At 68.5% G+C, this 54,049-nt stretch carries 48 protein-coding genes; 45 read left to right on the top strand and 3 right to left on the bottom strand.

Annotated features, from left to right (window positions below; translation table 11 throughout):
• The 11 genes from mltG to QN350_RS06285 form a co-directional block, all read left to right on the top strand.
• On the top strand, window positions 1-1,119 hold a 1,119-nt coding region (gene mltG, locus QN350_RS06335; RefSeq protein WP_323515960.1), incomplete at its 5' end, for an endolytic transglycosylase MltG.
• Between the two features lie 75 nt (window positions 1,120-1,194).
• Window positions 1,195-2,415 (top strand): chorismate synthase, encoded by a 1,221-nt coding sequence (gene aroC, locus QN350_RS06330; protein ID WP_322140007.1) that lies wholly within the window; start codon window positions 1,195-1,197, stop codon window positions 2,413-2,415.
• A 94-nt stretch (window positions 2,416-2,509) separates the two neighbouring features.
• Window positions 2,510-2,989, top strand: a complete 480-nt coding sequence (locus tag QN350_RS06325) for a shikimate kinase (RefSeq protein ID WP_416173075.1) — start codon at window positions 2,510-2,512, stop codon at window positions 2,987-2,989.
• The gene (aroB, locus tag QN350_RS06320) at window positions 2,982-4,130 is read left to right on the top strand and encodes a 3-dehydroquinate synthase (RefSeq protein WP_416173042.1); all 1,149 of its coding nucleotides are present in this window, start codon (window positions 2,982-2,984) and stop codon (window positions 4,128-4,130) included. Before QN350_RS06325 ends, aroB begins: the two co-directional genes overlap by 8 nt.
• Window positions 4,131-4,214: 84 nt before the next feature.
• Complete coding sequence (locus QN350_RS06315) at window positions 4,215-5,702, top strand: GAF domain-containing protein (RefSeq protein ID WP_322140005.1); 1,488 nt, start codon at window positions 4,215-4,217, stop codon at window positions 5,700-5,702.
• A gap of 80 nt (window positions 5,703-5,782) precedes the next feature.
• A complete protein-coding gene (locus QN350_RS06310) occupies window positions 5,783-7,306 on the top strand; it encodes an aldehyde dehydrogenase family protein (RefSeq protein WP_281535098.1) in 1,524 nt (507 codons plus the stop codon).
• 132 nt (window positions 7,307-7,438) lie between these two features.
• Window positions 7,439-7,864, top strand: coding sequence for a DUF779 domain-containing protein (locus tag QN350_RS06305; protein ID WP_281535097.1), 426 nt, complete (start codon window positions 7,439-7,441; stop codon window positions 7,862-7,864).
• 93 nt (window positions 7,865-7,957) lie between these two features.
• Window positions 7,958-8,365, top strand: coding sequence for a hypothetical protein (locus QN350_RS06300; protein ID WP_322140004.1), 408 nt, complete (start codon window positions 7,958-7,960; stop codon window positions 8,363-8,365).
• Window positions 8,366-8,502: 137 nt separating this feature from the next.
• The gene (efp, locus tag QN350_RS06295) at window positions 8,503-9,063 is read left to right on the top strand and encodes an elongation factor P (RefSeq protein ID WP_281535095.1); all 561 of its coding nucleotides are present in this window, start codon (window positions 8,503-8,505) and stop codon (window positions 9,061-9,063) included.
• Window positions 9,063-9,503: a transcription antitermination factor NusB gene (nusB, locus tag QN350_RS06290; protein ID WP_134531971.1), complete on the top strand. Its 441-nt coding sequence runs from the start codon at window positions 9,063-9,065 to the stop codon at window positions 9,501-9,503. Before efp ends, nusB begins: the two co-directional genes overlap by 1 nt.
• Before the next feature lie 38 nt (window positions 9,504-9,541).
• Entirely contained in the window at window positions 9,542-10,597 is a 1,056-nt protein-coding gene (locus QN350_RS06285) for a DUF4190 domain-containing protein (RefSeq protein ID WP_322140003.1), read from the top strand.
• Window positions 10,598-10,613: 16 nt separating this feature from the next.
• Here the strand turns inward: QN350_RS06285 and QN350_RS06280 are convergent, their stop codons facing one another.
• Together QN350_RS06280 and QN350_RS06275 are read right to left on the bottom strand one after the other, a co-directional pair.
• On the bottom strand, window positions 10,614-10,820 hold the full coding sequence (locus QN350_RS06280; protein ID WP_281535093.1) for a hypothetical protein: 207 nt from the start codon (window positions 10,818-10,820) through the stop codon (window positions 10,614-10,616).
• A 130-nt stretch (window positions 10,821-10,950) separates the two neighbouring features.
• Window positions 10,951-11,625 carry a CG0192-related protein gene (locus QN350_RS06275; protein ID WP_322140002.1) on the bottom strand — a complete coding sequence of 225 codons (675 nt, stop codon included), beginning with the start codon at window positions 11,623-11,625 and terminating at the stop codon, window positions 10,951-10,953.
• Window positions 11,626-11,679: 54 nt separating this feature from the next.
• On the opposite strand from QN350_RS06275, the gene QN350_RS06270 reads away from it, so the two are divergent.
• The 32 genes from QN350_RS06270 to pyk all read left to right on the top strand — a co-directional run bounded on the left by QN350_RS06270 (window position 11,680) and on the right by pyk (window position 48,723).
• Window positions 11,680-12,126, top strand: a complete 447-nt coding sequence (locus QN350_RS06270; protein ID WP_281535091.1) for a hypothetical protein — start codon at window positions 11,680-11,682, stop codon at window positions 12,124-12,126.
• A 49-nt stretch (window positions 12,127-12,175) separates the two neighbouring features.
• Window positions 12,176-12,439: a hypothetical protein gene (locus QN350_RS06265; protein WP_322140001.1), complete on the top strand. Its 264-nt coding sequence runs from the start codon at window positions 12,176-12,178 to the stop codon at window positions 12,437-12,439.
• 295 nt (window positions 12,440-12,734) lie between these two features.
• Complete coding sequence (locus QN350_RS06260) at window positions 12,735-14,450, top strand: HNH endonuclease signature motif containing protein (RefSeq protein ID WP_323515958.1); 1,716 nt, start codon at window positions 12,735-12,737, stop codon at window positions 14,448-14,450.
• A gap of 101 nt (window positions 14,451-14,551) precedes the next feature.
• Window positions 14,552-15,094, top strand: a complete 543-nt coding sequence (gene pyrR, locus QN350_RS06255; protein ID WP_322139999.1) for a bifunctional pyr operon transcriptional regulator/uracil phosphoribosyltransferase PyrR — start codon at window positions 14,552-14,554, stop codon at window positions 15,092-15,094.
• A complete protein-coding gene (locus tag QN350_RS06250; RefSeq protein ID WP_134531958.1) occupies window positions 15,091-16,041 on the top strand; it encodes an aspartate carbamoyltransferase catalytic subunit in 951 nt (316 codons plus the stop codon). Before pyrR ends, QN350_RS06250 begins: the two co-directional genes overlap by 4 nt.
• Window positions 16,042-17,382 carry a dihydroorotase gene (locus QN350_RS06245; protein WP_322139998.1) on the top strand — a complete coding sequence of 447 codons (1,341 nt, stop codon included), beginning with the start codon at window positions 16,042-16,044 and terminating at the stop codon, window positions 17,380-17,382.
• Entirely contained in the window at window positions 17,375-17,923 is a 549-nt protein-coding gene (locus tag QN350_RS06240; RefSeq protein WP_322139997.1) for a hypothetical protein, read from the top strand. Before QN350_RS06245 ends, QN350_RS06240 begins: the two co-directional genes overlap by 8 nt.
• A gap of 94 nt (window positions 17,924-18,017) precedes the next feature.
• The gene (carA, locus tag QN350_RS06235) at window positions 18,018-19,154 is read left to right on the top strand and encodes a glutamine-hydrolyzing carbamoyl-phosphate synthase small subunit (RefSeq protein ID WP_281536047.1); all 1,137 of its coding nucleotides are present in this window, start codon (window positions 18,018-18,020) and stop codon (window positions 19,152-19,154) included.
• Window positions 19,154-22,441 carry a carbamoyl-phosphate synthase large subunit gene (gene carB, locus QN350_RS06230; protein ID WP_322139996.1) on the top strand — a complete coding sequence of 1,096 codons (3,288 nt, stop codon included), beginning with the start codon at window positions 19,154-19,156 and terminating at the stop codon, window positions 22,439-22,441. The genes carA and carB overlap by 1 nt, the downstream gene beginning before the upstream one ends.
• Window positions 22,438-23,307: an orotidine-5'-phosphate decarboxylase gene (pyrF, locus tag QN350_RS06225; protein ID WP_281535085.1), complete on the top strand. Its 870-nt coding sequence runs from the start codon at window positions 22,438-22,440 to the stop codon at window positions 23,305-23,307. The genes carB and pyrF overlap by 4 nt, the downstream gene beginning before the upstream one ends.
• On the top strand, window positions 23,300-24,220 hold the full coding sequence (gmk, locus tag QN350_RS06220) for a guanylate kinase (protein ID WP_322139995.1): 921 nt from the start codon (window positions 23,300-23,302) through the stop codon (window positions 24,218-24,220). The genes pyrF and gmk overlap by 8 nt, the downstream gene beginning before the upstream one ends.
• Window positions 24,221-24,273: 53 nt before the next feature.
• On the top strand, window positions 24,274-24,531 hold the full coding sequence (gene rpoZ, locus QN350_RS06215; RefSeq protein WP_134448746.1) for a DNA-directed RNA polymerase subunit omega: 258 nt from the start codon (window positions 24,274-24,276) through the stop codon (window positions 24,529-24,531).
• 20 nt (window positions 24,532-24,551) lie between these two features.
• Window positions 24,552-25,766: a bifunctional phosphopantothenoylcysteine decarboxylase/phosphopantothenate--cysteine ligase CoaBC gene (coaBC, locus tag QN350_RS06210; RefSeq protein WP_323502549.1), complete on the top strand. Its 1,215-nt coding sequence runs from the start codon at window positions 24,552-24,554 to the stop codon at window positions 25,764-25,766.
• Window positions 25,767-25,814: 48 nt separating this feature from the next.
• Window positions 25,815-27,008, top strand: a complete 1,194-nt coding sequence (gene metK, locus QN350_RS06205; RefSeq protein WP_281535082.1) for a methionine adenosyltransferase — start codon at window positions 25,815-25,817, stop codon at window positions 27,006-27,008.
• Between the two features lie 2 nt (window positions 27,009-27,010).
• Complete coding sequence (locus tag QN350_RS06200; RefSeq protein ID WP_322139993.1) at window positions 27,011-29,080, top strand: primosomal protein N'; 2,070 nt, start codon at window positions 27,011-27,013, stop codon at window positions 29,078-29,080.
• Window positions 29,081-29,998, top strand: coding sequence for a methionyl-tRNA formyltransferase (gene fmt, locus QN350_RS06195; protein ID WP_322139992.1), 918 nt, complete (start codon window positions 29,081-29,083; stop codon window positions 29,996-29,998).
• Complete coding sequence (locus QN350_RS06190; RefSeq protein WP_322139991.1) at window positions 29,995-31,386, top strand: RsmB/NOP family class I SAM-dependent RNA methyltransferase; 1,392 nt, start codon at window positions 29,995-29,997, stop codon at window positions 31,384-31,386. Before fmt ends, QN350_RS06190 begins: the two co-directional genes overlap by 4 nt.
• A 105-nt stretch (window positions 31,387-31,491) precedes the next feature.
• Window positions 31,492-32,160, top strand: coding sequence for a ribulose-phosphate 3-epimerase (rpe, locus tag QN350_RS06185; RefSeq protein ID WP_322139990.1), 669 nt, complete (start codon window positions 31,492-31,494; stop codon window positions 32,158-32,160).
• 12 nt (window positions 32,161-32,172) lie between these two features.
• Entirely contained in the window at window positions 32,173-32,436 is a 264-nt protein-coding gene (locus QN350_RS06180) for a phosphoribosyl-ATP diphosphatase (protein WP_134531947.1), read from the top strand.
• A 74-nt stretch (window positions 32,437-32,510) separates the two neighbouring features.
• Entirely contained in the window at window positions 32,511-33,350 is an 840-nt protein-coding gene (hisG, locus tag QN350_RS06175; RefSeq protein WP_322139989.1) for an ATP phosphoribosyltransferase, read from the top strand.
• A 38-nt stretch (window positions 33,351-33,388) separates the two neighbouring features.
• Entirely contained in the window at window positions 33,389-34,150 is a 762-nt protein-coding gene (hisF, locus tag QN350_RS06170) for an imidazole glycerol phosphate synthase subunit HisF (protein WP_322139988.1), read from the top strand.
• On the top strand, window positions 34,150-34,551 hold the full coding sequence (gene hisI / locus QN350_RS06165; RefSeq protein WP_322139987.1) for a phosphoribosyl-AMP cyclohydrolase: 402 nt from the start codon (window positions 34,150-34,152) through the stop codon (window positions 34,549-34,551). The genes hisF and hisI overlap by 1 nt, the downstream gene beginning before the upstream one ends.
• Window positions 34,548-36,122 (top strand): anthranilate synthase component I, encoded by a 1,575-nt coding sequence (locus QN350_RS06160; RefSeq protein WP_322139986.1) that lies wholly within the window; start codon window positions 34,548-34,550, stop codon window positions 36,120-36,122. Before hisI ends, QN350_RS06160 begins: the two co-directional genes overlap by 4 nt.
• Window positions 36,123-36,797, top strand: coding sequence for a Trp biosynthesis-associated membrane protein (locus tag QN350_RS06155; protein WP_322139985.1), 675 nt, complete (start codon window positions 36,123-36,125; stop codon window positions 36,795-36,797). It abuts the gene before it with no gap.
• A 105-nt stretch (window positions 36,798-36,902) separates the two neighbouring features.
• On the top strand, window positions 36,903-37,130 hold the full coding sequence (locus tag QN350_RS06150; RefSeq protein WP_281535076.1) for a DUF6704 family protein: 228 nt from the start codon (window positions 36,903-36,905) through the stop codon (window positions 37,128-37,130).
• Window positions 37,131-37,134: 4 nt separating this feature from the next.
• Window positions 37,135-37,905, top strand: a complete 771-nt coding sequence (trpC, locus tag QN350_RS06145) for an indole-3-glycerol phosphate synthase TrpC (protein ID WP_322139984.1) — start codon at window positions 37,135-37,137, stop codon at window positions 37,903-37,905.
• Window positions 37,906-39,123, top strand: coding sequence for a tryptophan synthase subunit beta (trpB, locus tag QN350_RS06140; RefSeq protein ID WP_322139983.1), 1,218 nt, complete (start codon window positions 37,906-37,908; stop codon window positions 39,121-39,123).
• Entirely contained in the window at window positions 39,120-39,962 is an 843-nt protein-coding gene (gene trpA, locus QN350_RS06135) for a tryptophan synthase subunit alpha (RefSeq protein WP_322139982.1), read from the top strand. The genes trpB and trpA overlap by 4 nt, the downstream gene beginning before the upstream one ends.
• A gap of 73 nt (window positions 39,963-40,035) precedes the next feature.
• Window positions 40,036-41,019 (top strand): prolipoprotein diacylglyceryl transferase, encoded by a 984-nt coding sequence (gene lgt, locus QN350_RS06130; RefSeq protein WP_322139981.1) that lies wholly within the window; start codon window positions 40,036-40,038, stop codon window positions 41,017-41,019.
• Between the two features lie 124 nt (window positions 41,020-41,143).
• Complete coding sequence (gene gltB / locus QN350_RS06125) at window positions 41,144-45,721, top strand: glutamate synthase large subunit (protein ID WP_322139980.1); 4,578 nt, start codon at window positions 41,144-41,146, stop codon at window positions 45,719-45,721.
• Window positions 45,714-47,171 carry a glutamate synthase subunit beta gene (locus QN350_RS06120; protein ID WP_322139979.1) on the top strand — a complete coding sequence of 486 codons (1,458 nt, stop codon included), beginning with the start codon at window positions 45,714-45,716 and terminating at the stop codon, window positions 47,169-47,171. Before gltB ends, QN350_RS06120 begins: the two co-directional genes overlap by 8 nt.
• Before the next feature lie 106 nt (window positions 47,172-47,277).
• Window positions 47,278-48,723: a pyruvate kinase gene (gene pyk, locus QN350_RS06115; RefSeq protein ID WP_281535072.1), complete on the top strand. Its 1,446-nt coding sequence runs from the start codon at window positions 47,278-47,280 to the stop codon at window positions 48,721-48,723.
• Window positions 48,724-48,789: 66 nt separating this feature from the next.
• On the opposite strand, the gene QN350_RS06110 is transcribed toward pyk, so the two are convergent.
• On the bottom strand, window positions 48,790-49,572 hold the full coding sequence (locus tag QN350_RS06110) for an alpha/beta fold hydrolase (RefSeq protein WP_322139978.1): 783 nt from the start codon (window positions 49,570-49,572) through the stop codon (window positions 48,790-48,792).
• 79 nt (window positions 49,573-49,651) lie between these two features.
• Here QN350_RS06110 and QN350_RS06105 point away from each other — a divergent pair, with 79 nt between their 5' ends.
• Together QN350_RS06105 and metH are read left to right on the top strand one after the other, a co-directional pair.
• Window positions 49,652-50,383, top strand: a complete 732-nt coding sequence (locus QN350_RS06105) for an NAD(P)H-hydrate epimerase (protein WP_323515956.1) — start codon at window positions 49,652-49,654, stop codon at window positions 50,381-50,383.
• 89 nt (window positions 50,384-50,472) lie between these two features.
• A complete protein-coding gene (metH, locus tag QN350_RS06100) occupies window positions 50,473-54,009 on the top strand; it encodes a methionine synthase (RefSeq protein WP_322140430.1) in 3,537 nt (1,178 codons plus the stop codon).
• Window positions 54,010-54,049: the final 40 nt, after the last annotated feature.

Below are 54,049 nucleotides of genomic sequence, written 5' to 3'. Positions count from 1 at the left end.
CGGTCGGCCCGTCGCTCCCAACTCGGCTCCGAGCCACCGCGACCGACCAAGCGGCGCCGCAGGGGCGCCTGGGGCTGCCTGATCGCGTTCGTCGTGCTGGTGGCGCTCGTGGCAGGCGCCGTCTTCGCCCTGCAGGGCCCCATCTCCCAGCTGCAGGCGACCCTCGCGGGTCCCGCCGACTATTCCGGGTCTGGCGAGACGAAGGTCGTGGTCATGATCCACGACGGTGAGACCGGGTCCGACGTGGCGAACACGTTGGTGTCCCAGGACGTCGTCAAGAGCTACGTGGTCTTCTACAAGCTCCTCCTGAAGGTCACCCCCGCTCCGGTCTTCCAGCCCGGCGCGTACCAGCTCATGACCAAGATGAGCGCGAGCGCGGCGCTCACCGCGCTCCAGAACCCCGCGAGCAGGCTCGAACAGACCGTCGTGATCCCGGAGGGAACGGCGGAGGCGGACATCCTGCAACTCGTGAGCGAGGGGACGAACCTCCCGCTCGCCGACCTCCAGGCGGCGTCGAAGGATGTCGCGGCCTTCGGCCTTCCCGCCGAGGCCACCAAGCTCGAGGGGTTCCTGTTCCCCGCGACGTATACCTTCGCTCCGGGCGTCACCGCGAAGGACGCACTCAAGACCCTCGTCGACCGGCAGTTCCAGGCCCTGGACTCTGCCGGGGTCGCGGCAGGCGACCGGTGGAAGACCGTCGTTCTCGCCGCCCTTATTCAGAAAGAGGCCGGCCTCGCCGCGGACTATCCCAAGGTGGCCCGGGTGTTCCTGAACCGGCTCGACCCCGCCCAGTGGCAAAGCGGGCTGCTGCAGTCCGACGCGACGGTGGCATACGGCACCGGGCACACGAACGTCGTCACGACGACGGATGCCGAACGCGCAGACGCAGGCAACGCATACAACACCTATGTGCACCCCGGTCTCCCGGTCGGCCCGATCTCGAACCCGGGGGACCTCGCGATCAACGCCGCCCTGCACCCCGCCGACGGGACCTGGCTGTACTTCGTGACCTGGAACCTCGACACCGGCGAGACCATCTTCTCGACCACCGCAGCAGAACACGAAGCCGGCGTCGCCCAGTGGCAGGCCTGGATGAAGGACCACCCCGAATATGGTTGAGCGCATGACACGGACACCGCTACTGCCACTGCCTGAGCGCCTGAGCCAGGGAAAGCCTGTGGAAGGATAGTGGGCATGCTTCGTTGGCTCACCGCAGGAGAGTCCCACGGCCCCGAACTCGTCGCCATTGTCGAGGGTTTGCCCGCAGGGATCCCGATCACACTCGATTCGATCCGCCTCGATCTCGCGCGCCGCAAACTCGGCTACGGCCGGGGTGCCCGGATGACGTTCGAACAGGACGAGCTCACCATTTCCGGCGGCGTCCGGCACGGGTTCACCCTGGGCGGGCCTGTCGCGCTGCGGATCGGCAACACCGAATGGCCCAAATGGTCAGAGGTCATGAGTGCGGATCCCGTCGAGACCGCTCCGGGAGAGGCGCAGAGCACCCGCGGCCGCGGTGCCCCGCTCACCCGGCCCAGGCCGGGACACGCCGACCTGGTCGGCATGCAGAAGTACGGCTTCGACGAGGCCAGGCCCGTCCTCGAGCGAGCCAGCGCCCGCGAGACCGCCGCCCGGGTCGCCCTCGGCGCCGTCGCCCGGTCGTTCCTGGCCGAACTCGGCATCCGCCTCGTCAGCCACACCCTCGCGATCGGTCCCGTGCGCGTGCCGGAGGACGCCCTGCTGCCGCATCCGGACGACGTCGAGACCCTCGACGCCGACCCGCTGCGCTGCTTTGATGCTGCGACGAGCGCGCTGATGGTGGCCGAGGTCGACCAGGCCCACAAGGACGGCGACACCCTCGGCGGTGTCGTCGAAGTGCTGGCGTACAACCTGCCGCCCGGTCTCGGTTCGTTCGTGCACTGGGACCGGCGACTCGACTCCCAGCTCGCGGCGGCGCTGATGGGCATCCAGGCGATCAAGGGCGTCGAGGTCGGGGACGGCTTCCTCACCACGACCCGCCGCGGCTCGCACGCCCACGATGAGCTCGTGCAGTCCGACGGTCGCATCCAGAGGGTCAGCGACCGCGCTGGCGGCACGGAGGGCGGCATGAGCACGGGAACCGTGCTGCGGGTGCGGGCGGGCATGAAGCCGATCGCGACGATCCCGCGGGCACTGCGCACCGTCGACGTCACGACGAGCGAGGCCGCCCCGGCCCACCACCAGCGGTCGGATGTCTGTGCCGTTCCGGCGGCCGGCGTCGTCGCCGAAGCCATGGTCGCGCTCGTCCTCGCCAACTCGGTGCTGGAGAAGTTCGGCGGAGACTCGATCGACGAGACCAGGCGCAACCTGGAGTCCTACCTCGCGCACATCCCCGTCAACCTCAAGACGGGCGCGTCGAGCGACGCTTCGCTGTGATCACGGCGGCACTGTGACGCCGGACCTGCCCGCCGTGCCGGAACCGGCAGTGGACAGCGACCGGCCCGAGTTCCCGCTCGTGTTGATCGGGCCGATGGCTGCGGGAAAGACCAGGGTCGGCAAGCGGGTGGCACGGGTCCTCGGTGTTCCATTCGTGGACACGGACGCGCTCGTCGTCTCCGGGCACGGTTCCATCGCCAACCTCTTCAGCAGGTACGGCGAAGAGCACTTCCGTGCGCTGGAACGAATTGCCGTCGGCCAGGCCCTCTCCACCCGGGCCGTCGTCTCCCTCGGCGGGGGAGCTGTGCTCGATCCGGGCACCCGTGCCGACCTCGCCCGGTGCCGGGTGGTCTACCTGAGCGTGACCGAGCAGGCGGTTGCCGGGCGGATCAACGGGGCCAAGCGGCCACTGCTGGCCGGCGGGCTCTCCGACTGGATCCGCATCTACGAACTTCGCCGCCCGCTCTACGAAGAGCTCGCCGGCCTCCACATCGACACCTCGAATCGCCCGATGGATTCCATCGCCGACGATGTCGTGGCCTGGACCCTGAGAGGGCAGAACACGCATGACTGACGTTCCTGACAACACCGTGAGCACAGAGACCGCAGAGACGACCCAGACCGCACAGACGGCCGAGATCGCGGAGACGACCGTCATCACGGTGCCGGGCGTCGACAGCTACCCGGTCATCATCGGTCGCGGCCTGCTCTCCGAGGTCGCGGAACAGCTCGGCCCGAAGGTCGCCAAGGTGCTCATCGTGCACACCTCCACGCTCGGCGCGCGCGCCGTCGCCCTCCGAGAGGGCCTGCTCGCCCACTACGAGGTGCTCATCGCCGAGGTCCCGGATGCCGAGGCCGCCAAACGGGTCGAGGTCGCCGCATTCTGCTGGCAGGTGATGGGCCAGGCCGACTTCAGCCGGACCGACGCCGTGATCGGGTTCGGCGGCGGAGCCGCGACCGACCTCGCCGGTTTCGTCGCAGCCACCTGGCTCCGCGGCGTTCGCCTCGTCCAGCTTCCGACGAGCGTGCTCGGCATGGTCGATGCGGCCGTCGGCGGCAAGAACGGCATCAACACCGCGGAGGGCAAGAACCTCGTCGGCACCTTCTACGCACCCGCCGCCGTGATCTGCGACCTCGACGTGCTCGACGACCTGCCTCGCAACGAGGTCCTCGCCGGCTTCGCCGAGATCGTGAAGGCCGGCTTCATCCAGGTGCCCGAGATCCTCGACATCGTCGAGGCGGATGTCTCGGCCGTGACGGACCCGAAGACACCGCAGTTCCGTCGCGTGCTCGAACTCGCGATCGAAATGAAGGCCCGCGTCGTCGGCGCCGACTTCAAGGAATCCGGGCTGCGCGAGATCCTCAACTACGGGCACACCCTCGGCCACGCCGTCGAGCACGCCGAACGGTACGGCTGGCGGCACGGCGCAGCCGTCTCGGTGGGCATGATGTTCGCCGCAGAGCTCGCGCGGCTGAGCGGTCGGCTGTCCGACGAGGCGGCCGACCGGCACCGCAGCATCCTCGAGTCACTCACCCTGCCGACGAGCTACCCGGTCGGCCGGTGGAACACCCTGCTCGCGACGATGCAGCGCGACAAGAAGACCCGCAGTGGCATGCTCCGCTTCATCGTTCTCGACGACATCGGGAAGCCGACGGTGCTCGAAGGCCCGGACTCCTCCCTGCTGTTCGCCGCGTACCAGGAAATTGGGTCCTGACGTCGTCGTCGAGAAATGGGTCTTAGAATGATGGCCTGAGCGGGCAGGCGCCCGGTCGCCGACCAGAGCCGATCGGAGAACAGGGTGAACCAATGGACCGTGGGGTCGACAGGTGAACCCTCTCGGGACGTCGTGCTGAAACTCGCCAGGGCGCACGAGTCCGCGTTGGGCTCGGCATTCGCTGCCGGCGCCGGTGCGGGGCCGGCCCGCCTCCTTCCCGCCTTCGGTGCACGTGGCCACGCCGATTCGAACCTGATCGCGGATGCCCGCGGCGGCGTGCGCAGGCTCGTCCAGGAATCCTGGGAACGGTCCTTGTCACTGCACATCGATCCCGCCCGCCCGGCACCCGAGCCGGAATTGTCGTCCGACGAGCTCAGGGAGCTGCGCGACCGGCACCCTCTCTCCGCCGTGCTCCCTGTCGTCCAGAGCCTTCTGATCCGGCATTCCCTCGAGTCCGGTCTCATCGTCGCCATCGGGGACGAGTCCGGCAGGCTTCTCTGGATCGACGGCGACCGCACCGTGCGTCGCCGTGCCGAGGGCATGTTGTTCGTCGAGGGAGCCGACTGGTCGGAACGCCGGGTCGGCACGAGCGCCCCGGGCACGGCCCTTGCGCTCGACCACGGCATCCAGATCCAGCGCGCGGAGCACTTCAACCGGCTCGCGCACTCGTGGAGCTGCACGGCCGTGCCGATCCACGACCCGGATTCCGGCACGATCCTCGGAGTCATCGACGTCACGGGCGGCGACGATGCGGTCGGCCCCCAGACGCTTCCGCTCGTCGAGGCGGCGGCCTGGGCGGTGGAGGCCGAACTGCGCATCCAGCGGCTGCGCGATCGAAGCGGCAACGGACCAGGCCACAGCGGCTCGTTCGAACGCGCGGTCGTACGTGTCGCCGGATTCGCGCAGGCGCCGGCGGTCCCGACCCAGAGGCGCCCGACGAATGCCCGGGTCTCTGTGCTCGGGCGCGACACCGGTCTCCTCGAGAACGGTCTCGGTACCTTCGAGCTCAGCCCGCGCCACGCCGAGATCCTCACGCTGCTCGCGTGGTACCGGGACGGCCTGACCGCCGACCGGCTGTCCCAGCTGCTGAGCGACCAGTCGAACTCCGTCGACAACCTGCGCGCGGAGATGGTCCGCCTGCGGAAGGTCCTCGACGGAACGACGCCGCCCCTCTCGATCGCCTCCCGGCCATACCGGCTCGGTTCGCCGGTCGAACTGGACGCGCAGCGCGTGCTCGCCCTCCTCGAGCGCGGCGCCCACCGGGTGGCGCTCGGCACCTATCGCGGGCCCTTGCTGCCCGCCTCCGTCGCCCCCGGTATCGTCGAAATCCGATCGGAGATCAGTTCCCGGCTGCGTCAGGCGCTGCTGAGCGACGCGAGCCCCGACCTACTCCTCGAGTACGCCCGCAGCGACGAGGCCGCCTGGGACGAGGAGGTCTGGCGCGCGTGCCTGGAACTGCTGCCGCCCCGGTCGCCGAAACGGGCAGCCGTCGTCGCTCGCCTCGCGAAGATCGAGGCAGACCTCGCCGACGCCGGCGCCCCGGGTGCCGGGCGCAACCTCCCGCAACCCTGACGCAACGGTCGCCCGCCGTACGCTCGGTCCAGGTCCGCAGCAGGCGGACCCCACCGACACCGTCGTCGACGAGGAGAGAAATGACCGTCTATGCCAACCCCGGGACCCCGGGCGCCAAAGTCACCTTCAAGCCCCGCTATGAGAACTGGATCAACGGAGGCTGGGTCAAGCCCGTCAAGGGCCAGTACTTCGAGGACATCTCGCCGGTGAACGGCAAGCCCTTCGCCGAGGTCGCCCGCGGAACGGCGGAGGACATCGAACTCGCCCTCGACGCCGCCCACCGGGCAGCGCCCGCCTGGGGCAAGACCACGGCGACCGAGCGCGCCGCCGTGCTCAACAAGATCGCCGACGTCATCGACGCCAACAAGGAACTGCTCGCCGTCGCTGAGACCTGGGACAACGGCAAGCCCATCCGCGAACCGCTGAACGCCGACCTTCCGCTCGCGAGTGACCACTTCCGCTACTTCGCCGCGGCGATCCGCTCGCAGGACGGCGATCACGCCGAACTCGACAACGACACCGTCTCCTACCAGTTCCACGAGCCGCTCGGCGTCGTCGGCCAGATCATCCCGTGGAACTTCCCGATCCTGATGGCCGTCTGGAAGCTCGCTCCCGCCCTCGCGGCCGGGAACGCGATCGTGATGAAGCCGGCAGAGCAGACCCCGGTGTCGATCATGGTGCTGATCGAACTGATCGGCGACATCCTGCCGCCCGGGGTGCTCAACATCGTCAACGGGTTCGGCCTCGAAGCAGGCAAGCCGCTCGCCTCTTCCCCCAGGATCCGCAAGATCGCGTTCACGGGGGAGACCACGACCGGCCGTCTCATCCTGCAGTACGCGAGTGCCAACATCATCCCTGCCACCGTCGAACTCGGCGGCAAGAGCGCGAACATCTTCTTCAGTGACGTCGCCCAGGAGCAGGACAGCTTCTACGACAAGGCCCAGGAAGGTTTTGTGCTCTTCGCCTTCAACCAGGGCGAGGTCTGCACGGCACCGAGCCGGGCGCTCCTGCAGAAGCCGATCTACGAGAGCTTCCTCGGCAGTGCGATCGAACGCACCCGCAAGGCGATCCAGGGCAACCCGCTCGACACTGACACCCAGGTCGGCGCGCAGGCGAGCAACGACCAGCTCGAGAAGATCCTGTCGTACATCGACATCGGCAAGCAGGAGGGCGCCCGTCTCGCCCTCGGCGGCGAGCGCGTCGACCTCGGCGGCGAGCTGAGCGGCGGCTACTACGTGCAGCCGACCATCTTCGAGGGCAACAACAAGATGCGCATCTTCCAGGAAGAGATCTTCGGACCGGTCCTGGCTGTGACGAGCTTCTCCGACTACGAGGACGCCATCTCGATCGCCAACGACAACCTCTACGGCCTCGGCGCCGGAGTCTGGTCCCGCAACGGCAACGTGGCCTACCGGGCCGGCCGCGACATCCACGCCGGCCGGGTGTGGGTGAACAACTACCACCACTACCCCGCTGGTGCTGCCTTCGGCGGCTACAAGAGCTCGGGCATCGGCCGCGAGAACAACAAGCTCGCCCTCGGGCACTACCAGCAGACCAAGAACCTGCTCGTGTCCTACTCGGAGAAGCCGCTCGGCTTCTTCTAAACCAGCATCGAATCGAAAGGGGTCGCCGGCATCGACCGGCGGCCCCTTTCGACCGAACCGCACCCCGAGTACCGTTGGTGCACATCCCGCCCGATGACCATCGAGTGTGAATCGAATCTGAAAGGCCAGGCAATGTCGCCAGCAGCGCCCGCACTCACCACGGTCATCGCCGCCGTCACCATTCCGGGGGAGACGACCCCGCGAGTCGAATTCACGCCGGCCGCGGTCGGCACCCTGCGTGAGCTCTGGTCCGAGGTCGGACCGCTCATGTTCCACCAGTCCGGCGGATGCTGCGACGGCAGCTCCCCGATGTGCTTTCCGGCAGGGGAGTTCATCACCTCCGACCGCGACGTGCTGCTGGGCCGGCTCGACATCGCGCCGGCCGGCGAAACCGCCCAGGTCGTCGACTTCTGGATGTCCGCAGAGCAGTTCGAATACTGGAGTCACACCTTCCTGACGGTCGACCTCGTCCCCGGCCGGGGCAGTGGCTTCTCCCTCGAAGCTCCGCGCGGCGTGCGTTTTCTGATCCGGTCCCGTCTGATGGACAGCTTCGGCTGACTCCTTCGGCGGCCCATCCTCAACAGGCCGGCTCCCGGCATCCGCCTGTGGACAACCGCCGCGGAGCGAGCCCGCCCGGGCATTCTGTCCGGCATGACTTCTTCTTCCCTCTCCATCGAAGACCAGCCGCCCGTCACCTCCCGCGAGGAGGCACGCGAACGTGTCGCCGACCTCGTCGGCCACGCCATCAGCCACCAGCTGTGGCTGATGCTCTTCGACGCCGACGGCAGGCAACTGCCGGTGCTCATCCCCGTCGGGGGCCTGCCGCTGCGTCCGGAGCCCGGCGACGGCGCCGGCATGGCCGCCACCCTCACCGCGGTGCTTGCGGATTTCGCGCCTGGCGGGAGCATCGTGCTGACCCTCGAGCGCCCAGGCTCCGCACAGCTCACCGCACCGGACCAGGCCTGGGCCCGAGAGCTGAGAGCCTCGTTTGGAAAGGTCCTGACGATCCTCGGCCTGTTCGTCGCCCATGACACCGGGGTGTCCGAGCTCGCGGAGTGACGGTGGCGTGGGAGCGACCGGGATCAGAACGGCACAGCACCAGCCTTTGGCTGTGAGCTCCCGGGCAACTACACTCGTTTGAGGCCGATTCGGCCGCGCACCTTCCTAACTGAACTGAATGAACGGAAACGCTTTCCATGGCATCAACCGCCGATATCCGAAATGGCGTCGTCCTCAACATGGACGGCCAGCTTTGGGCCGTCACCGACTTCCAGCACGTCAAGCCGGGCAAGGGCGGCGCTTTCGTTCGCACCAAACTGAAGAACGTCGTCACGGGCAAGACCGTCGACCGTACCTTCAATGCCGGCGCCAAGATCGAGACCGAGAACGTCGACCGCCAGGACTTCCAGTACCTGTACGCGGACGGCGACTCCTACGTCTTCATGGACGTGTCCGACTTCGACCAGCTCACCGTCTCCAGCGTCGTCGTCGGCGAAGCCTCGAACTTCCTGCTCGAGAACCAGAACGTGACCATCGCGCTCCACAACGGCAACCCGCTGTATGTCGAGCTGCCGGCATCCGTCGTGCTCGAAATCACGTACACGGAGCCCGGCCTGCAGGGCGACCGCTCCACCGGCGGAACCAAGCCCGCCACCGTTGAGACCGGCTTCCAGATCCAGGTCCCGCTGTTCCTCGAGCAGGGCACCAAGGTCAAGGTCGACACCCGCACCGGTGACTACCTCGGCCGCGTCAACTAGTGAGCGCACGCACGAAGGCGCGTAAGCGCGCCCTCGACATCCTGTACGCCGCCGATGTGCGGCAGACGACGATCCCGGAGTCCCTCGCCGCCGAGGCGCAGCGGGCCGCGAGCGAACCCGCCCGGATGGCCTCCTGGCTGTACGCACGCGAGATCGTGGACGGTGTCGTCGATCACCGCGAGGAGATCGACGAACTCATCGAGACGTATTCACAGGGCTGGACGCTCAAGCGGATGCCGGTCGTCGACCGGGCCATCCTGCGGATCGGGATCTGGGAGATCCTGTTCAACGATGCCGTCCCGCACGCCGTCGCGATCGACGAAGCCGTCGAGGCCGCGAAGATCCTGTCGACGGATGATTCCGCCGGGTTCGTCAACGGATTGCTCGGCAGGATCGCGCAGACGGCGCCCCCGGCGCCGGCTGCTCCCGCAGCGTCCTAGGCTCGTCCCGCACCGTTCCGTTCGTCCAGGGGAAGATCATGAGCAACGACAGGCCAGAGCCGTTCCCGTCCTACCCGGACCAGTCCGGGCTGCCGGCGTCCCCCGAGCACGCGACCGGGCACCAGGAGCCGCTCCAGCCGGCCCCGCAGCAGGAGTACCCCCAGGTGCCGCGCACGAACACGCTCGCGATCGTCTCGCTCGTGTCCGCGTTCGTCGTGTCCCTCGTGGCTGTGATCACCGGGCACATCGCGCTCGGCCAGATCGCTCGCCGCGGTGAGCGGGGGCGCGGCCTCGCGATCGCGGGGCTCGTGCTCGGCTATGTCGGTCTCGCGTCCACCGTGGTGCTCGTCGTTGTCTCGATCCTGTTCGCGGCGGCCTTCGGTCGCGTCTTCCTGAACATGGCGCAGCACGGCGGCTTCGGCGGGCCGGTCACCTCTGCGACGAGCGAACCGGATGCCTCGGGCGGTGCCCTGCCGAGCGGCACGCTCGGTGCTGCCCACTTCGACGACGGGTACCTCTCGGTCGGCACCGGGAGCACGATCGTGGACGAATACATCGACCCGATGTGCCCGTACTGCGGCCAGTTCGAGGCGACCAACGGCGCGCTGCTCGCGAGCCGCGTCGACGACGGTTCGATCACACTGCGCATCCACGCGCTGACCTTCCTCGACCAGGCCTCCCAGGGCACGTACTACTCGAGCAGGGCATCCGCTGCCCTCACCTGCGTCGCAACCCTCGAACCGGCATCGACCCTCGACTACCTCGCGGCACTGTTCGCGAACCAGCCGCAGGAGAACACCGAGGGCCTGACCGACGACCACCTCGCCGCGCTTGCGCCGGCGGGAACCGACATCTCCGCCTGCATCGCCCAGGGCGACTACCAGCTGTGGTCGGAAGCGAACACGGATGCCGCCCTCAACGGGCCGATTCCCGGTGCGGAAATCGATTCGATCCAGGGAACACCGACCGTACTCGTCGACGGAGCCCAGTACCCGGGCGGACTGACCGACAGCAGCGAGTTCCAGGCATTCCTCGACTCCGGTTCCGGTTCCGGATCCGGCCAGCCGACGACCCAGGGGTCGTCCGGCGCCTGAGCGTCATCCGGCCCGGCTACAGAACGGCGTAGAGGCCTTCGAGGGCACTGGGGATCGAGTCGAAACTGCCGATGCGCTGGCCGTCCTCGTCGACCAGCAGGAACCCGCGCGGCGTGCGTTCGAGGATGCCCGCGAGTTCGTCTGTCACATCGTGACGGACCTCCCAGCGTGCCGGGCCGGCGTCGACGACGGAAAACAACTGAATGAGGTCCGTCCGGTCCATTCAAATCCTTTATCTGTGCGTGCTTTCGCCAGCGGATGCCTGCCGCGGGACAATACTGACGTGTGCCGGGCGTGGCCGCAACTGCTGTCCGGTAAACACCGTGTGAAGTCCGGCAACCGAGACTGTTTCCTCAGAGTGCGACGGCCAGGGCCAGGATCCTCGGTTGCGGCTGGTCGGGCCAGGTGCCGGAGAGATGCTCAGGGACGCCGCCGGCGGTCGTCCGGGCCGCGACCACGATCGTCTCCGCCGCAGGGTCGCCGGGCACCCGGAGCACGACGAGGCGGAGCGAACCGGCCTCGATAACCGTCGAACCAGACTCGTCCCTGGTCGAGGGAGCGGTCACCGGCGGCAGGGACGGGGTGTGCGCATCCGCAGTGCCGCTGCCCGAGACCCTTGCCGTGGACTCGCGGAAGACGAGTGTTCCGTCGACGTCGACGAACTCGTCGGCCTGGGTGCCGCCGCGGAGGATGGTCGTTGCGAGCGCGGCGAGGTATGCGGGGTCTCCGGTGGCGTCGTAGGTCCAGCGACGGCCCAGGACCGAGTGTTCCATCGTGCCGATCAACCAGGCGTCTCCGCCCTCGAGGGGTGCATCGCGATACGTCAGCGGCACCTGGAGCACCGGGCCGTCGCCGGAGCGAACGAGGAGAGTCTCGATGCCGACCTCACCATTCGGATCGTCGAAACGGTAGGCCCCGACGGCGGACAGGGCGGCGGGAGTGCCGGAGAACCACGACTGCGTGCGCAGCCAGGGTTCGACGAGTTCAAGCTTGGACGGCCGAAGCTGGGCGCGGTGGATGAGTGCCATGTCCTCGATGCTAGGGCACGGCCGTGTCGCAGAAACGGCTGTCAGACTGGGGAGATGTCGAGAGCAGCAGAGAAGTCCGTGTCGGTCCGCAGGTCGTCTACGCCCACATCCATACCCCGAACGATCGGCCGGATCGTGCTCGGTGCCTTCCTGGTGTTCGCCGGCATCAGCCACCTCACCTGGAGTCGCTCGGAATTTCTCGCCCAGGTGCCCGCGTGGGTGCCGCTCAAACGGGACACCGTCGTGCTTCTCTCCGGTGTCGCCGAGGTCGGTCTTGGCGGTGCACTCGTCGGGCTGCCCGGCCGGCGGATCACGGTCGGGTGGCTTGTCGCCCTGTTCTTCGTGGCCGTCTTCCCCGGCAATATCGCGCAGTTCGTGACCAGGACGGATGCCTTCGGCCTCGACTCGGACCGGGCCCGCGGCATCCGACTCCTCTTCCAGCCCCTTCTCGTGGTCTGGGCGCTCTGGTCGGCGGGGACCCTGCACCGTCGGCGGCGTTGAGGCCGCTCCGCCACTGTTGGCGTGAGTCGTCGGCTGGGAGACTGGGGGCGTGAGCCCAGAACCGATTCCGTCGTCCGCTGCACCAGACGGTCCGCACGCGTCGTCGCCCGTGCCTCGAGTCGACCACTACGCCAACGGGCAGACCAAGGCAAGCGGGAGCACCCTCGATGGGGAACTGCACGGTGCGTGGGAATGGTTCCGCACGGACGGCACGCTGATGCGTACGGGAGAATTCGACCGCGGTCGTCAGGTCGGCGTCTGGCGCACCTGGGCCAGGGACGGCCGCCTGGTCAAGGAGACCAGCTTTCGCTGAATCGCCCAGTGACTCGATTCCGCGCCCTCCCTAGCCGGTGGGGACGCTCTCGCACGCGAGCTGCGCGCCGCGCGCTGTCCAGCGCGACGGCGAGCGTGGCTAACTCAGGAGATTCCTGGTGTCGGGTCGGATCGGCCTCACTGATCCGCGGGCAGGGTCGCTCACCCGGGCGCATCTCCTGAGTTAGCCACAGAGTCCTGGCGTGCGCACTTAGATGTCTGAAACTCAAGATGATCAACCATAAATTAGATGAGCAAGTCTCGTATTCCTGTTCGATTCGGGGTAGAATCGGGGCATGGCAGGAGCTACCGATCCCCAGTCACACACCCCGCAGACACCCGGTTCCGGGACTGCGGGGGATCAGCCCATCACGGTGGGCCTCGCATCCACCGAATCGTCGGATGGGCAAGGCCAGTCGGCGCATCCGGTTGCGATTGCCGAGGGTTTCGAAGGCGCTGACGGGCTGGCGGGCTCGGTTCCGTCGGTGCATGCGGATGCTGTCGCCCGGCTTGCCGCGGCCCGGGCAGTCTTGGTAGACGCTCTAGCCGCGATTCCGGTCGGGCTGCTCAGTGACGCGGAAGCCGTCACTGCGCTGAAAGAAGTCGAGGCGATCGGGCGGACGGTGGATGCGGCCCGGGTGACCACCGCAACCGACGTCGACCGGCGGGCCCGGGTGCTCGGCCGGGAGGGTCTGGCCTGGAAGATGGGTTGCCGGGGGCCGTGGGACGTACTGACCCGGGTGACCCGGGTGTCCGCCCGGGAGGTCAAGCGGCGCATCAAGCTCGGGGACGCGGTGTTGCCCCGCCGGGCGGGCCTGGCGGTGTTGCCGCCGTTGTTCCCGGTCGTCGGGGCCTCGCTGGCGGCGGGGGACATCGGTGTGGAGGTGGCCGAGCTGATCACGACGGGGCTCGGGGCGGTGAGTCACCGGGCGGTCCCGGCGGAGGTGGAGGTCGCCGAGCGTGCCCTGGTCGCCACGGCGGCCGGGTGGATCACCCCGGAAACCGAGATCCTCGCCGGCGCCGGGGTGCCGGCGGCCGCGGACCTGATCCGCGGCATGGTGCTGCAATGGCAGGCCATCCTCGACCCCGACGGGATGCTCCCGCAGGAGGACCTGTTCGAGGCGAAATCGAACATCGGCTTCGGACAATTGAAGAACGGCCTGTACCCGGTGAAGGGCGGGGTGACGCCGGAACTGTTCGGGATGATGAACACCCTCTTCGACGCCTTCCTCAGCTTCCACGCCCGGCCCGCGTTCCCCACCGAGGAGGAGCAGGCACTGATGGACTCGGGGCAGATGATTCCCGGGGCCGAGACCGCGGGCACCACTGACGGCACCGACGCGGGCACTGACGCCGGTACGGGCCCGGAGCTCGACGTGATCGAGGCCAAGCTGCGGGAGCGGCGCGCGGATAGCCGCACGGGCGGGGAGAAACGTGCGGACATCCTGCGGGCGTTGTTCGAGCACGCCGCCCGGGACGAGGACACGCCCAGCATGGGTGGGTCGGCGCCGACGGTGATGGTGCATGTGAACGCCGCGGACCTCGCCTCCGGGGTCGGCGTCGGGTGGATCGACGGCGTCGAGGCTCCGGTGTCGCTCAAGACGGTGCATCAGCGGATCTGTGACGGCGGGTTCCAAGGGGTGTTGTTCGGGGCGAACAACCAGGTGTTAAAGCTGGGTCCGGAGCGGCGGTACTTCAACCGGGCGCAGCGCCGGGCGATCACCGCCCGCGACGGCGGCTGCATCATCCCCGGCTGCACAGCCCCGGCCCACTGGGCCGAAGTGCACCATGTGAAGCCGTGGGCGAAGGACGGGCCGACGACAGTCGACAACGGGGTGCTCCTGTGTTGGTTCCATCACCACACGATCGATACCTCGGGGTGGGAGATCCGGATGGTGAAGGGTTCACCCCAGGTCCGGGCGCCGGGGCTGATCGACCCGCAACGGCTCTGGCGGCCACCAAACCGGCACCGCGCCCGCCAGGTCCTCACCGGACCACCCAACCGCGACTGAACACGACTGACCGGGCCTGGCCGGGGCTGCTGCTAGGCTGGGCATTGGTAACAGCCATCCTTTAACAACCGTCCGGTGAGGCGGGGAAGGAGGCCTTAGTTTTGTCACGCATCGTGCTCAACCAGGCTGAAATAACCCGGGCTTTGACTCGGATCTCCCACGAGATCCTGGAGTCCAACCGGGGACCGGACAACCTCGTCATCCTCGGCATCCCGACCAGGGGCGTTGCCCTCGCCCGGCGGATCGCCGACATCATCGAGCGGATCGAACCGGCCGCGGCACCCGTGAGTTCGGGGTCCCTCGACGTCACGATGTACCGCGACGATCTCTCTCACACCCGCACGCGCACGCCGTCCCGCACCCTCGTGCCCGCGAGCATCGACGGTGCGACCGTGGTGCTCGTCGACGACGTGCTCTACTCCGGCCGCACCATCCGCGCGGCCCTCGACGCCCTCGGAGACCACGGCCGTCCCGGGATCGTACGCCTCGCGGTCCTCGTCGACCGCGGCCACCGGGCGCTGCCGATCCGTGCGGACTTCGTCGGCAAGAACCTCCCGAGCTCGACGGAGGAACGCATCAATGTGCACCTCCTCGAGGTCGACGGCGACGAATTCGTGAGCATCGACGGCGGGAGCGCCGAATGAAGCACCTCCTTTCCACCAAAGACCTCAGTCGCGACGACGCCATCACGCTCCTCGACATCGCTGAAGACATGGCGGATGTCTCCACGCGCGAGGTGCGCAAGCTCCCGACGCTCCGCGGCAAGACCGTCGTGAACCTTTTCTTCGAAGACAGCACCCGCACCCGGATCTCTTTCGAAGCCGCCGCGAAGCGTCTGAGTGCTGACGTGATCAACTTCAGCGCAAAGGGCTCGAGCGTCTCCAAGGGCGAAAGCCTCAAGGACACCGCCCAGACCCTCGCCGCGATCGGCGCGGACGGCGTCGTGATCCGGCACCCGGCATCCGGCGCCCCCCAGGTGCTCGCAACGAGCGGCTGGATCGACGCCGGCATCATCAACGCCGGGGACGGCACTCACGAACACCCGACCCAGGCGCTTCTCGACGCGTTCACCATCCGCCGTCGGCTGCACAAGGCCGCTTCCCGCGGCAAGGGCCTCGACGGCGTCACGGTGACCATCGTCGGTGACGTGCTGCACTCCCGGGTCGCGCGCTCCAACCTCTGGCTGCTCACGACACTCGGAGCCGAAGTCACGATGGTCGCACCGCCCACCCTGTTCCCGATGGACATGACCGGCTGGCCGGCAGCGGTGAGCTTCGATCTCGACGACGCGATCGACGCAGGGCCGGACGTGATCATGATGCTCAGGATCCAGCAGGAACGAATGAATGCGGCCTTCTTCCCCAACAGCCGGGAGTACTCCCGGCGCTGGGGACTCGACGATGAGCGCTTCGCCCGTCTCGCGCCGACTAGCATTGTCATGCACCCCGGCCCGATGAACCGCGGCCTGGAGATTTCCTCAGCCGCTGCAGATTCGGCCGCATCGACCGTGCTCGAGCAGGTCGCGAACGGTGTTTCGATACGTATGGCGGCACTGTACCTGCTCATGTCGGGCGACCGGGAGGAAAGCTAAATGGACACCACGGCCACCCGCTACCTGATCCGCAACGCGAGCCTCGCCGACGGCACCCGCACCGACCTGCTGCTCTTCGGTGGTCGCATTCAGGAACTCGGCACCGCACTCTCTCACGCCGGCGCCACGGTGATCGACGCCGACGGCCTCATCGCCCTTCCCGGCCTCGTCGACCTGCACACCCACCTGCGTGAACCGGGCTACGAGCAGAGCGAGACGATCCTCACCGGCAGCCAGGCCGCCGCCGTCGGCGGCTTCACGAGCGTCTTCGCGATGGCCAACACCTCTCCGGTGCAGGACACCGCCGGCGTCGTCGAGCAGGTACTCGCCCTCGGCGAAAGGGCCGGGTATGTCACGGTCCAGCCGATCGGCGCCGTCACCCTCGGCCTCGCGGGGGAGCGCCTCGCCGAACTGGGGGCCATGGCGACGAGCCGCGCCCGCGTCCGGGTCTTCTCCGATGACGGATTCTGCGTCTCGGACCCCCTCCTGATGCGTCGCGCCCTCGAATACGTCAAGGCCTTCGACGGCGTCATCGCCCAGCACTCCCAGGACCCGCGACTCACCGAGAAGGCCCAGATGAACGAGGGTGCGCTCTCGAGCGAACTCGGCCTAGCCGGCTGGCCCGCCGTCGCTGAGGAATCCATCATCGCGCGCGACGTCCTGCTCGCCGAGCACGTCGGGAGCCGCCTGCACGTCTGCCACGTCTCGACGGCCGGCGCCGTCGACGTGATCCGCTGGGCCAAGGCGCGTGGCATCAACGTGACGGCGGAAGCCACCCCACACCACCTGCTCCTCACCGAGGACCTGGTCCGCGGTTACGACGCCCGCTACAAGGTCAATCCGCCGCTGCGCCGTCGCGAAGACGTCGACGCGCTTCGCGCCGGCCTCGCAGACGGCACGATCGACATCGTCGCGACCGATCACGCGCCGCACCCCGTCGAGTCCAAGGACTGTGAATGGGATGCAGCCGCCAACGGGATGGTCGGACTCGAATCCGCCCTCTCGGTCGTGCAGGCATCCGTCGTCGACACCGGACTGCTCGACTGGAGGGACGTCTCGCGGGTGCTCTCAGCGGCCCCGGCGCGGATCGGGCGCCTCGCGAGTCAGGGCCGGGCACTCGAGGTCGGCGCCCCCGCCAACGTCACCCTCTACGACCCGGCAGCGAGCCGGGAGTTCGGCAGGGACAAGCTCGCGGGAAAGAGCACCAACTCGCCCTACCTCGCGATGACCCTGCCCGGCCGGGTCGTCGCCGTCTTCCACCGCGGCACGGCGACCGTACTCGACGGGGTCCTCAGGGCCCCCGCCGAACTCGGCGGACGAGAGGAACCCCACCATGGATAGCACCATCCCCGCCATCCTGATCGGCCTGGTCCTGGTCGCCGTGCTCGCGCTCATGCTCCGCAGCTGGCGTGCGCGCACCCGTCGCGACGTCGCCCTGACCGCAGGGTACCCACTCCCCGGGGCGGACGAGCCCGCCGCGGTGCTCGCAACGGCCGAAGCGTTCTACGTCGCGACCACACGGGAAGGCCGACAGCTCGAACGTCTCAACATCCGCGGCCTCGGCTTCCGGGCCCGCGCCCTGATCACCGTGACGACTGCCGGCGTGCTCCTCGACCTGGTCGGCGAGAACCCGGTCTTCATCCCCACAGAAGCCGTGACGGCTCTCGAAGACGCCACCTGGACCATCGACCGCGCCGTCGAGACCGGCGGCCTGCTCCTGCTCCGCTGGCGCCTCCAGCCGCACGCGGATGCCGCGGGCCAGGTCGTCGACAGCTACTTCCGCATCCTTGACCCCACCGAGCGCGCCCGCGTGAGCGCGTCGATCCGAACCGAAGCGGCGGGTGCCCTGCGCCCGGCCGCGCACGACGAAAGCGAGGCGTAGCGTGAGCGACACCGAGGCCCAGGCCCAGGCGACACCCGACGAGACGACACCCAGCACACCCAGCACACCCACCACGCCGACCACGGCCCCCGCCGTGCTCGTCCTGGAGGACGGCAGGCGCTTCGTCGGCCGCGCATACGGCAGCCGCGGACAGACTCTCGGCGAGATCGTCTTCGCGACCGGGATGACCGGCTACCAGGAAACCCTGACCGACCCGTCATACGCCGGCCAGATCGTCCTGATGACCGCCCCGCACATCGGCAACACCGGGGCCAACGACGAGGACATGGAGTCCTCCCGGATCTGGGTCGCCGGATTCATCGTGCGCGAACCGGCCAGGATCGCCTCGAACTTCCGCTCGACGCGCACCCTCGACGAGGACCTCACGAACAATGAGGTCGTCGGGATCAGTGGCATCGACACCCGGGCGATCACCCGGCACATCCGCTCCGCCGGCGCCATGAAGAGCGGCATCTTCTCCGGCCCAGCCTTCGACCTGTCGGCGGGGGAACAGCTCGAACTCGTCCGCGGCGGCGCCGCGATGCGCGGCCGCAACCTGTCGGACCAGGTCTCAACGGTCGAACCCTTCCAGATTCCGGCGAAGGGCGAGCGGATCGGCTCCGTCGCCGTGCTGGACCTCGGCGTCAAGACCTCGACGCTCAACTACCTCGCCGAACGCGGCTTCGAAGTACTCGTCCTGCCCCAGTCGGTCACGGCGGAGCACGTTCTCTCGCTGGGCCCGACCGCGCTGTTCTTCTCCAACGGACCAGGCGACCCCGCCGCGTCCGACGCGCACGTCACCCTGCTGCAGGAAGTGCTCCGGGCCGGGGTGCCGTACTTCGGCATCTGCTTCGGCAACCAGCTCCTCGGCAGGGCGCTCGGTTTCCGCACCTACAAGCTTCCCTTCGGCCACCGCGGAATCAACCAGCCGGTGCTCGACAAGACCACCGGCCGCGTCGAGATCACGTCGCAGAACCACGGCTTCGCCGTCGACATGCCGATCGAAGGCGTCAGTGACTCCCGAACCGGTTTCGGACGGGTCGAGGTCAGCCACTACAGCCTGAACGACCAGGTCGTCGAAGGCATCCGCTGCCTCGACATTCCGGCGTTCTCCGTGCAGTACCACCCCGAGTCTGCGGCAGGCCCGCACGACGCCAACTACCTCTTTGATCGGTTCAGGGACATGGTGACCGCCCACACGGCGGCCGCCGGAGCAGGAGACGCCAAGTAATGCCCAAGCGCGACGATATCAACAGCGTCCTGGTCATCGGAAGCGGGCCGATTGTGATCGGCCAGGCCTGCGAATTCGACTACTCCGGAACCCAGGCCTGCCGCGTGCTCCGCGCGGAGGGCGTCAGGGTGATCCTGGTCAACTCGAACCCGGCCACGATCATGACGGACCCCGACTTCGCGGATGCGACGTACATCGAGCCGATCACCCCGGAGATCCTCGAGACGATCATCGCCAAGGAACGCCCGGACGCGATCCTGCCGACCCTCGGCGGCCAGACCGCGCTCAACGCGGCCATCCAGCTGCACGAGCGCGGCATCCTCGAGAAGTACGACGTCGAACTGATCGGCGCATCCTTCGAGGCGATCCAGAAGGGCGAAGACCGCCAGATCTTCAAGCAGCTCGTACTGGACGCCGGCGCGGACGTCGCCCGTTCGCACATCGCGCACACCGTGGACGAGGCCATCGGCTTCGCCGAAGACCTCGGCTACCCGCTCGTGGTGCGCCCGTCGTTCACGATGGGCGGGCTCGGTTCCGGCTTCGCGTACACCGAAGAGGAACTGCGCCGCATCGTCGGCGACGGCCTGCACCAGAGCCCGACCACCGAGGTCCTCCTCGAGGAATCCATCCTCGGCTGGAAGGAATACGAACTCGAGATGATGCGCGACACGGCCGACAACACGGTCGTCGTCTGCTCGATCGAGAACGTCGACCCGGTCGGCGTGCACACCGGCGACTCGATCACCGTCGCCCCCGCGCTCACGCTCACCGACCGCGAATACCAGAAGCTCCGCGACATCGGCATCGACATCATCCGCGCCGTCGGCGTCGACACCGGCGGCTGCAACATCCAGTTCGCGATCGACCCGGCCGACGGGCGCATCATCGTGATCGAGATGAACCCCCGGGTGTCCCGGTCATCCGCCCTCGCGAGCAAGGCCACCGGCTTCCCGATCGCGAAGATCGCCGCGAAGCTCGCCCTCGGCTACCGGCTCGACGAGATCCCGAACGACATCACCCAGGTCACCCCCGCAAGCTTCGAGCCGACCCTCGACTACGTCGTGGTCAAGGTGCCACGTTTCGCGTTCGAGAAGTTCCCCGCCGCAGACCCGCGCCTCACCACGACCATGAAGTCCGTCGGCGAGGCCATGGCGATCGGCCGCACCTTCGCATCCGCCCTGCAAAAGGCACTGCGCTCGCTCGAGAAGCGTGGATCGTCGTTCCACTGGGGCGAGGAGACCCGCACGCTCGAGGAGCTGCTCGAGGTCGCGTCGATCCCGACGGACGGCCGAATCGTCACCGTGCAGCAGGCCCTCCGCAAGGGCGCCACGATCGACCAGGTCTTCGAAGCCACCAAGATCGACCCGTGGTTCATCGACCAGATCGTGCTCATCAACGAGATCGCCGACGAGGTCGCGGCCTCCGAACGGCTCGACACGGACATCCTCCGCACCGCGAAGGACCACGGTTTCTCCGACGCCCAGATCGGCGAACTCCGCGGCTTCGGTGAAGCGGATGTCCGCAAGGTCCGGCACATCCTCGGCGTGCGCCCGGTCTACAAGACCGTCGACACCTGCGCGGGGGAGTTCCCGGCCCTGACCCCGTACCACTACTCGAGCTACGACGAGGAGACCGAGGTCGTCCCGAGCGACCGCCGCAAGGTCGTCATCCTCGGCTCCGGTCCGAACCGCATCGGCCAGGGCGTCGAGTTCGACTACTCCTGTGTGCACGCCTCGTTCGCCCTCTCCGAGGCCGGCTACGAGACCATCATGATCAACTGCAACCCTGAGACCGTCTCGACGGACTACGACACGAGCGACCGGCTCTACTTCGAGCCGCTCACCCTCGAAGACGTACTCGAGATCATCCACGCGGAGAGCCAGAGCGGCGAACTCGTGGGCGTCGTCGTGCAGCTCGGCGGCCAGACGGCCCTCGGACTCGCGAAGGGACTCGAGGCGGAGGGCATCCCGATCCTCGGCACCTCGCCCACCGCGATCGACCTCGCGGAGGAGCGCGGCCTGTTCTCGAAGATCCTCGACGAGGCCGGCCTGCTCGCTCCCCGCAACGGCGTCGCCACCGACTTCACCGGTGCGGTCGTCGTCGCAGAGGAGATCGGTTACCCGGTCCTCGTCCGCCCGAGCTACGTGCTCGGCGGACGCGGCATGGAGATCATCTACGATTCCCTGTCGCTCGCGGACTACTTCGAGCGCATGCAGGGTCAGGGCATCATCGGCCCGTCGCACCCTGTGCTCGTCGACCGGTTCCTGGACGACGCGATCGAGATCGACGTCGACGCGATCTACGACGGGACCGAGCTCTACATCGGGGGCGTCATGGAGCACATCGAGGAAGCCGGCATCCACTCCGGGGACTCGAGCTGCACCCTGCCGCCCGTGACCCTCGGCCGTGCCGAGATCAACCGGGTCCGCGAGGCCACCCTCGGCATCGCGCAGGGCATCGGCGTGCGCGGCCTGCTCAACGTGCAGTTCGCCATCGGCGCCGGTGTGCTCTACGTGCTCGAGGCGAACCCGCGGGCCTCCCGCACGGTACCCTTCGTCGCCAAGGCGCTCGGGATCACCCTCGCCAAGGCTGCAGCGCTCATCATGGTCGGAACCAGCATCGCCGAGCTCAAGGCGAGTGGAAAGCTGCCTCTCATCGACGGCTCCCGTGTCCCGATGGAATCGCCGGTCGCCGTGAAGGAGGCCGTGCTGCCCTTCAACCGGTTCCGCACTCCGGAAGGTCACGTCGTCGATTCCGTGCTCGGCCCGGAGATGCGCTCGACCGGCGAGGTCATGGGTATCGACCGCGACTTCCCCCGCGCCTTCGCGAAGAGCCAGCTCGCCGCGTACGGCGGAATCCCGCTAAGCGGAACCGTGTTCGTCTCGGTCTCCGACCGCGACAAGCGTGCGATCATCCTGCCGATGCTGCGCCTGCAGCAGCTCGGCTACGAGATCGCCGCGACCGAGGGCACCGCGGAGGTGTTGCAGCGCAACGGAATCCGGGCGCGTGTCGTCACGAAGTTCAGCGAGAAGCACGACGAGGAAGACACGTCGATCGTCGAACTGATTCGCAGGGAAGAGGTGCAGATCGTCATCAACACCCCCGGCGGTCGGACCGCCCGCGCAGACGGCTACGAGATCCGGGCGGCGGCCGTCGCCGCCGACCTGCCGCTGTTCACCACGATCGCGGAGCTCAGCGCCGCGGTCGCCTCCATCGACGCGATTCGAGGCGGGTTCGAGGTGACATCGCTCCAGGAGTATGCCCTCACGCGGGAAGCCCTGCTGTGACCGGTGCCACCTTCGGCGACCGCCTCGACGACGCCTTCGGCCGGTGGGGCCAGCTCTGCGTGGGTATCGATCCGCACGCCTGGCTGCTGTCGGACTGGAACCTGCCGGACACCGCTGACGGCGCTGAGACCTTCGGGCGTCTCGTCGTCGCCGCGTGCGCGGGCCGGGTCGGCCTCGTCAAGCCCCAGCTCGCCTTCTACGAGCGGTTCGGGTCGCGGGGCTACCTCGCCTTCGAACGCGTGCTCGCGGACGCCCACGCCGCAGAACTGCTCGTGATCGCGGACGTCAAGCGCGGCGACCTCGGAACGAGCGTCGCGGCATACGGCGAGGCCTGGCTCACCCCCGGGTCCCCGCTCGAAGTGGACGCGATCACCGTCAACGCGTACATGGGCGTCGGTTCTCTCGAGCCGGTCTTCGAACTGGCCGCCGCTGCGGGCAAGGGACTCTTCGTGCTCTCCGCAACCTCGAATCCGGAGGCGAGCGCTGTCCAGCGCGCCCGAGTCCCCGATGGTCCCTATGCCGGGGGCACGGTGGCCCGCGCCGTCTTCGACGACGTCGCCGAGCGCAACCTTGGGGCGGGGGCAACCGGCAGGCTCGGCTCCATCGGCGTCGTGCTCGGCGCGACCCTCGACCTTGCCGATTTCGGCCTCGACCTCTCTGCGGCACCCCCTTTCGGAGCCACTCCGATCCTCGCTCCCGGATTTGGTCACCAGGGTGCGCATGTCGCTGATCTGGGAAACCTCTTTGGGGGGTACGCTCAAACCGTAATAGTGAGTGAATCTCGTAGCGTATTGTCGGCAGGCCCGGAACGAATCGGACAGGCGATCGCACGCCGAGTACTTGAAGCAGGAGCGGCCCGTGGCTGAGAATCGCCCTACCCCACCAGACGTCGATCGAGTTGCCGCATCGCGCGCAGCCGTCGCAGCGCGCCGAGCGCGCGCAGCGGTCAAGGCCGAGATCGCGGCAGGGAAGCGCACACCGCTTGCCGTGCTCGCCACCGCCATCGATCATCCGGACGGCGTCGAAGGACGCCTGCGCGCGACGGAGTTCCTCGTCAGCATCCCGGCCATCGGAGTCACGAAGATGCGCCGGATCATGACCCAGCTCGAGATTTCGCCGTCCAAACGGCTCGGCGGCCTCGGCAAGCACCAGCGCGACCGTTTGCGTGAGTTCCTCGCCAACCGGACCGTCTCCCGTCGTGGGTCCTCCGACGCACACCTCGTCGTGCTCGCAGGGCCGACGGCGGTCGGCAAGGGTGCCGTCGCCGGCTACATCCGGGAGAACTACCCCGATGTGCTGCTCTCCGTGTCGGCAACGACCCGCGCCCCTCGGCCTGGTGAAGTCGAAGGAAAGAGCTATTTCTTCGTCACCGATGAGGAATTCGACCGCATGGTCGCGTCGGGGGAGCTCCTCGAGTGGGCCGTCGTCCACAATGCCTTCCGCTACGGAACCCCGCGCGAACCCGTGGAGCAGGCGCTCGCGAGCGGCCACAGCGTCCTCCTCGAAATCGACCTGCAGGGGGCACGCTCCGTCCGAGCGGCCATGCCGGAAGCGCGAATGGTCTTCCTGCTTCCGCCGAGCTGGGACGAACTGGTGCGCCGACTGATCGGCCGCGGCACCGAAAGCCCCGCGGAACAGGCCCGCCGCCTGGAGACCGCGAAGCTCGAACTGGCCGCCCAGGACGAGTTCGATTTCCGCGTGGTCAACCAGGAGGTCAATGTAGCGGCCCGGGAAGTCGTAGACTTGATGAATCTGCGTAAAGCGCCCTCGCTGCTTTGACGCACCCCGACTTATCCGTCTACTCGCCGCAAACGCTCTGAAGGAGTGCCACCTTGGCCAACAAGCCCACCGGTATCATTGACCCGCCCATCGACGACCTGCTCACCAAGGTCGACTCCAAGTACGCGCTCGTGATCTTCGCGTCCAAGCGCGCCCGCCAGATCAACGACTACTACGCCGACCTGCACGAAGGCAGCCTCTTCGACAACGTCGGTCCGCTCGTCGACTCGACCGTCGACGACAAGCCGCTCTCCGTGGCACTTCGCGAAATCAACGAAGACAAGCTCGTCTCCCGCCCGATCGTCGAGTAGCGCCCCGCGAAGCGCGCAGGATGTCGCACGGACGCACGATCGTCGTCGGAATCACCGGCGGCATCGCCGCGTACAAAGCGGTCAACATCGTGCGCGCTTTTGTGCTGCTCGGGGACTCCGTGCACGTGGTGGCGACGCCAGCGGCGTTGCGCTTCGTCGGCAGGCCGACACTCGAGGCGATCTCACGGAATCCCGTGCACACCGATCTCTACGAAGGTGTCGCTGAAGTGCGCCACGTCGCCATCGGCCAGTCGGCGGACCTGATCGTCGTGGCTCCTGCGACGGCGAACACGATCGCCAAGCTCGCGGCCGGCCTCGCCGACGACCTGCTCGGCAACACGATCCTCGCGAGCACCGCGCCACTCGTGATCGCCCCGGCGATGCATACCGAGATGTGGAACAACCCGGCGACGGTGCACAACGTGCAGACCCTTCGAAACCGCGGCGTCATCATCGTCGGCCCCGGCGTTGGACGCCTGACCGGATCGGATTCCGGTGCCGGCCGGATGGAGGAACCGGACGTCATCGTCTCTGCGGCCCTCGCGGCGCTGCACCCGGCCGGCCCGGCCAGGGACCTCTCCGGCAGGCGCATCGTCATCACCGCGGGCGGCACCAGGGAACCCCTCGACCCCGTCCGCTTCCTCGGTAACCGCTCGAGCGGCAAGCAGGGCGTCCGCCTCGCCGAGGCCGCCACGGTGCGGGGAGCGTCGGTCGTACTGGTCGCCGCGAACCTCGAGATTCCGGTGCCGGCGGGCATCGAGACGCGCCTCGTCGGCACAGCACTCGAACTCCAGTCCGCCGTGACCGAGGCGGCCGTCGGCGCGGACGCCGTCATCATGGCCGCAGCCGTGGCCGACTACCGCCCGGCGAAGGTCCGGGGCGACAAGATCAAGAAAGAGGATGTGGGGGACACCCTCACTCTCGAACTCGTCCGGAACCCGGACATCCTCGCCGGCCTCGCGGCGGCGAAGACGGCAGGTCAGCTCGTGATCGGTTTCGCGGCGGAGACGGAGGCCGACCCTGACCGGCTCCTCTCCCTCGGTCGGGAGAAGCTCGCGCGCAAGGGCTGCGACTACCTCGTTCTCAACAGGGTCGGCTGGACAGAAGGCTTCGCCGCGGAACGTAACGAGGTTCGGATCATCGATTCGGCCGGAGTTATAGTGGCGGAGGCCGCGGGGACGAAAATGTCAGTGGCCGGCCGCATCCTTGATGTCGTGGTCACCGGACTCGGCTGACACCTTCTTGCATACTTCTTTTCCACCATCAACACAGAGACAGGCCAGATGAGCGATCTTCGCCTCTTCACTTCCGAATCCGTCACCGAGGGTCACCCGGACAAGATCTGCGACCAGATCTCCGACAGCATCCTCGACGCCCTCCTCACCGAGGATCCGAACAGCCGCGTGGCCGTCGAGACCCTGGTCACGACCGGCCTCGTGCACGTCGCGGGAGAAGTGTCGACGGAAGCGTACGTCGAGATCCCGTCGATCGTTCGCAAGTGCATCACCGACATCGGGTACGACTCCTCGGACGTCTGGTTCGACGGTCGCTCCTGCGGGGTCGAAATCTCGATCGGCGGCCAGTCTCCGGACATCGCACAGGGCGTCGACGACGCATTCGAGCACCGCGAACAGGCCAGTGTCGAAGACTACGACCGCCAGGGTGCAGGCGACCAGGGCATCATGTTCGGCTATGCCACCCGGGAGACTCCCGAGCTCATGCCGATCCCGATCTGGATCGCGCACCGCCTCGCCGAACGACTCGCCGAGGTTCGCAAGTCCGGCGAACTCGACTACCTCCGCCCCGACGGCAAGACCCAGGTCACGATCGGCTACGACGGCATCATCCCGCGCACCGTCGAGACCGTCGTCCTGTCCACCCAGCACGCCCCCTCCGTCACGACGGAGCGTCTCCGCGCCGAGATCGAAGAGCTCGTGATCCGCCCGGTGCTGTCTCGCGTCGAACTCGATTCGTCGAGCCTGACCATGCTGATCAACCCGACCGGTCGCTTCGAGATCGGCGGGCCGCAGGGCGACGCCGGACTCACCGGCCGCAAGATCATCATCGACACCTACGGCGGATCGAGCCGTCACGGCGGTGGCGCCTTCAGCGGTAAGGACCCGTCCAAGGTCGACCGTTCCGCCGCATACGCGATGCGCTGGGTCGCCAAGAACGCCGTCGCCGCCGGGCTTGCCGAACGACTCGAGATCCAGGTCGCGTACGCGATCGGTAAAGCTGCGCCGGTCGGGCTCTACGTCGAGACCTTCGGAACCGGGGCACTGCCCGACAAGGAGATCACCGCGGCGATCCGCGAGGTCTTCGACCTGCGCCCCGCCGCGATCATCCACCACCTCGACCTGCTCCGCCCGATCTACCAGAAGACGGCGACCTACGGTCATTTCGGTCGCGAACTGCCCGAGTTCACCTGGGAGAGGCTGGACCGCGTCGACGAGCTGAGAAGCGCCTCCGGGATTTGATCGTGGGACGCACGGGCCTCGTGGCACGCGTCCTGATCGAGTCGACGCTGCCCCAGCTCGACCATCTCTTCGACTACGGCATCCCGGACGAGCTCGCCGCCGCTGCGCGGCCAGGGGTGCGGGTCCGGGTGCCGTTGCGCTCGGCCGGGCGCGTCGCCGACGGGTACCTGATCGAGGTGCTCGATGCCGGGGGAGCCGTTCTCTCCACCCTGAACGCACCGGCGGGAGATATCGAGCCCCCGAAGGGTGCCGGTGCCGACTTCCACGGCGCCCTGAGCCCGATCGAGGCCATCGTGTCCGCGGCGCCCGTGCTCACGGCGGAGGTCTGGCGTCTCGCCCGCCGGGTCGCCGATCGCGCGGCCGGCAACGCGAGCGATGTGCTCCGGCTCGCGATCCCCCCTCGCGCGGTGCGGGTCGAGAAGGCCTGGCTCGCCGCGCAGGAGCAGGCCGCGGGCGAGCAGGCCGCGCGGGACCAGGCCGAACCGGATTCGGAAACCGAGCCGGCGTCAGCCTCCGGTTTCCCGGACTACCCGGCCGGTCTGCTCGACGCGGCCCTCGCCGAGCGGAAGCGGCTCAGCGTGGCCGCAGTACCCGCCCTCGTCGCCCTGCCGGACGGGCGCACCGTCGGACACTGGGCGACCACGATGGCCGAACTCGCTGCCGCCACCGTGCGGAGCGGGCGAAGCGCCATTCTCTGTGTTCCCGACTACCGCGACCAGGACCAGCTCCAGGCCGCCCTCGACGTCTGCGCGCCGGCAGGCACGGTGAGCAGGGTCGACGCCCGCCAGCCGAACCCGGAGCGCTACCGGGCCTTCCTCTCCTGCCTGGAACCCACTCCGCGGATCATTCTCGGCAACCGGTCCGCGGTCTATGCGCCCGCGCACAACCTCGGGGCGATCCTGCTCTGGGACGACGGGGACCCGCTGCACTCCGAACCGCTCAGTCCGTACGTCAACGCCCGCGACGCCGCACTGGTCCGTCAGGCCCTGAGCGGCTGCGCACTGATGTTCGTCGGGCACACCCGCAGTGTGCCCGTGCAGCGGTTGCTCGAACTGGGCTTCCTCGGCGAGGCGCATCCCCTGAGCCCGCGTCATCCTCGGGTGATCCCCACCGAATTCCAGCTCAGCCCCGACCGTCAGGAGCGGACCAACCGGATCCCCTCCGCCGCCTGGCAGGTGGCCAGGGCCGCCCTCGCCGAAGGACCTGTGCTCGTGCAGGTCGCGAGCCCGGGGTACGCGCCGACCCTTGCCTGCCAGACCTGCAAGAAATCGGCCCGCTGCACGCACTGCCAGGGACCGCTCGCCCTCGCGAGCGCGAACGCCGTGCCCTCCTGCCGCTGGTGCGGCAAGCTCGCCGCCGGCTGGAGCTGCCTGCACTGCGAGGGCACGTCCCTGCGGGTCGTGTCGCTCGGAACCGGGCGCACCGCAGAGGAACTGGGCCGCGCCTTTCCCGGCGCGCTCGTCCTCGTCGCCGACGGGGAGCATCCGCTGCAGCAGATCGGGGCGGCCCCCGCCCTCGTCGTCGCGACGCGCGGGGCCGAGCCGATCCCCGCGGGCGGCTACCGGGCGATCCTCCTCCTCGACGGTGAGAAGATGCTCGCCCGCGAATCCCTCGGCGTCGCAGAGGACTGCCTCCGGTGGTGGAGCAACGCAGCTGCCCTCGCAGCGCCCGGCGCGTCCGTCATGCTCGCCGGGGTCGGCGGGGCCCTCGCGACGGCGCTCAACGCGTGGCAGCCCGGCGCCTTCGCGGCCGCAGAACTCGCGGACCGCAGGCAGTTGCGCTTCCCGCCAGCCGTGCGCGTCGCCTCCGTCACGGGGACAGCGGCCGACGTCGCCGCAGCGGTCGAGGGCCTCGCGGACGTGCCAGGCCTCGACGTGCTCGGTCCGGTCACGACCGACGATCCGCTTGTCCGGGCCGTCGTGCGATTCAACTACGCGGACGGCGACGAGGTGGCCCGGCTCGTGAAGGCCGCGATCGTGCGCAATGCAGCCCGCCGTCGCCGGCCGAAAGGCGCCGCCTTCCGCCCGGCACCTACACTCAAAGTACGATTCGACGACCCGGAGCTGCTCTAAATGAAACTCGTATTCGCGGGCACGCCCCAGGTGGCGGTGCCTAGTCTCCAGGCCCTTGCCGACTCGCCGCACTCCATCGCGGCCGTCATCACCCGGGCGGATGCCCCCCTCGGCCGGAAGCGCGTGCTCACCCCGTCGCCCCTCGCGCAGGCCGCTGCCGGGCTCGGGCTACATTTGCTCAAGACCAATCGCCTCGACGCTACGGCGACGGAACAAATCGACGCCCTCGCACCAGACCTCGGCGTCATCGTCGCATACGGCGGGCTCGTCCGGGAGCCCCTGCTCTCTGTTCCGCGCCTCGGCTGGATCAACCTGCACTTCTCCCTGTTGCCGCGCTGGCGCGGTGCCGCGCCGGTGCAGCGCGCCATCATGGCCGGCGACGAACGGACCGGAGCGGCCGTCTTCCAGCTCGTCGCCGAGCTCGACGCCGGTGCCGTGTTCGCGAGTTTCTCCGAACCGATCTCCCGGCACGCGACCGCGGGCGGGCTCCTCGAGTCCCTGAGCCACAGCGGTGCCGTGCTGCTCAGGAACGTCGTCGACCAGCTCGAGGCCGGCACGATCGAGGCAGTGCCCCAAGTGGGCGAGCCGACCACCGCCGCCAAGCTCGGCCTCGCCGATGCCAGGATCGACTGGGCCGCATCCGCTGACACCGTCTACAACCGGGTGCGCGGCGTGACGCCGGAACCCGGAGCCTTCACCATGCTCGGCGACGCGCGCCTCAAGGTCCTCGGCCTCGCGCCGACCCACGGCGCCCAGCCGCTTCCGGCGGGCGTGATTCGCGAATTCGACAAGAAAGTGCTGGTAGGAACCGGGACGGAGCCGCTCGAGCTCGTCACGGTGCAACCGGCTGGAAAGACACAGATGAAGGCAATCGACTGGTGGCGCGGCATGGCAGCGACGGACGTGGTCGCCTCATGAGCGTCCAGCAGCACCAGGGCTTCGTCCAGCCCGCCCGCCGGGTCGCATACGAGGTCATCGCCGCTGTCCGCGAGTCGGATGCCTACGCGAACCTGCTGCTGCCGACCCGCATCCAGCGGGCCGCACTCAGCACGGCGGATGCGGCCCTCGCGACCGAACTGACCTACGGCACCCTGCGCATGCAGGGCTACTACGACCTCGTGATCGCGGAAGCGGCGGGCCGGCCGGTCACCGCGATCGACCCGGCCATCCTCGACGTGCTGCGCCTCGGCGCCCACCAGCTGCTCGCGACGCGCGTGGCGACCCACGCCGCCGTCAACGAATCCGTCGAACTGGCCCGGCAGGTCGGCTCCCGCGCCGCCACGGGCTTCACCAACGGCGTGCTCCGCACCATCTCCCGCTCGACCCCGGAGGAGTGGCGCGAACGGGTCCTCGCCGGAGCAAGCTCCGCAGACGACCGGCTCGCCGCCGAACACTCGCACCCGGTCTGGGTCGTGCGCGCCTTCCGGCAGTCGCTGCGCCTCGAGGGTCGTGAGGCCGAACTCGAAGACCTGCTCATCGCCGACAACGCCGCACCCCGGGTCAACATGGTCGCGCTGCCGGGCATCACGACGGCGGAGGAGACCGCGGGCCTCGGCCGCCCCAACGAGTATTCCCCGGTCGGGTTCATGCTCGCGGGCGGGGACCCCGTGCACCTCGTCAACGATCATGACGGCCGCATCCGGGTGCAGGACGAGGGCTCCCAGCTCGCGGCGCTCACCCTGAGCCGGGCCCGCCCCATCACACCTGGCGAACGCTGGCTGGACCTGTGCGCCGGACCCGGCGGCAAGGCCGCACTGCTCGCCGCCGAAGCACGCACGGGCGGCGCCGAACTCGTCGCGAACGAGCTCGTTCCGGCCAGGGCCACGCTCGTGCGCCGCGCCCTCACCGCGGTTCCCGGCACCGTGCCGGTCTGGGAACTCGACGGGACCCGCATCGCCGTCAATCACGCAGAGGAATTCGACCGGATCCTGCTCGACGCCCCGTGCACGGGCCTCGGTGCCCTGCGACGCCGGCCCGAGGCGCGCTGGCGCAAGCTCCCGCGCGACGTCGCCGAACTCTCCGACCTGCAGTCCGGCCTCATCGACGCCGCTCTCGGCGCCCTGAAGCCCGGCGGCCTCCTCGCGTACGTCACGTGTTCCCCGCATATCGCGGAGAGCCGCGGTATCGTCGCGACGGCGCTGAAGAAGTGGGGAGACCGCGTGCGGGCCGTGGACACGGCCGCGGTCGTCCAGGGATTCAGCGGCACCCCGCTCGACCTGCCGGGCGACGGAACGAGCGTGCAACTGTGGCCGCACCGCCACGGCACGGACGCGATGTTCATCACCCTGCTCGAGCGCACCGCTTAGCAATACTCGTGAGGTGTCGCATATCGACGTTCGCCGGGCGAATGAAGGTCGATGTGCGACACCTCACGGAGCGGGGCGGCATGCCTGCGGCGCTAGGGTGAAGGCATGCCGATCAGGATCAGCCCCAGCATTCTTGCCGCCGACTTCGCGAACCTGGAACGCGACCTCGGCCGCATCCGCACAGCGGACCTCGTGCACGTCGACGTGATGGACAACCATTTCGTGCCGAACCTGACCTTCGGACTCCCCGTCGCCGAGCGCATCATGCAGGTCTCCAGACTGCCCGTCGACGCGCACCTCATGATCGAGGAGCCGGAACGGTGGGCACCGCAATTCGCAAGCGCCGGCGCATTCTCTGTGACGTTCCACGGCGAGGCGACGACAAACCCCGTCCAGCTGGCCCGCAAGCTCCGCGCGGCCGGCGCACGCGCGGGCATCGCCCTGAAGCCAGGCACCGCCGTCGAGCCCTATCTCGAATTCCTCGCCGAATTCGACCAGATCCTCGTGATGACGGTCGAGCCCGGTTTTGGGGGCCAGTCCTTCTTGCCGTCGACGATGCGCAAGCTCCGCACAGTGGCGGATGCCGTCAGCGCCAGTGGCAGGGACATCTGGCTGCAGGTCGACGGCGGCATCACCGAGGAGACCATCGTTGTGGCCGCAGAGGCGGGAGCTGACACCTTCGTCGCCGGCTCGAGCGTCTTCGGCTATCCGGATCCCGAGGCCCGGATCGCACTCCTGAGAACCGCCGCGACCGCGCACTCGCACGCGCACTAGTAACCTAGGTGAGTGAAAACATTCGACGACCTCTTCGCTGAACTGGGCGAAAAAGCACTCAACCGGCCGGAAGGCTCCGGAACCGTCCGTGAACTCGACGCGGGAGTGCATGCCATCGGCAAGAAGATCGTCGAGGAAGCCGCCGAAGTCTGGATGGCCGCGGAGTTCCAGAGCGACGAGGAAACCGCCGCCGAGATGAGCCAGCTGCTGTACCACGTGCAGGTCATGATGCTGGCGAAGGGGCTCACCCTCGCCGACGTCTACAAGCACCTCTGAACCGTCGCTGCGGCGGCCGGTTCCGCCGTTCCCGAGACGCTACCCCCAAGAACTGACCTGTTGAGAGTGTTGAGATGCTGAGAATTGCCGTGCCCAACAAGGGCTCCCTGTCCGAAACCGCAGCGCAGATGCTGCACGAGGCCGGCTACACCGGCCGTCGCGATCCTCGCGACCTCGTCGTGTCCGACCCGCGCAACGACGTCGAGTTCTTCTACCTGCGTCCGCGCGACATCGCCACCTACGTCGGCAGCGGGGCGCTCGACGTCGGAATCACCGGCCGGGACCTGCTCCTCGATTCAGGCTCTCCGGCACGAGAGATCGCGAGCCTCGACTTCGGCGACTCGACCTTCCGCTTCGCGGGCCCCGCCGGACGCTTCGGCGAGCTGAGCGACCTCGAAGGGCTCCGCGTCGCCACGAGCTACCCCGGCCTCGTCGAAGCCTTCCTGGCCCGTCACTCCGTCACGGTCACCCTCGTGACCCTCGACGGCGCCGTCGAGTCCGCCGTGCAGCTCGGTGTCGCGGATGCCGTCGCCGACGTCGTCTCGACCGGAACGACCCTGCGCAAGGCCGGCCTCGAGATCTTCGGCCCCGTGATCCTCGAATCGACGGCGGTCCTGATCACCTCCGAAAACGAGAACACCGGGATCCACACGCTCCTCCGCCGCCTGCAGGGCGTGCTCGTCGCACGCCAGTACGTGCTGATGGACTACGACATCCCCCTCGTCAAACTCGACGCGGCCTGCCTGCTCGCCCCCGGAATCGAGTCGCCGACGGTGTCGAGCCTGCACGACCCCGACTGGGTCGCCGTGCGAGTGATGGTCCCGCGCCACGACAGCAACCACATCATGGACGCCCTCTACGAACTCGGCGCCCGGGCCATCCTGATCAGCGCCATCCACAACGCCCGCCTCTAGGGCCCGATCGTGGGCAGAATACCAGCGGAGGTGCAATCGTGAGTCTTGCCGTGCGGGTCATCCCCTGCCTCGACGTGGCCAACGGCCGGGTCGTCAAGGGCGTCAACTTCCAGAACCTCAGGGATGCAGGCGACCCGGTCGAACTGGCCCGCCGGTACTACGAGCAGGGCGCAGACGAACTCACGTTCCTCGACGTGACCGCGACCGTCGACAACCGGGCCACGACGTACGACGTCGTGCGCGCCACCGCAGAACAGGTCTTCATCCCGCTCACCGTCGGCGGCGGCATCCGGGGTGTCGAGGACGTCTCCCGGCTGCAGGCGAGCGGGGCCGACAAGGTCGGCGTCAACAGCGCCGCGATCCTCCGCCCAGCCCTGATCGGCGAGATCGCCGACCGCTTCGGCTCCCAGGTGCTCGTGCTCTCGCTCGATGTGAAGCGCAGCCGCCGCACGGAGTCCGGCTTCGTCGTGACGACCCACGGCGGTCGCACCGAGACCGACCTCGACGCCCTCGCCTGGGCGCGGCTCGCGATCGAACTCGGAGCGGGGGAACTGCTCGTGAACTCCATCGACGCGGACGGCACCAAGGCCGGGTTCGACCTCGAACTCATCGGCCTGATGCGCGATCTGAGCACCGTTCCGGTGATCGCCTCGGGCGGCGCCGGGCGGGTCGAAGACTTTCCGCCCGCCATCCGGGCGGGCGCGGACGCCGTTCTCGCGGCATCCGTCTTCCACAACGGCGAGCTCAGCATCGGAGACGTCAAACACGAACTCGCCAGGGAAGGACTCGTGGTGCGCTGATGACACCCCTGCAGACCATCGAGGACGCCCTCGGGTGCGCCGTCTTCAATGCGGACGGCCTCCTGCCCGCCGTGATCCAGCAGTGGGACACCCGTGAGGTGCTCATGCTCGGCTGGATGGACGAGGAAGCCCTCCGGCGGACCTTCTCAGAGGGCCGCGTGACGTTCTGGTCGCGCTCGCGCCAGGAATACTGGCGCAAGGGTGACACGTCCGGGCACGCCCAGTACGTGCACGGCGCCGCGTTCGACTGTGACGCAGACACCCTGCTCGTGCAGGTCGACCAGGTGGGCGGCGCCTGCCACACGGGAACCCGCACGTGCTTCGACGGGCGGGACATCGACGTCGCCCACGGCGCAACGCCCGCTGCCACCCCCGACGCCCCGGACGGAGAACACGCATGACGACGGATGCCCCCACGACGACGGCAGGCACGACAACCGCTGGTACCACAACGGCAGGCACGACGACGGCGGCGCAGTTCGATGAGCTCGTGGCCGGGCACCGCGTCATCCCCGTGATTCGCGAACTCTTCGCCGACGGTGAGACCCCCGTCGGCATCTACCGCAAGCTCGCGGCCGGGCAGCCGGGCAGCTTCCTGCTCGAATCGGCGGAACAGGGCGGGATCTGGTCCCGGTTCTCCTTCGTCGGGGTGTCTTCGTTCGGCGTCCTCACCCAGGAGGGTTCGGAAACCCGGTGGATCCCGTACGGCGTCGACGCCGCACGCGTCCTCGGCCCTGCAGCGGCCCAGCCGCCGCTCGAGGCCCTCGCCACCCTGTACGCCCGCTGGCAGACGCCCCGGCTCCCCGAGCACCCGCCCCTCACCGGTGGTCTCGTCGGCTTCATCGGCTGGGAGGCCGTTCGCCAGCTGGAGCGGCTGCCCCACCAGCCCACCGCCGACTACGACGTACCCGGCCAGGCCTTCAGCTTCGTGGCCGACCTCGTCGCGATCGACCACAAGTTCGGCACCGTCCAGCTGATCGCCAACGTCCTGAACGACGGGATCGATGCCGCAGACACCCTGTGGGCGAGCGCCCAGGCCAGGCTCGACTCGATGCAGGCCCGGCTCGCCGTGCCCGCGGAGGCCTGGCTCGCCGAGGTCGACATGTCGGCCCCCGCGACCATGCGCGCCAGGACCACCCGCGACGACTTCCTCGCCTCCGTCGATACCGCCAAGCAGCACATCGTCGATGGGGACATCTTCCAGGTCGTCATCTCCCAGCGTTTCGACCAGGACTGCACCGCGGACCCGATCGACGTCTACCGGGTGCTTCGCAGCCTCAACCCCAGCCCGTACATGTACCTGCTCGGCCTCGAATCCGTCGCGGGGGAGCCGTACTGGATCGTCGGATCCTCCCCTGAGGCCCTCGTCAAGGTGCAGAACGGACGCGTGTTCACCCACCCGATCGCCGGATCCAAGCCGCGCGGCGCCACCCCGGAGCAGGACGCCGACTTCGAGACCGAGCTCGCAGGCGACCCCAAGGAGGGTGCGGAACACCTGATGCTCGTCGACCTCGCGAGGAACGATCTGCTCAAGGTCTGCGCGCCCGGCTCCGTCGAGGTCACCGAATTCAAGCGCATCGAGCGCTTCAGCCACATCATGCACCTCGTCTCCTCCGTCGAGGGCAACCTGCTGCCTCGGAAGACGGCCATCGACGTGTTCCGGGCGACCTTTCCCGCCGGAACGCTGTCCGGGGCCCCGAAGCCACGGGCGCTTGAAATCATCGACGACCTCGAACCCACCCAGCGCGGTGTCTACGGGGGCGTGGTCGGCTACTTCGGGTTTGCCGGAGACGCCGACCTGGCCATTGCCATCCGTACGGCGACGATCAGCAACGGCGTCGCCAGGGTGCAGGCCGGGGGAGGCCTCGTCGCGGACTCCGATCCCGCGAGCGAGTTCCAGGAATCGGTCAACAAGGCCACGGCGCCGCTGCGCGCCGTGGCGATCGCCAACGCCATGAAGCGGGTGCACTAGGTGAAGCGAACCGGCCGCACCCTCAAGCTCCGGCTGGTGCTCCTCGTGATCGCCGCGAGCGGACTCGCACTCCTCGCCTGGAGCCAGGTCTGGGTCGACGTGCGCGTCGTGCAGGGATCCTCGACCGTCCAGCTCCCGATCAGCGGTTCGACTGCCGCGGGCGCGCTGAGCGCCCTCTCCCTCGCCGGCATCGCCCTTGCCGGCGCGCTCACGATCGCGGGCCCCGTGATCCGGGTGGTGCTCGGCGCGCTCGAGGTGCTGCTCGGCTTCTCGGTCTCCCTCGGCGCCGGCCTCGCCATCGGAAACCCCGCCGCCGCGAGTGCGGCCGCCATCACCAAGGCGACCGGCATCGCCGGCAACGCCTCGATCCAGGACGGCGTCACGGCTGCGGCCCTGACGCCCTGGGCCTTCGCCGGTTTCGCGGCCGGCGTCGTGATGGTCGCCGCCGGTGTCGGCATCCTCGTGACGGGTCCCCGCTGGCCCGGCACGACGAGCAGATACCAGGCCGTGCGTTTCGAGTCCGCAGACGGCGCCCCCGGCGCCCCCGGCGCCCTCGGTGCTGCCGCTGCCGCCCCTGGCACGACGGCGGGTGCGGACGATCGCGAGGATGCCGTCATCACCTGGGACGGGCTGACCCGCGGCGACGACCCCACCGATACGGCCGGTGACCGGTGACCTGTGATCGACGCCGCCGCTAGACTTGAGCAGCACCAGGACCCACATTCCACGCGTTCGCAGAGGACGCCCCTCCGTACGCAGTTGACGCCCAAAAGGAGAACCATGAGCTTCGAGTCGGTAGACCCAGGCGAAGGCCACTCGATCGCGGCCTGGACGGCCGTCGTCGTCATGCTCGTTGCGATCACGATCGGCACCGTCGCTTTCTTCCTCAACGTGCCATGGCTGGTGTGGGCCTCTGCGGTGCTCCTCGTCCTCGGCCCCATCGTCGGCTTCGTTCTGAGCCGGCTGGGCTACGGCGTCGCCGACGCCGCGCCGCACGAGAGTCATTAGCCGAGTGCTTTCCGAACTCCTCGCCGGGGCACTGTCCGACGCCGCAGAACGGCGCCTGACCCGCCCGTATGCCGCCGTTGAATCGGCTGCCCTCGATCGCGCCCCCGCCATAGACGCCCTGCACGCCCTCACACCGGCCGAGAGGGTGAAGATCATCGCGGAGGTGAAGCGGGCGAGTCCGTCCCGTGGCACCCTCGCTGAAATCTCGGATCCGGCGGCCCTCGCCGTCTCCTACGAGTTCGGTGGGGCGAGCGCCATCAGCGTGCTCACCGAAGGGCGCCGGTTCCTCGGGTCCCTCGCCGACCTCGAACAGGTGCGCGCCGCCGTGTCCGTCCCCGTGCTCCGGAAGGACTTCATCGGCGAGCCGTACCAGGTCCTCGAAGCCAGGGCCGCAGGAGCCGACCTCGTGCTCCTCATCGTCGCCGCGCTCGACCAGGCCACCCTGGGATCCCTTCAGGCCCTCGTGCGCGAACTCGGCATGACGGCGCTCGTCGAGACCCACAGTGCCGAAGAGGTCGACCGCGCACTCGACGTCGGTGCGAGCCTCGTCGGGGTCAACGCCCGCGACCTGTCGACGTTCCAGCTCGACCAGGAGCTCTTCGGTCGCCTCGCCGACCGCATCCCCTCCGGCGTCGTCCGCGTCGCCGAATCAGCGGTCAAGACGGCCGCGGACGTCGCCCACTACCGTGCCGCCGGCGCCGACGTCGTCCTTGTCGGCGAAGCGCTCGTCACGAACGATCCCATCCTCACCCTTACCGAATTTCTGGCGGTTTAAATGTCAACGTCCCTTCGAACCGAAACAGGCCCCTACTTCGGCGACTTCGGAGGCCGGTTCGTCCCGGAGTCGCTCGTGGCAGCCCTCGACGAGCTCACGAAAGAATATTCGCTGGCAAAGGTCGACCCGGCCTTCGCGGCCGAGCTGATGGAACTCCACAAGAGCTACACGGGACGCCCGTCGATCATCACGGAGGTGCCGCGGTTCGCCGCGCACGCCGGTGGCGCCCGGGTGATCCTCAAGCGCGAAGACCTCAACCACACCGGGTCACACAAGATCAACAACGCCCTCGGCCAGGCGCTCCTCACCAAGCGCATCGGCAAGACCCGGGTCATCGCCGAGACCGGCGCCGGCCAGCACGGCGTCGCGACCGCGACCGTCGCCGCCCTGTTCGGGCTCGACTGCGTGGTCTACATGGGCGAGGTCGACACCGAACGGCAAGCCCTCAACGTCGCACGGATGCGCCTCCTCGGCGCAGAGGTCGTCTCCGTCCGCACCGGGTCACGCACCCTCAAGGACGCGATCAACGACGCCATGCGCGACTGGGTCACGAACGTCGAGACCACCAACTACATCTTCGGCACCGTCGCAGGTCCGCACCCGTTCCCCGCAATGGTGCGCGACTTCCAGAAGATCATCGGAGAAGAAGCCCGCGCCCAGGTACTCGAGCTCACCGGGCGCCTCCCCGACGCCGTCACGGCCTGCGTCGGCGGCGGCTCCAACGCCATCGGAATCTTCGACGCCTTCCTGGACGACCCCGACGTCGCCCTCTACGGGTATGAGGCAGGCGGAGAGGGCGTCGAGACCCCACGCCACGCCGCGACCCTGACCAAGGGCCGCCCGGGGATCCTGCACGGGGCACGCAGCCTCATGCTCCAGGACGAGGACGGCCAGACCGTCGAGTCGCACTCCATTTCGGCCGGGCTCGACTACCCGGGCGTCGGACCCGAGCACTCCTGGCTCTCGACCATCGGACGGGCCACCTACCTGCCGGTCACAGACGCAGCGGCGATGGACGCGTTCCGCCTCCTCAGCCGCACGGAGGGCATCATCCCGGCAATCGAGTCGGCCCACGCCCTCGCCGGAACCCTCGAGCTCGGCAAACGTCTCGGACCGGAGGCGACCATCCTGGTGAGCCTCAGCGGCCGCGGGGACAAGGACATGGAAACGGCCGGCCGATACTTCGACCTGCTCGACGAAGGTGCACAGCAGCTATGACCGCAACGACGAACACCACCACAACCGTGACACCCAACCGCACGAGCCGGGTCGAGGCGACGATCGCCCGCCGCAGGGCCGAGGGCGGCGGCGCCCTGATTGGCTACCTTCCCGTGGGATTCCCGACCCTCGCGGAGAGCATCGAGGCCGCGGTGGCCCTCGCCGAGAACGGTGTCGACATCATCGAGCTCGGGCTGCCGTACTCCGATCCCGTGATGGACGGCCCCGTGATTCAGGCTGCGACCCAGCAGGCGCTCGCGAACGGGTTCCGGCTGCGTGACGGCATCGAAGCCGTCGCGGCCATCACGGCCCGCGTCGACGCCCCTGTCCTCGTGATGACCTACTGGAACCCGATCCTGCAGTACGGGGTCGACCGCTTCGCCGACGACCTGCTCGCCGCGGGCGGCGCAGGCCTGATCACCCCCGACCTCATCCCCGATGATGCCGCGGACTGGTTCGCCGCGAGCGAGCGCACCGGGCTCGACCGGGTCTTCCTCGCAGCGCCGTCGTCCTCGGACGCCAGGCTCGCCCACGCCGTCGAGGTCAGCCGGGGTTTCGTGTATGCCGTCTCCACCATGGGCATCACCGGGGCGCGTTCAGACGTCGACTCCGCCGCCCGCATCCTGATCGACCGGCTGCGCCTCGCCGGCGCGACGAGCGCGTGCGTCGGCCTCGGGATCTCGACTCCGGAGCAGGTGCGCGAAATCCTCGGCTATGCGGACGGCGCCATCGTCGGTTCCGCGCTGGTCAAGGCGCTGTCCGACGGGGGAGTTCCCGCCCTCGGGGAGCTCGCCGCCCGGCTCGCCGCCGGGGCGACCGGGATCCGCGCCGCCGTTTAGGGCACGCGCCCGTTTAGGGTAAGTTGACCGAGGCGAGCTCCCACGCTTCCCCGCTACGAAAGGTAATACCCAGGTGTCTTTTCTGCTGAGCATTCCGAGCCCAGGCCCCGAGTGGAGCTACTTCGACCTCGGCATGTTCCGGGTGCACGCGTACGCGTTGTGCATCCTGGCCGGCATCATCGCGGCGACGGTCATGACGAGCAGGCGCCTCAGCAACCGCGGCGCCGAGCCGGGGGTCGTACTCGACATCATCCTCTGGGCCGTTCCGCTCGGCATCGTCGGCGCCAGGGCGTACCACGTGCTCACCCACCCCGCCGACTACTTCTTCGCCGGTGCGAACCCCTGGGAAGTCTTCGCGATCTGGAACGGCGGAAACGCCATCTTCGGAGCGCTCATCGGCGGAGCCGTCGGCGCATACATCGGCTGCCGGATCTCCGGGGTGAAGTTCTGGTCCTTCGCGGATGCCCTCGCCCCCGGAATGCTCATCGCCCAGGCCATGGGACGCCTCGGCAACTGGTTCAACACCGAACTGTTCGGCCTGCCGACGACCCTTCCCTGGGGGCTCGAGGTGCCGTCGACGAACGCGGCATTCCCCGTCGGGCTGCCGGCAGGCACCCTGTTCCACCCGACCTTCCTCTACGAGATGATCTGGAACACGATCGGCGTCATCCTCATCCTCCTGATCGAACGCCGGATCACGCTCCGCTGGGGACGCGCCTTCGGCGTCTACCTGGTCTGGTACGGCCTCGGCCGCACCTTCTTCGAGTCGATCCGAATCGACCCGAGCGAGATCTTCTTCGGCATCCGCACCAACGTCTGGGCCGCGATCATCGCCGTGGTCCTCGGCATCATCCTGATCGTCGTGCAGGGCCGCAGGCACCCCGGACTCGAAGTCAGCGTGTATCGCACAGGTCGGGAATGGAAGCGCCCCGTGCCTGAGGTAGAATCTGAAGAGTTTGATACGGATTTCGAGGACCACGGTGATGAGGCCGTCGAACCCGCCGCATCGGGCGACGTTGCAGCCACAAGCACCAGCAACCCGCGCCTCCAGGCCTGAGACCGTACACCCGGCTCCCGCCTCCCTCCCGGTACGACGGGTCGGCGCCCACTGTACGCAGATGATCTCCACCCCCGCGGGCCAGCGTCGTCCCCACTTGCCAGCTACCTCTGAGGACGGTCCCATGCCGCAGTCACCCCTCTTTTCCCGCTTCAGCACCGTTCCCCAGCCCCAGGGGCTGTACAACCCTGCCGACGAACGGGACGCCTGTGGGCTCGCCATGGTGGCGACACTCCGCGGAACCGCCGGGCACGACATCATCACGATCGCCCTCGACGCCCTCCGCAACCTCGAACACCGCGGCGCGGTCGGTTCCGACGCCGGCACCGGCGACGGTGCAGGCATCATCACCCAGATCCCGCACGACTTCCTGAGTGAGGTCGTCGAATTCGAGCTTCCCGCCGCCGGACGCTACGCGGTCGGCAACGTGTTCCTCCCGACAGACCCGACCGAACGCAGCGCCGTGAAACGCCAGATCGGTCGGATCGCCCAGGAGGAGTGCCTCGAGATCCTCGGCTGGCGCGAGGTCCCCGTGCGTCCAGACGAGGTCGGGAACCTTGCGAGGGCGGCCATGCCCGCCATCCAGCAGCTCTTCGTCCAGAGCTCGCGCATCGACGACGACGGAGAGCGCCTCGCCGACATCGCGCTCGACCGCCAGACGGTTCGCCTCCGGAAGCGCGCGGAGCGGGAGCTCGAGACGTACTTCGCGTCCCTCTCCTGCCGCACCCTGGTCTACAAGGGCATGGTCACGACCCTCCAGCTCGAGCCCTTCTACCCGGACCTGTCCGACCCGCGCTTCGTGTCGAAGCTCGCGCTCGTGCACTCCCGGTATTCGACGAACACCTTCCCGTCCTGGCCGCTCGCGCAGCCGTTCCGCATGATCGCCCACAACGGCGAGATCAACACCGTGCAGGGCAACCGCAACTGGATGCGCGCGCGCCAGTCCCAGCTCGAATCCTCCCTGCTCGGAGACCTGGCACCCCTGCTGCCGATCGTCACCCCTGGCGGCAGCGACTCCGCGTCCTTCGACGAGGTCGTCGAGCTCCTCAGCCTCTCCGGCCGCTCCCTGCCGCACGCCGTCATGATGATGGTTCCGGAGGCCTGGGAGAACCAGACCGCGCTCGACGAGGAACGTCGCGCGTTCTACGAGTACCACTCGATGTTGATGGAGCCGTGGGACGGACCCGCCGCGATCGTCTTCACAGACGGTTCCCTCGTCGGCGCGACCCTCGACCGCAACGGACTCCGTCCCGGCAGGTACCTGATCACCGACGATGGCCTCGTCGTGCTCGCGAGCGAGATCGGCGTCCTCGACATCGACCCCGCCCGGGTCGTCCGCAAGGGCCGGCTCCGCCCCGGCAAGATGTTCCTCGTCGACACCGTCGAGGGACGGCTGATCGAGGACGACGAGATCAAGGCCGAACTCGCCGCCAAGGAACCGTGGGGAGACTGGCTCGACGCCGGCCGGATCAACCTCAAGGACCTGCCCGAGCGCGAGCACATCGTGCACCCGCCGGCATCCGTCGTGCGCCGCCAGCGCACCTTCGGCTACACCGAGGAAGAAGTGCGCATCCTGCTCGCGCCGATGGCGCGCACCGGTGCGGAACCCCTCGGCGCCATGGGCAGCGACACACCCATCGCCGTGCTGAGTGACCGGCCCCGGCTGATCTTCGACTACTTCACCCAGCAGTTCGCCCAGGTGACCAACCCGCCGCTCGACTCGATCCGCGAAGAGGTCGTCACCTCCCTCAAGCTCGGCCTCGGGCCGGAGCGGAACCTGCTGTCCGTCGGACCGGAACACGCCCGCCAGGTGGTCCTGGACTTCCCCGTCATCGACAACGACGAACTCGCCAAGATCCAGCACATCGACCCGGCACCCGGCAGCCGGACGACCTCGACCATCCGCGGCCTGTACCGCTTCGACGACGGTCCGGACGCCCTCGCCGACCGCATCGACGCGATGTGCCTGGAAGTCGACGCCGCGATCGAGGCCGGAGCCCGCTTCATCGTGCTCTCCGACCGCGATTCCAACAAGGACCTTGCACCGATCCCATCGCTCCTGATGATCGCGGCCGTGCACCACCACCTGATCCGGACCGAGAATCGGATGAAGGTCGGCATCGTCGTCGAGGCCGGTGACGTGCGCGAGGTGCACCACGTCGCGCTCCTGATCGGCTACGGCGCCTCAGCGGTCAACCCCTACCTCGCCATGGAGACCTGCGAGGACCTGGTCCGCAGCGGGTACATCACGAACGTCTCACCCGAGAAGGCCGTGCGCAACGTCATCAAGGCCCTCGGCAAGGGCGTCCTCAAGATCATGTCCAAGATGGGCATTTCGACGGTTTCGTCCTATGCCGGAGCCCAGACCTTCGAGGCCGTCGGCCTCAGCCAGGGATTCGTCGCCCAGTACTTCACCGGAACGACGAGCAAGCTCGGCGGCATCGGCATCGACGTCATCGCCGCCGAAAACGAAGCGCGGCACGCCTCCGCCTATCCGGAGGATGCTGCGGTCACGGCCCACGAACGCCTCAGCACCGGCGGCGAGTACCAGTGGCGCCGCGACGGTTCGCCGCACCTGTTCAACCCGGAAACGATCTTCCGGCTCCAGCACGCGACCAGGACCGGCCGCTACGACATCTTCCGTGAGTACACCAAGCTCGTCGACGACCAGGCCGAGAGCCTCATGACGCTCCGCGGCATGTTCACCTTCGACAAGCACAAGCGGCACCCCGTGCCCCTCGACGAGGTCGAATCCGTCGCGTCGATCGTCACGCGCTTCGCGACCGGTGCGATGAGCTACGGCTCGATCTCCCCGGAGGCCCACGAAACCCTCGCGATCGCCATGAACCGGATCGGCGGCAAGTCGAACACCGGCGAGGGCGGCGAGGACCTCGACCGGCTGATCGACCCGCAGCGCCGCAGCGCCGTCAAGCAGGTCGCGTCCGGGCGGTTCGGCGTGACGAGCATGTACCTGTCGCACGCGGACGACATCCAGATCAAGCTGGCGCAGGGCGCCAAGCCCGGTGAGGGCGGCCAGCTGCCGCCGACCAAGGTGTACCCCTGGATCGCGCGCACCCGGCACGCCACAGCGGGTGTCGGCCTGATCTCACCGCCCCCACACCACGACATCTACTCGATCGAAGACCTCAAACAGCTCATCTTCGACCTCAAACGGGCGAACCCGGATGCACGCATCCACACGAAGCTCGTCAGCCAGTCCGGCATCGGAGCGGTCGCCGCCGGCGTCGCGAAGGCGCTGTCCGACGTCATCCTGATCTCAGGCCACGACGGCGGCACCGGGGCGAGCCCGCTCAACTCGCTCAAGCACGCGGGCACGCCGTGGGAACTCGGACTCGCCGAAACCCAGCAGACCCTGATGCTCAACGGTCTGCGCGACCGCGTCGTCCTGCAGGTCGACGGCCAGCTCAAGACCGGCAGGGACGTCATCATCGGCGCCCTGCTCGGAGCGGAGGAGTTCGGCTTCGCGACCGCGCCCCTGATCGTCGAGGGCTGCGTCATGATGCGGGTCTGCCACCTCGACACCTGTCCGGTCGGCGTCGCCACCCAGAACCCCGAACTGCGGAAGCGGTTCACCGGCAAGGCGGACCACGTCGTGAACTTCTTCGAGTTCATCGCCCAGGAGGTACGCGAGTACCTCGCCGAACTCGGCTTCCGCAGCCTCCAGGAGGCCGTCGGCCACCACGAGATCCTCGATGTCGACGGGGCGCTCGAACACTGGAAGACGGCGGGCCTCGACCTCGCGCCCATCCTCGACGGACCGGACTTCCCGGACTCCGAGCCGAGACAGTCCGGCCGGCCCCAGGAACACGAACTCGACAAGCACTTCGACAACGAACTGATCCGACGCGCGGGAAGCGTGCTCGAACACGGCGGCCGGGTCGAGATCGCCCTGCCGATCCGCAACACCGAACGGGCCGTCGGCACGATGCTCGGCCACGAGGTGACGATCCGTCACGGCGAGAACGGCCTTCCGGCCGGCTCGATCGACGTGACGCTCACCGGGTCGGCCGGACAGTCCTTCGGGGCCTTCCTGCCTGGCGGGATCACGCTCAGGCTGGAAGGCGACTCGAACGACTACGTCGGGAAGGGTCTCTCCGGCGGCCAGATCGTCGTTCGCCCCGATCGCACGAGCGTCTTCTCTGCAGAGGACAACGTCATCGCCGGCAACGTGATCGGCTACGGCGCCACCCAGGGCAGCATGTTCATCCGCGGCATCGTCGGCGAACGGTTCCTGGTGCGCAACTCCGGAGCGACCGCGGTCGTCGAAGGCGTCGGCGACCACGCCCTCGAATACATGACCGGTGGGCTCGCCCTGATCCTCGGCCAGACCGGGCGCAATCTCGGTGCGGGCATGAGCGGCGGCACCGCATACGTGTACGGACTCCGCACGGAGGACGTCAACAGCCAGGCGCTCGAGTCAGGGGAGCTCACGCTCCTCCCGCTCGGCAGCGCCGACAGGGCGATCGTCAGCGATCTCCTCGAGCAGCACCGTGACCAGACGGATTCCGTGCTCGCCGCGGCTCTCCTCGCGGATCTCGAAACAACCATGTCCACATTCGTCAAGGTGCTGCCGCGGGATTACGCCGCCGTCCTGGCGACCAGGCAGAGCGCCGTCGACGAGGGTCTTGACCCCGACGGCGACATCGTCTGGAACCGTATCCTGGAGGTTACCAATGGCTGATCCGAAGGGATTCCTCAAGACGACGGCGCGCGAACTGCCGCCGCGTCGCCCGGTGTCCGTGCGCCTGATGGACTGGAAAGAGGTCTACGAACAGGGAGACGCCGCCGTTCTCAAACGCCAGGCCGGCCGCTGCATGGACTGCGGTGTTCCGTTCTGCCACCAGGGCTGCCCCCTCGGCAACCTGATCCCCGAATGGAACGACCTGACCTGGCGCGAGGAAGGCAGGCAGGCCATCGAGCGCCTGCACTCCACGAACAACTTCCCCGAGTTCACCGGGCGCCTCTGCCCCGCCCCGTGCGAGTCGGCGTGCGTCCTCGCGATCAGCCAGCCGGCCGTGACGATCAAGCAGGTCGAGGTCTCGATCATCGACCAGGCCTTTGCCAAGGGCTGGGTGCAGCCGCAGCCGCCGGGGCGTCTGACCGGCAAGACGGTCGCCGTGGTCGGCTCTGGTCCCGCGGGTCTCGCAGCGGCCCAGCAGCTCACTCGTGCCGGCCACACCGTCGCCGTGTTCGAACGCGACGACCGGATCGGCGGCCTGCTCCGCTACGGCATCCCCGACTTCAAGATGGAAAAGAAGCACCTCGACCTGCGCCTCGCCCAGATGACGGCGGAGGGAACCCGGTTCCGGGCCGGCGTCAACATCGGCGTCGACATCACCTGGGACGACCTCCGTGCCCGGTACGACGCCGTCGTCGTTGCGACCGGCGCGCTCGTGCCCCGCGACCTGCCCGTCCCCGGGCGCGACCTCCCCGGCGTGCACTTCGCCATGGAATACCTCGTGCAGCAGAACCGCACGGGCGCGGGCGACGCGGTCGACAGCCAGATCACCGCGGAGGGCAAGCACGTCGTCGTCCTCGGCGGTGGAGACACCGGTGCCGACTGCATCGGGACGGCGCACCGCCAGCTTGCGGCATCCGTCACGAACCTCGCGATCGGCAGGCAGCCGGGCACCGAACGGCCCGAACACCAGCCGTGGCCGATGTCCGCAACGCTGTTCGAGGTCTCGAGCGCCCACGAAGAGGGCGGTACCCGCGAATACCTCGCCTCGACGATCGAGTTCCTCTCCAACGAGGCTGGCGAGGTTCGCGCCATCCGCGTCGCCGAAACCGAGTACCTCGATGGCCGGCGCGTGCCCAAGGCGGGTACGGAACGTGAAATCCCCGCGGACCTCGTACTCCTCGCACTCGGATTCACCGGCCCGGAATCGACGGAGCTCACCAGCCAGCTGCACGTGCCGCTCGATGGGCGGAGTAATGTCGTTAGAGACGGTAACTACCAAACCAGCCACGAAGGCGTGTTCGTCGCCGGCGATGCCGGTCGCGGACAGTCCCTCATTGTCTGGGCGATCGCTGAAGGTCGTGCTGCTGCAGCCGCCGTCGATCGATTCCTCGAAGGTGAGACACAACTACCTGCTCCGGTCAAACCGACCGACCATGCCTTCGCCATCTAACGGTCCCTGTGAAGCGAACGATTAGCCGGAGGACGCCACCAAGCGGCCTCCAGAACCACAGATCAAGAATGCGCCTACCCGGCGCGGAAAACGGAGCACTTTCAGAATGAGACGCGCCAAAATTGTCGCTACCCTCGGGCCGGCAGCCGCCAGTTACGATCAAATTCGAGCCCTGATCGACGCGGGTGTCGATGTCTGCCGGATGAACCTGAGCCATGGTGACTACACCGTGCACGAGTCCGTCTACGCAAACATCCGCAAGGCAGCGAATGATTCCGGTCGTGCGGTCGCCGTCCTGGTGGACCTGCAGGGCCCGAAGATCCGGCTCGGCAAGTTCGAAGGCGGCCCTTATGAATTGGCCGTCGGCGACATCTTTAAGATCACCACGGATGACGTGCTCGGCACGAGGGAGCTCTCCGGCACGACGTACAAGGGCCTGCCCAACGACGTCAAGCCCGGTGACTTCCTCCTGATCGACGACGGCAAGGTCAAGGTCGAGGTCGTCGCGACCAACGGCATCGTCGTCACGACGCGGGTCATCGTCGCCGGCCCGGTCTCGAACAACAAGGGCATCAACCTGCCCGGTGTTGCCGTCAACGTTCCCGCACTGTCCGAGAAGGATGAAGCAGACCTGCGCTGGGGCCTCCGCCTCGGCACCGACCTGATCGCCCTCTCCTTCGTGCGCGACGCGGCCGACATCACCCGCGTGCACGAGATCATGGCGGAGGAGGGCCGCAAGGTCCCCGTCATCGCCAAGATCGAGAAGCCGCAGGCCGTCGAGCACCTCGAAGAGATCATCGACGCCTTCGACTCGATCATGGTCGCCCGTGGCGACCTCGGCGTCGAGCTTCCGCTCGAAGCCGTCCCGATCGTGCAGAAGCACGCCGTCGAGCTCGCCCGACGGATGGCCAAGCCGGTCATCGTCGCGACGCAGATGCTCGAATCGATGATCCACAGCCCGGTCCCGACGCGCGCGGAAACGTCCGACGTCGCGAACGCCGTTCTCGACGGTGCGGACGCGGTCATGCTCAGCGGCGAGACCAGCGTCGGCGAATACCCCGTCGTCACGGTTCAGACCATGGCGCGGATTGTCGCATCCACCGAAGACCACGGTCTGGAGCGCATCGCGCCGCTCACGAACAAGCCGCGCACCCAGGGCGGGGCGATCACCCTCGCCGCGATCGAGGTCGCGGAGTTCGTCGACGCGAAGTTCCTCTGCATCTTCACCGAATCCGGAGACTCCGCCCGCCGGATGTCCCGCCTGCGGTCGAAGATCCCGATGCTCGCCTTCACGCCCGAGCCCGGCATCCGCCGCCGCCTCGCGCTCACCTGGGGCGTGCAGACGTTCCTCGTGGACCGGGTCACGCACACGGACTCCATGTTCGGCCAGGTCGATGACATCCTGCTCGGCCAGGGCCTGGCCCAGCTCGGTGACAAGGTCGTCGTCATCAGCGGTTCCCCTCCCGGAATCGCCGGCTCGACGAACGACATCCGGGTGCACCGCATCGGCGACGCCCACAACGAGGTTGCTCCGGCATACGTCAAGCAGTAGTCCCGTTGAAAGGAAAGCCCCGTCGACCGTTCCGGTCGGCGGGGCTTTTCCTGTGTCCGGGCGGGATCAGCCCGTCGCGCCCAGGAACGCGATGGCCGCGTCGCGGAAGGCGCGGGAAGTCGGCGCGTTGAAGTGGTTGCGGCCGGGGATCTCGAAGAAGGACCCGGCAGGCGTGGCCTCCGCGAGGGCCCGCGAAGCCTCGAGGATGCGATCCTCGCTCCCGGTCGCGAACAGGAGCGGCTGGGGCGGGGCATTGTCGGCTCCGGGCTGGGGTCCGCCGCGCATGCCCTCGACGAGTGCGACGAGCGCCCCGAGGTCGTTGCCGGGCAGGGCCTTCGCCATGGTCAGGTACGCGCCGGTGAGCCGGTCGCCCACCTCGGCGCCGTGCTCGATGTGCGCGCGGGCATCCGCGACCTGGAACCGCGTGAGCGGATTGCCGTCGGGAATCCCGCCGAGAACCGCCCGCACGATGCGCCCCTCGAGTTCCCTGGCTGCCTGCCAGCCGACCCTCGCTCCCAACGAATAGCCCGCGTACACCACCTCGTCGAGCAGGTAGGCGTCGAGCACCTGCTGCACGTCCGCGACGAGCGTGTCCATCGAGTACGCGGAGGGGGAGTGCGGCTTGTCGCTGAGGCCGTGGCCGCGCTGGTCGATGGCGATCACGTGGAATCCGGCGCGGAGGAGGTCCCTGGTCCAGCCGGTGGCGTGCCAGTTCGCCACGGCGCTCGACGCGAAGCCGTGCACGGCGAGCACGGTCGGGTGAGCCGGATCGCCGAATTCGTAGGTCGCGAGGTTCACCCCGTCCGCGGAATAGACGAAGCGATGGTCGGGCGCTGTTCGTGTGTTCATCAGTCACCATTTGACCACGGTGGAGTGGCGGGGACGGTCGCCGCAGCGGAGTCGGCCGGGTCAGACGTAATCTGGCGACATGAAGACGTATACGGCTGCCCAGCAGCGCGAGGCAGAGCAGCCTTACCTCGCCGCCGGTATTCCGCTGATGCAGCGGGCATCGACCGCGCTGGCCGCGGAGACGGCGGCGCTGCTCGTGGCGCGCCGCGGCAGGGTGCGAGGCGCCGGGCTGCTTGTCCTCGCGGGAACGGGAAACAACGGTGGAGACGCGCTGTTCGCGGCGGCGTCGCTCGCGGCGGAGGGTGCCAGGGTCATCGTGGTGCCGACAGCGCGGACGATGCACGAGGAGGGCCTCGCCGCCGCGGTGGCGGCCGGTGCGCGGGTGCTCGGTCCTGAGGAGTCGCCCGCGCTTGTCGCCAGGGAAGCGGCGTCGTGCGACGTGATCCTCGACGGCATCCTCGGAACGGGCACGAGCACGGACCCAGCACTCCGCGGCAGGGCCAGGGAAGTCGTGGCTGCGATCCTGGCCGTGCTGCACCCCGGTGTCGCGCAGGCGTCTGACGGAACCGGCAGGGAGCCGGTCGTCGTCGCCGTTGACCTGCCGAGCGGTGTCGGCGTGGATGACGGTGCCGTGCCGGATCCGACGGTGCTGCCCGCGACGGTGACCGTGACCTTCGGCGGCTGCAAACCGGGACTGCTCCGCTGGCCGGCCGCCGGGCTGGCCGGGCGGGTCGTCGTCGCCGATATCGGAATCGCACCTGAGCTCGAGCGAATCGCGGCCAGGGACCGCGCCGCTACTCTAGACGGGTGAGTGAACTGACAGTGAAATCCGATGCCGTGCAGCCCCCCGAATTCGCGGATGCGGTGCGCCCGGCCCGGTCGCAGGCCCTGCTCGACGCGATGAAGGAACGGGTCGTCATCGCCGACGGTGCGATGGGCACGATGCTGCAGGAGCATAACCCGACGCTCGACGACTACCAGCAGCTCGAGGGCTGCAACGAGATCCTGAACGTCAGCCGTCCCGACATGATCGAGGCGATCCATGGCGCGTACCTCGATACCGGCATCGACGCCGTCGAGAGCAACACCTTCGGAGCCAACTGGTCGAACCTCTCCGACTACGACATCGAGGACCGCATCGAGGAACTCGCGAGGCTCGGCGCGGCCATCGCCAGGAAAAGTGTCGAGGACTACGAGGCGAGGGACGGCCGGGTGCGCTGGGTGCTCGGTTCGATGGGGCCGGGCACCAAGCTCCCGAGCCTCGGCCACACCACATACGCCCACCTCAAGGCGACCTTCGCCGAGCAGGCCGTCGGACTGATCCGCGGAGGCGCAGACGCCTTCCTGATCGAGACCTCCCAGGACCTGTTGCAGACCAAGTCAGCGGTGAACGGGTGCAAGCAGGCGATCGCGGAGACCGGCATCCGCCTGCCGATCTTCGTCGAGGTGACCGTGGAGACGACCGGCACCATGCTGATGGGCAGTGAGATCGGAGCGGCGCTCACGGCGCTCGAGCCGCTCGGCATCGATGCGATCGGGCTGAACTGCGCCACCGGCCCCACCGAGATGAGCGAACACCTGCGTCATCTGGCCCGGTACTCGCACGTGCCGGTGATGTGCATGCCGAACGCCGGCCTGCCGATGCTCACGGCAACCGGGGCAAGCTACCCGCTCACGCCGGACCAGCTCGCCACGGCGCACGAACAGTTCGTCAGGGAGTTCGGGCTGGGCCTCGTCGGCGGATGCTGCGGGACCACTCCCGCGCACATGCAGGCGGTCGTCGACCGCCTGCGCGGCGCCTCCGTCAGCGAGCGCGCGATCGAAGAGGACCCCGGGGTCGCGAGCCTGTACCAGCACGTCAGCTTCGACCAGGACAGTGCCTTCCTCGCGATCGGGGAGCGCACGAACGCCAACGGGTCGCGCGCCTTCCGCGACGCGATGCTCGAGGAACGCTGGGACGACTGCGTCGACATCGCCCGCGCCCAGGTCCGCGACGGCGCCCACCTGCTCGACGTCTGCATCGACTATGTCGGGCGCGACGGCGTCGCGGACATCCGGCAGGTCGTCTCCCGGCTCGCGAGCGCCTCGACGCTGCCTCTCGTCGTCGACTCCACCGAACCGGCCGTGCTGCAGGCGGGCATGGAACTCATCGGCGGGCGCCCGGTGGTGAACTCGGTCAACTTCGAGGACGGCGAGGGCCCCGGCAGCCGCTTCGGCCGGATCATGCCGCTCGTGAAGGAACACGGGGCCGCCGTGATCGCCCTGACCATCGACGAGGAGGGTCAGGCCCGCACCGCGGAGCACAAGGTGCGCATCGCGACCCGGCTCGTCGAGACCCTCGTCACCGAGTGGGGGATGCGGGTCGAGGACATCATCGTCGACGCGCTGACCTTCCCGATCGCCACCGGCCAGGAGGAGACCCGCAGGGACGGCATCGAGACGATCGAGGCGATCCGGCAGATCAAGGCGAAGTACCCCGGCATCCACACGACGCTCGGGGTCTCGAACGTGTCCTTCGGACTGAACCCCGCGGCCAGGTCGGTGCTCAACTCCGTGTTCCTGCACGAGGCGACTGCGGCAGGGCTCGACTCCGCCATCGTCAACTCGGCCAAGATCGTGCCGCTCGCCTCGGTGCCGGACGACCGGCGCAAGGTGGCGCTCGACCTGGTCTGGGATCGTCGCGAGTACGACGTCGACGGCAACCTCACCTACGACCCGCTTGCCGCTCTCCTCGACCTGTTCGCCGGAGTCGACTCCGCCGCGCTGAAGGACGAGCGCGCCGCAGAGCTCGCGGCCCTGCCGGTCGGTGAGCGTCTCGAACGTCGCATCATCGACGGAGAGGCCAAGGGGCTCGAGGCCGACCTCGACCTCGCCCGCGCCGGCGGGATGAGCGCCCTCGACATCGTCAACGTGCACCTGCTCGCCGGCATGCAGATCGTCGGGGCCCGGTTCGGCAGCGGAGAGATGCAGCTGCCGTTCGTGCTGCAGTCCGCCGAGGTGATGAAGGCCGCCGTCGCGCTCCTCGAGCCGCACATGGAGAAGTCGGAAGCGGCGGGCAAGGGCACGATGGTGCTCGCGACCGTGCGCGGAGACGTGCACGACATCGGCAAGAACCTCGTCGACATCATTCTGACCAACAACGGTTACGACGTCGTCAACATCGGGATCAAGAAGACGATCAACGAGATCATCGCGGCAGCGGAGGAGCACGACGCCGACGTGATCGGCATGAGCGGGCTGCTCGTCAAGTCAACGGTCGTCATGAAGGAGAACCTGCTCGAACTGAACAACCGGGGGCTCGCCACGAAGTGGCCCGTCATCCTCGGCGGCGCAGCACTCACCCGCGCCTACGTCGAGGAAGACCTTGCCGGCCTGTTCGACGGGCAGGTCCGGTACGCGCGGGACGCCTTCGAGGGCCTGAAGCTGATGGAGCCGCTCGTGGCCATCGCCCGCGGCGCCGACCCGGCATCCGTCGGGCTGCCGCCCCTGAAACAGCGCATTCACAAGCGCAGCCTGCTCACCGTCACCGAGCCGGACGCCATGCCGGTGCGCAGCGACGTTGCCGCGGACAACCCGGTGCCGGTGCCGCCGTTCTGGGGGACCCGGATCGTCAAGGGCGTCGCCCTCGCCGAATACTCGGCGTTCCTCGACGAACGGGCGACCTTCATGGGACAGTGGGGTCTCAAGCCCAGCCGGGCCGAAGATGGCGCCAGTTACCAGGAACTCGTCGACACCGAGGGCAGGCCGCGGCTGCGCTACTGGCTCGACCGGATCCTCGCAGAGGGCATGCTCGACGCCTCCGTCGCGTACGGCTACTTCCCCGCATACAGCGAGGGCAACGACCTCGTGGTGCTGCACCACGGCGACGACCCGGACGGAAGCCTCGGCACGCCGGGCCTGCTCGCGCCGGACGGCGGCTCCGGCGGACCGGTCGGCACCGAACGGCTGCGGTTCTCCTTCCCGCGCCAGAGACGGGACCGGCACCTGTGCCTCGCCGACTTCGTCCGTCCGCGCGAGTCCGGCCAGGTGGACGTCGTCGCGCTCCAGCTCGTCACGGCCGGCGCCAATGTCGACAGCGTGACCGCGAAGCTCTTTGCCGCGAACAAATACCGCGACTACCTGGAGCTCAACGGCCTCACGATGCAGCTCACCGAGTCCCTCGCCGAGTACTGGCACGCCCGCGTGCGCGCGGAGCTCGGCCTGGGCGCCGAGGACCCGACCGACGTGGCCGGCATGTTCAAGCTCGAGTACCGCGGCGCCCGCTTCTCGCTCGGCTACCCGGCCTGCCCCGAGATGGAGGACCGCCGCAAGGTCGTCGAACTGCTCAGGCCCGAGCGGATGGGTGTCGTGCTGTCGGAGGAGCTGCAACTTCATCCGGAGCAGTCGACGGATGCCTTCGTGTTCCATCACCCGGAAGCGAAGTACTTCTCGGTCTAGGGTCGCGCCGCGGGGCGGCGGGGCTGGTCCCCCGCCGGCG

Origin of the sequence: Cryobacterium sp. 10I5 (genome assembly GCF_035019865.1) — a bacterium.
Taxonomy (GTDB): Bacteria; Actinomycetota; Actinomycetes; order Actinomycetales; family Microbacteriaceae; genus Cryobacterium; species Cryobacterium breve_A.
This window is presented reverse-complemented; position numbering and strand designations above follow the sequence as displayed.

Coding starts and splice junctions, on each gene's coding strand:
- coaBC (WP_323502549.1), top strand. CDS start 24,552: ATGTCGCACGGACGCACGATCGTCGTCGGAATCACCGGCGGCATCGCC.
- QN350_RS06105 (WP_323515956.1), top strand. CDS start 49,652: ATGAAGACGTATACGGCTGCCCAGCAGCGCGAGGCAGAGCAGCCTTAC.
- QN350_RS06160 (WP_322139986.1), top strand. CDS start 34,548: ATGACGACGGATGCCCCCACGACGACGGCAGGCACGACAACCGCTGGT.
- metH (WP_322140430.1), top strand. CDS start 50,473: ATGAAGGAACGGGTCGTCATCGCCGACGGTGCGATGGGCACGATGCTG.
- QN350_RS06240 (WP_322139997.1), top strand. CDS start 17,375: ATGGATAGCACCATCCCCGCCATCCTGATCGGCCTGGTCCTGGTCGCC.
- aroB (WP_416173042.1), top strand. CDS start 2,982: ATGACTGACGTTCCTGACAACACCGTGAGCACAGAGACCGCAGAGACG.
- QN350_RS06110 (WP_322139978.1), bottom strand. CDS start 49,572: ATGAACACACGAACAGCGCCCGACCATCGCTTCGTCTATTCCGCGGAC.
- efp (WP_281535095.1), top strand. CDS start 8,503: ATGGCATCAACCGCCGATATCCGAAATGGCGTCGTCCTCAACATGGAC.
- QN350_RS06120 (WP_322139979.1), top strand. CDS start 45,714: ATGGCTGATCCGAAGGGATTCCTCAAGACGACGGCGCGCGAACTGCCG.
- carB (WP_322139996.1), top strand. CDS start 19,154: ATGCCCAAGCGCGACGATATCAACAGCGTCCTGGTCATCGGAAGCGGG.
- QN350_RS06300 (WP_322140004.1), top strand. CDS start 7,958: ATGACTTCTTCTTCCCTCTCCATCGAAGACCAGCCGCCCGTCACCTCC.
- fmt (WP_322139992.1), top strand. CDS start 29,081: ATGAAACTCGTATTCGCGGGCACGCCCCAGGTGGCGGTGCCTAGTCTC.
- QN350_RS06270 (WP_281535091.1), top strand. CDS start 11,680: ATGTCGAGAGCAGCAGAGAAGTCCGTGTCGGTCCGCAGGTCGTCTACG.
- QN350_RS06325 (WP_416173075.1), top strand. CDS start 2,510: ATGGCTGCGGGAAAGACCAGGGTCGGCAAGCGGGTGGCACGGGTCCTC.
- QN350_RS06150 (WP_281535076.1), top strand. CDS start 36,903: ATGAGCTTCGAGTCGGTAGACCCAGGCGAAGGCCACTCGATCGCGGCC.
- pyk (WP_281535072.1), top strand. CDS start 47,278: ATGAGACGCGCCAAAATTGTCGCTACCCTCGGGCCGGCAGCCGCCAGT.
- QN350_RS06275 (WP_322140002.1), bottom strand. CDS start 11,625: ATGGCACTCATCCACCGCGCCCAGCTTCGGCCGTCCAAGCTTGAACTC.
- hisG (WP_322139989.1), top strand. CDS start 32,511: ATGCTGAGAATTGCCGTGCCCAACAAGGGCTCCCTGTCCGAAACCGCA.
- QN350_RS06190 (WP_322139991.1), top strand. CDS start 29,995: ATGAGCGTCCAGCAGCACCAGGGCTTCGTCCAGCCCGCCCGCCGGGTC.
- QN350_RS06250 (WP_134531958.1), top strand. CDS start 15,091: ATGAAGCACCTCCTTTCCACCAAAGACCTCAGTCGCGACGACGCCATC.
- aroC (WP_322140007.1), top strand. CDS start 1,195: ATGCTTCGTTGGCTCACCGCAGGAGAGTCCCACGGCCCCGAACTCGTC.
- QN350_RS06310 (WP_281535098.1), top strand. CDS start 5,783: ATGACCGTCTATGCCAACCCCGGGACCCCGGGCGCCAAAGTCACCTTC.
- gltB (WP_322139980.1), top strand. CDS start 41,144: ATGCCGCAGTCACCCCTCTTTTCCCGCTTCAGCACCGTTCCCCAGCCC.
- QN350_RS06305 (WP_281535097.1), top strand. CDS start 7,439: ATGTCGCCAGCAGCGCCCGCACTCACCACGGTCATCGCCGCCGTCACC.
- rpe (WP_322139990.1), top strand. CDS start 31,492: ATGCCGATCAGGATCAGCCCCAGCATTCTTGCCGCCGACTTCGCGAAC.
- QN350_RS06280 (WP_281535093.1), bottom strand. CDS start 10,820: ATGGACCGGACGGACCTCATTCAGTTGTTTTCCGTCGTCGACGCCGGC.
- trpB (WP_322139983.1), top strand. CDS start 37,906: ATGTCAACGTCCCTTCGAACCGAAACAGGCCCCTACTTCGGCGACTTC.
- QN350_RS06260 (WP_323515958.1), top strand. CDS start 12,735: ATGGCAGGAGCTACCGATCCCCAGTCACACACCCCGCAGACACCCGGT.
- metK (WP_281535082.1), top strand. CDS start 25,815: ATGAGCGATCTTCGCCTCTTCACTTCCGAATCCGTCACCGAGGGTCAC.
- QN350_RS06245 (WP_322139998.1), top strand. CDS start 16,042: ATGGACACCACGGCCACCCGCTACCTGATCCGCAACGCGAGCCTCGCC.
- hisI (WP_322139987.1), top strand. CDS start 34,150: ATGACACCCCTGCAGACCATCGAGGACGCCCTCGGGTGCGCCGTCTTC.
- trpA (WP_322139982.1), top strand. CDS start 39,120: ATGACCGCAACGACGAACACCACCACAACCGTGACACCCAACCGCACG.
- QN350_RS06285 (WP_322140003.1), top strand. CDS start 9,542: ATGAGCAACGACAGGCCAGAGCCGTTCCCGTCCTACCCGGACCAGTCC.